Origin of the sequence: Lysinibacillus parviboronicapiens, from assembly GCF_003049605.2 — a bacterium.
Classification (GTDB): Bacteria; Bacillota; Bacilli; order Bacillales_A; family Planococcaceae; genus Lysinibacillus; species Lysinibacillus parviboronicapiens.
The window spans coordinates 4,068,358-4,126,028 of record NZ_CP073713.1 but is presented as its reverse complement, the minus strand read 5'-3'; the positions used below and the strand labels follow the sequence as shown (position 1 = coordinate 4,126,028).

At 37.8% G+C, this 57,671-nt stretch carries 47 protein-coding genes, 16 tRNA genes, 3 rRNA genes, 5 pseudogenes and 1 other annotated feature (2 of these 72 only partly in view); of the genes and pseudogenes, 48 read left to right on the top strand and 23 right to left on the bottom strand.

What is annotated here, in order from left to right; all coding sequences use genetic code 11:
* The 21 genes from C9J31_RS20020 to C9J31_RS19920 all read left to right on the top strand — a co-directional run.
* Window positions 1–164 (top strand): 16S ribosomal RNA (locus C9J31_RS20020) (it extends 1,388 nt beyond the left edge of the window).
* A gap of 309 nt (window positions 165–473) precedes the next feature.
* Window positions 474–3,402 (top strand): 23S ribosomal RNA (locus tag C9J31_RS20015).
* 115 nt (window positions 3,403–3,517) lie between these two features.
* Window positions 3,518–3,633, top strand: a 5S ribosomal RNA gene (gene rrf, locus C9J31_RS20010).
* Together the 16S, 23S and 5S rRNA genes with 16 tRNA genes alongside form the textbook arrangement of a ribosomal RNA operon.
* Before the next feature lie 15 nt (window positions 3,634–3,648).
* A tRNA-Asn gene (locus C9J31_RS20005) sits at window positions 3,649–3,725 on the top strand.
* Between the two features lie 5 nt (window positions 3,726–3,730).
* A tRNA-Ser gene (locus C9J31_RS20000) sits at window positions 3,731–3,822 on the top strand.
* Between the two features lie 28 nt (window positions 3,823–3,850).
* Window positions 3,851–3,925: transfer RNA gene (locus tag C9J31_RS19995), tRNA-Glu, on the top strand.
* Window positions 3,926–3,941: 16 nt separating this feature from the next.
* Window positions 3,942–4,017 (top strand) — tRNA-Val (locus tag C9J31_RS19990).
* Window positions 4,018–4,043: 26 nt separating this feature from the next.
* Window positions 4,044–4,118: transfer RNA gene (locus tag C9J31_RS19985), tRNA-Met, on the top strand.
* A gap of 3 nt (window positions 4,119–4,121) precedes the next feature.
* Window positions 4,122–4,197 (top strand) — tRNA-Asp (locus tag C9J31_RS19980).
* A gap of 13 nt (window positions 4,198–4,210) precedes the next feature.
* A tRNA-Phe gene (locus C9J31_RS19975) sits at window positions 4,211–4,283 on the top strand.
* A 12-nt stretch (window positions 4,284–4,295) separates the two neighbouring features.
* Window positions 4,296–4,371: transfer RNA gene (locus tag C9J31_RS19970), tRNA-Thr, on the top strand.
* A 9-nt stretch (window positions 4,372–4,380) separates the two neighbouring features.
* Window positions 4,381–4,464: transfer RNA gene (locus C9J31_RS19965), tRNA-Tyr, on the top strand.
* A 14-nt stretch (window positions 4,465–4,478) separates the two neighbouring features.
* Window positions 4,479–4,552 (top strand) — tRNA-Trp (locus C9J31_RS19960).
* A 12-nt stretch (window positions 4,553–4,564) separates the two neighbouring features.
* Window positions 4,565–4,640 (top strand) — tRNA-His (locus C9J31_RS19955).
* A gap of 29 nt (window positions 4,641–4,669) precedes the next feature.
* Window positions 4,670–4,745: transfer RNA gene (locus tag C9J31_RS19950), tRNA-His, on the top strand.
* 19 nt (window positions 4,746–4,764) lie between these two features.
* A tRNA-Gln gene (locus C9J31_RS19945) sits at window positions 4,765–4,839 on the top strand.
* A gap of 6 nt (window positions 4,840–4,845) precedes the next feature.
* Window positions 4,846–4,920: transfer RNA gene (locus C9J31_RS19940), tRNA-Gly, on the top strand.
* An 8-nt stretch (window positions 4,921–4,928) separates the two neighbouring features.
* Window positions 4,929–5,002, top strand: a tRNA-Cys gene (locus C9J31_RS19935).
* A 56-nt stretch (window positions 5,003–5,058) separates the two neighbouring features.
* Window positions 5,059–5,142 (top strand) — tRNA-Leu (locus C9J31_RS19930).
* Window positions 5,143–5,326: 184 nt separating this feature from the next.
* Entirely contained in the window at window positions 5,327–5,644 is a 318-nt protein-coding gene (locus C9J31_RS19925) for a MazG nucleotide pyrophosphohydrolase domain-containing protein (protein WP_054768608.1), read from the top strand.
* Window positions 5,645–6,156: 512 nt separating this feature from the next.
* Window positions 6,157–7,248 (top strand): S-layer homology domain-containing protein, encoded by a 1,092-nt coding sequence (locus C9J31_RS19920; protein WP_107951706.1) that lies wholly within the window; start codon window positions 6,157–6,159, stop codon window positions 7,246–7,248.
* Window positions 7,249–7,284: 36 nt separating this feature from the next.
* On the opposite strand, the gene C9J31_RS19915 is transcribed toward C9J31_RS19920, so the two are convergent.
* Window positions 7,285–7,995, bottom strand: a complete 711-nt coding sequence (locus C9J31_RS19915; protein WP_280530771.1) for an arylamine N-acetyltransferase family protein — start codon at window positions 7,993–7,995, stop codon at window positions 7,285–7,287.
* 229 nt (window positions 7,996–8,224) lie between these two features.
* Between C9J31_RS19915 and nagB the strand changes: the two genes are divergently transcribed.
* Entirely contained in the window at window positions 8,225–8,938 is a 714-nt protein-coding gene (gene nagB, locus C9J31_RS19910; RefSeq protein ID WP_107926330.1) for a glucosamine-6-phosphate deaminase, read from the top strand.
* 62 nt (window positions 8,939–9,000) lie between these two features.
* Here the strand turns inward: nagB and C9J31_RS23845 are convergent.
* Window positions 9,001–9,645 (bottom strand): annotated as a pseudogene (locus C9J31_RS23845) (DMT family transporter).
* A 110-nt stretch (window positions 9,646–9,755) separates the two neighbouring features.
* Here C9J31_RS23845 and C9J31_RS19900 point away from each other — a divergent pair.
* Window positions 9,756–10,658, top strand: coding sequence for a S66 peptidase family protein (locus tag C9J31_RS19900; protein WP_107951708.1), 903 nt, complete (start codon window positions 9,756–9,758; stop codon window positions 10,656–10,658).
* 70 nt (window positions 10,659–10,728) lie between these two features.
* Here the strand turns inward: C9J31_RS19900 and C9J31_RS19895 are convergent.
* The 4 genes from C9J31_RS19895 to C9J31_RS19880 form a co-directional block, all read right to left on the bottom strand.
* A protein-coding gene (locus C9J31_RS19895) for an IS3 family transposase (RefSeq protein WP_211634924.1) occupies window positions 10,729–11,879 on the bottom strand; the annotation gives its coding sequence in 2 pieces (ribosomal slippage) (window positions 10,729–11,606 and window positions 11,606–11,879; 1,152 coding nt in all).
* Between the two features lie 115 nt (window positions 11,880–11,994).
* The gene (locus C9J31_RS19890) at window positions 11,995–13,581 is read right to left on the bottom strand and encodes a catalase (RefSeq protein WP_107951281.1); all 1,587 of its coding nucleotides are present in this window, start codon (window positions 13,579–13,581) and stop codon (window positions 11,995–11,997) included.
* A gap of 518 nt (window positions 13,582–14,099) precedes the next feature.
* Window positions 14,100–14,321 carry a helix-turn-helix domain-containing protein gene (locus C9J31_RS19885; protein WP_107951280.1) on the bottom strand — a complete coding sequence of 74 codons (222 nt, stop codon included), beginning with the start codon at window positions 14,319–14,321 and terminating at the stop codon, window positions 14,100–14,102.
* Window positions 14,322–14,331: 10 nt separating this feature from the next.
* Window positions 14,332–14,814, bottom strand: coding sequence for a DUF2975 domain-containing protein (locus C9J31_RS19880; protein WP_107926296.1), 483 nt, complete (start codon window positions 14,812–14,814; stop codon window positions 14,332–14,334).
* A 582-nt stretch (window positions 14,815–15,396) separates the two neighbouring features.
* Here C9J31_RS19880 and C9J31_RS19875 point away from each other — a divergent pair.
* Window positions 15,397–16,038, top strand: coding sequence for a hypothetical protein (locus C9J31_RS19875; protein WP_107951279.1), 642 nt, complete (start codon window positions 15,397–15,399; stop codon window positions 16,036–16,038).
* 171 nt (window positions 16,039–16,209) lie between these two features.
* Here the strand turns inward: C9J31_RS19875 and C9J31_RS19870 are convergent, their stop codons facing one another.
* Together C9J31_RS19870 and C9J31_RS19865 are read right to left on the bottom strand one after the other, a co-directional pair.
* On the bottom strand, window positions 16,210–16,719 hold the full coding sequence (locus tag C9J31_RS19870; RefSeq protein WP_054768612.1) for a hypothetical protein: 510 nt from the start codon (window positions 16,717–16,719) through the stop codon (window positions 16,210–16,212).
* A 15-nt stretch (window positions 16,720–16,734) separates the two neighbouring features.
* A complete protein-coding gene (locus C9J31_RS19865; RefSeq protein WP_107951278.1) occupies window positions 16,735–17,424 on the bottom strand; it encodes a B3/B4 domain-containing protein in 690 nt (229 codons plus the stop codon).
* Between the two features lie 60 nt (window positions 17,425–17,484).
* Here C9J31_RS19865 and queG point away from each other — a divergent pair, with 60 nt between their 5' ends.
* Both queG and trmL read left to right on the top strand, forming a co-directional pair.
* The gene (gene queG / locus C9J31_RS19860; protein WP_107926302.1) at window positions 17,485–18,615 is read left to right on the top strand and encodes a tRNA epoxyqueuosine(34) reductase QueG; all 1,131 of its coding nucleotides are present in this window, start codon (window positions 17,485–17,487) and stop codon (window positions 18,613–18,615) included.
* Between the two features lie 14 nt (window positions 18,616–18,629).
* Window positions 18,630–19,103, top strand: a complete 474-nt coding sequence (gene trmL, locus C9J31_RS19855) for a tRNA (uridine(34)/cytosine(34)/5-carboxymethylaminomethyluridine(34)-2'-O)-methyltransferase TrmL (RefSeq protein ID WP_107951277.1) — start codon at window positions 18,630–18,632, stop codon at window positions 19,101–19,103.
* Between the two features lie 63 nt (window positions 19,104–19,166).
* Here trmL and C9J31_RS19850 read toward each other — a convergent pair whose 3' ends face one another.
* Window positions 19,167–20,012, bottom strand: coding sequence for a VOC family protein (locus tag C9J31_RS19850; RefSeq protein WP_107951276.1), 846 nt, complete (start codon window positions 20,010–20,012; stop codon window positions 19,167–19,169).
* 498 nt (window positions 20,013–20,510) lie between these two features.
* Between C9J31_RS19850 and C9J31_RS19845 the strand changes: the two genes are divergently transcribed.
* Both C9J31_RS19845 and C9J31_RS19840 read left to right on the top strand, forming a co-directional pair.
* A complete protein-coding gene (locus C9J31_RS19845; RefSeq protein WP_193767010.1) occupies window positions 20,511–20,687 on the top strand; it encodes a hypothetical protein in 177 nt (58 codons plus the stop codon).
* A 158-nt stretch (window positions 20,688–20,845) separates the two neighbouring features.
* A complete protein-coding gene (locus tag C9J31_RS19840) occupies window positions 20,846–21,676 on the top strand; it encodes an aldo/keto reductase (protein ID WP_107951275.1) in 831 nt (276 codons plus the stop codon).
* A 167-nt stretch (window positions 21,677–21,843) separates the two neighbouring features.
* Here the strand turns inward: C9J31_RS19840 and C9J31_RS19835 are convergent, their stop codons facing one another.
* From C9J31_RS19835 to C9J31_RS19825, 3 genes are all read right to left on the bottom strand, one after another.
* Window positions 21,844–24,018 (bottom strand): 5'-nucleotidase C-terminal domain-containing protein, encoded by a 2,175-nt coding sequence (locus tag C9J31_RS19835; RefSeq protein WP_107951274.1) that lies wholly within the window; start codon window positions 24,016–24,018, stop codon window positions 21,844–21,846.
* Between the two features lie 615 nt (window positions 24,019–24,633).
* Complete coding sequence (locus C9J31_RS19830; RefSeq protein WP_107926308.1) at window positions 24,634–25,476, bottom strand: RluA family pseudouridine synthase; 843 nt, start codon at window positions 25,474–25,476, stop codon at window positions 24,634–24,636.
* Window positions 25,477–25,740: 264 nt separating this feature from the next.
* Window positions 25,741–26,166, bottom strand: coding sequence for a disulfide formation protein C (locus C9J31_RS19825; protein WP_107926310.1), 426 nt, complete (start codon window positions 26,164–26,166; stop codon window positions 25,741–25,743).
* Window positions 26,167–26,367: 201 nt separating this feature from the next.
* On the opposite strand from C9J31_RS19825, the gene C9J31_RS19820 reads away from it, so the two are divergent.
* Window positions 26,368–27,483 (top strand): GAF domain-containing sensor histidine kinase, encoded by a 1,116-nt coding sequence (locus C9J31_RS19820; protein ID WP_107926332.1) that lies wholly within the window; start codon window positions 26,368–26,370, stop codon window positions 27,481–27,483.
* A gap of 13 nt (window positions 27,484–27,496) precedes the next feature.
* Complete coding sequence (locus C9J31_RS19815; RefSeq protein ID WP_107926312.1) at window positions 27,497–28,144, top strand: response regulator; 648 nt, start codon at window positions 27,497–27,499, stop codon at window positions 28,142–28,144.
* Between the two features lie 102 nt (window positions 28,145–28,246).
* Here the strand turns inward: C9J31_RS19815 and C9J31_RS19810 are convergent, their stop codons facing one another.
* On the bottom strand, window positions 28,247–29,365 hold the full coding sequence (locus C9J31_RS19810) for a response regulator (protein ID WP_107926314.1): 1,119 nt from the start codon (window positions 29,363–29,365) through the stop codon (window positions 28,247–28,249).
* A 422-nt stretch (window positions 29,366–29,787) separates the two neighbouring features.
* Between C9J31_RS19810 and C9J31_RS19805 the strand changes: the two genes are divergently transcribed.
* The 4 genes from C9J31_RS19805 (at window position 29,788) to C9J31_RS19790 (ending at window position 35,074) form a co-directional block, all read left to right on the top strand.
* Window positions 29,788–30,714, top strand: coding sequence for a helix-turn-helix transcriptional regulator (locus C9J31_RS19805; RefSeq protein WP_107951273.1), 927 nt, complete (start codon window positions 29,788–29,790; stop codon window positions 30,712–30,714).
* An 84-nt stretch (window positions 30,715–30,798) separates the two neighbouring features.
* Complete coding sequence (locus tag C9J31_RS19800; RefSeq protein WP_107951272.1) at window positions 30,799–31,542, top strand: effector binding domain-containing protein; 744 nt, start codon at window positions 30,799–30,801, stop codon at window positions 31,540–31,542.
* Window positions 31,543–32,568: 1,026 nt separating this feature from the next.
* Window positions 32,569–33,186: a response regulator transcription factor gene (locus tag C9J31_RS19795; protein ID WP_238602030.1), complete on the top strand. Its 618-nt coding sequence runs from the start codon at window positions 32,569–32,571 to the stop codon at window positions 33,184–33,186.
* Window positions 33,187–33,643: 457 nt separating this feature from the next.
* Window positions 33,644–35,074, top strand: a complete 1,431-nt coding sequence (locus C9J31_RS19790) for a hypothetical protein (RefSeq protein WP_107951270.1) — start codon at window positions 33,644–33,646, stop codon at window positions 35,072–35,074.
* Window positions 35,075–35,312: 238 nt separating this feature from the next.
* Here the strand turns inward: C9J31_RS19790 and C9J31_RS19785 are convergent, their stop codons facing one another.
* From C9J31_RS19785 to C9J31_RS19770, 4 genes are all read right to left on the bottom strand, one after another.
* Window positions 35,313–36,191, bottom strand: coding sequence for a cation diffusion facilitator family transporter (locus C9J31_RS19785; RefSeq protein WP_107951269.1), 879 nt, complete (start codon window positions 36,189–36,191; stop codon window positions 35,313–35,315).
* A 75-nt stretch (window positions 36,192–36,266) separates the two neighbouring features.
* Window positions 36,267–37,610 carry a hemolysin family protein gene (locus C9J31_RS19780; protein ID WP_268807941.1) on the bottom strand — a complete coding sequence of 448 codons (1,344 nt, stop codon included), beginning with the start codon at window positions 37,608–37,610 and terminating at the stop codon, window positions 36,267–36,269.
* 465 nt (window positions 37,611–38,075) lie between these two features.
* Window positions 38,076–38,492 carry a hypothetical protein gene (locus C9J31_RS19775; RefSeq protein WP_107926320.1) on the bottom strand — a complete coding sequence of 139 codons (417 nt, stop codon included), beginning with the start codon at window positions 38,490–38,492 and terminating at the stop codon, window positions 38,076–38,078.
* A gap of 171 nt (window positions 38,493–38,663) precedes the next feature.
* On the bottom strand, window positions 38,664–38,867 hold the full coding sequence (locus C9J31_RS19770; RefSeq protein ID WP_107951268.1) for a YheE family protein: 204 nt from the start codon (window positions 38,865–38,867) through the stop codon (window positions 38,664–38,666).
* A gap of 175 nt (window positions 38,868–39,042) precedes the next feature.
* Between C9J31_RS19770 and C9J31_RS19765 the strand changes: the two genes are divergently transcribed.
* The 5 genes from C9J31_RS19765 (at window position 39,043) to C9J31_RS19745 (ending at window position 44,829) form a co-directional block, all read left to right on the top strand.
* Complete coding sequence (locus C9J31_RS19765; protein ID WP_107951283.1) at window positions 39,043–40,185, top strand: DUF445 domain-containing protein; 1,143 nt, start codon at window positions 39,043–39,045, stop codon at window positions 40,183–40,185.
* Window positions 40,186–40,201: 16 nt separating this feature from the next.
* Window positions 40,202–40,549, top strand: coding sequence for a YlbF family regulator (locus tag C9J31_RS19760; protein ID WP_107951267.1), 348 nt, complete (start codon window positions 40,202–40,204; stop codon window positions 40,547–40,549).
* Window positions 40,550–40,880: 331 nt separating this feature from the next.
* Window positions 40,881–41,543 (top strand): ribonuclease H family protein, encoded by a 663-nt coding sequence (locus tag C9J31_RS19755; RefSeq protein WP_107951266.1) that lies wholly within the window; start codon window positions 40,881–40,883, stop codon window positions 41,541–41,543.
* Between the two features lie 194 nt (window positions 41,544–41,737).
* Window positions 41,738–42,667 carry a stalk domain-containing protein gene (locus C9J31_RS19750; RefSeq protein WP_107951265.1) on the top strand — a complete coding sequence of 310 codons (930 nt, stop codon included), beginning with the start codon at window positions 41,738–41,740 and terminating at the stop codon, window positions 42,665–42,667.
* A gap of 656 nt (window positions 42,668–43,323) precedes the next feature.
* Window positions 43,324–44,829, top strand: a complete 1,506-nt coding sequence (locus C9J31_RS19745) for a coproporphyrinogen III oxidase (protein WP_107951264.1) — start codon at window positions 43,324–43,326, stop codon at window positions 44,827–44,829.
* A gap of 65 nt (window positions 44,830–44,894) precedes the next feature.
* Here the strand turns inward: C9J31_RS19745 and C9J31_RS19740 are convergent.
* Together C9J31_RS19740 and C9J31_RS19735 are read right to left on the bottom strand one after the other, a co-directional pair.
* A pseudogene (locus C9J31_RS19740) lies at window positions 44,895–45,577 on the bottom strand (IS3 family transposase); the annotation flags it as partial.
* A gap of 178 nt (window positions 45,578–45,755) precedes the next feature.
* Entirely contained in the window at window positions 45,756–46,829 is a 1,074-nt protein-coding gene (locus tag C9J31_RS19735) for a CdaR family transcriptional regulator (RefSeq protein ID WP_107951262.1), read from the bottom strand.
* Between the two features lie 202 nt (window positions 46,830–47,031).
* Here C9J31_RS19735 and C9J31_RS19730 point away from each other — a divergent pair, with 202 nt between their 5' ends.
* The 6 genes and pseudogenes from C9J31_RS19730 to C9J31_RS19705 all read left to right on the top strand — a co-directional run bounded on the left by C9J31_RS19730 (window position 47,032) and on the right by C9J31_RS19705 (window position 52,241).
* Complete coding sequence (locus C9J31_RS19730; protein WP_107951261.1) at window positions 47,032–48,171, top strand: glycerate kinase; 1,140 nt, start codon at window positions 47,032–47,034, stop codon at window positions 48,169–48,171.
* Window positions 48,172–49,213 (top strand): annotated as a pseudogene (locus C9J31_RS19725) (GntP family permease).
* A 72-nt stretch (window positions 49,214–49,285) separates the two neighbouring features.
* Window positions 49,286–50,464, top strand: a complete 1,179-nt coding sequence (locus tag C9J31_RS19720; protein ID WP_107951260.1) for an MBL fold metallo-hydrolase — start codon at window positions 49,286–49,288, stop codon at window positions 50,462–50,464.
* Window positions 50,451–50,711 (top strand): DUF3006 domain-containing protein, encoded by a 261-nt coding sequence (locus tag C9J31_RS19715; protein ID WP_107926935.1) that lies wholly within the window; start codon window positions 50,451–50,453, stop codon window positions 50,709–50,711. Before C9J31_RS19720 ends, C9J31_RS19715 begins: the two co-directional genes overlap by 14 nt.
* Before the next feature lie 258 nt (window positions 50,712–50,969).
* On the top strand, window positions 50,970–51,758 hold the full coding sequence (locus tag C9J31_RS19710) for an HAD family hydrolase (RefSeq protein WP_107951259.1): 789 nt from the start codon (window positions 50,970–50,972) through the stop codon (window positions 51,756–51,758).
* A 324-nt stretch (window positions 51,759–52,082) separates the two neighbouring features.
* A complete protein-coding gene (locus C9J31_RS19705; protein WP_235616403.1) occupies window positions 52,083–52,241 on the top strand; it encodes an aldehyde dehydrogenase family protein in 159 nt (52 codons plus the stop codon).
* On the opposite strand, the gene C9J31_RS19700 is transcribed toward C9J31_RS19705, so the two are convergent.
* Window positions 52,206–52,409: an aldehyde dehydrogenase family protein gene (locus tag C9J31_RS19700; RefSeq protein ID WP_244854838.1), complete on the bottom strand. Its 204-nt coding sequence runs from the start codon at window positions 52,407–52,409 to the stop codon at window positions 52,206–52,208. The genes C9J31_RS19705 and C9J31_RS19700 overlap by 36 nt on opposite strands.
* On the opposite strand from C9J31_RS19700, the gene C9J31_RS24065 reads away from it, so the two are divergent.
* Complete coding sequence (locus C9J31_RS24065) at window positions 52,396–52,563, top strand: aldehyde dehydrogenase family protein (RefSeq protein ID WP_274520151.1); 168 nt, start codon at window positions 52,396–52,398, stop codon at window positions 52,561–52,563. The genes C9J31_RS19700 and C9J31_RS24065 overlap by 14 nt on opposite strands.
* A pseudogene (locus C9J31_RS24060) lies at window positions 52,560–52,973 on the top strand (aldehyde dehydrogenase family protein). The gene C9J31_RS24065 and the pseudogene C9J31_RS24060 overlap by 4 nt, the downstream one beginning before the upstream one ends.
* 126 nt (window positions 52,974–53,099) lie before the next feature.
* Here the strand turns inward: C9J31_RS24060 and C9J31_RS19690 are convergent.
* The 3 genes and pseudogenes from C9J31_RS19690 to serA all read right to left on the bottom strand — a co-directional run bounded on the left by C9J31_RS19690 (window position 53,100) and on the right by serA (window position 56,240).
* Window positions 53,100–54,032 carry a hypothetical protein gene (locus C9J31_RS19690; protein ID WP_107951258.1) on the bottom strand — a complete coding sequence of 311 codons (933 nt, stop codon included), beginning with the start codon at window positions 54,030–54,032 and terminating at the stop codon, window positions 53,100–53,102.
* Window positions 54,019–54,432 (bottom strand): annotated as a pseudogene (locus C9J31_RS19685) (RNA polymerase sigma factor); the annotation flags it as partial. The gene C9J31_RS19690 and the pseudogene C9J31_RS19685, both read right to left, overlap by 14 nt.
* 200 nt (window positions 54,433–54,632) lie before the next feature.
* Window positions 54,633–56,240, bottom strand: coding sequence for a phosphoglycerate dehydrogenase (gene serA, locus C9J31_RS19680; RefSeq protein ID WP_107951257.1), 1,608 nt, complete (start codon window positions 56,238–56,240; stop codon window positions 54,633–54,635).
* 161 nt (window positions 56,241–56,401) lie between these two features.
* Window positions 56,402–56,647 (bottom strand) — a binding site (T-box leader).
* Between the two features lie 408 nt (window positions 56,648–57,055).
* On the opposite strand from serA, the gene C9J31_RS19675 reads away from it, so the two are divergent.
* Window positions 57,056–57,671 carry the beginning of an FAD-binding dehydrogenase gene (locus C9J31_RS19675; RefSeq protein ID WP_107951256.1) on the top strand. The gene runs 1,037 nt beyond the window's last position, so only the first 616 of its 1,653 coding nucleotides appear in the window; the start codon lies at window positions 57,056–57,058; the stop codon falls past the right edge of the window.

Sequence of the window (57,671 nt, the reverse complement as noted above, 5' to 3'; positions counted from 1 at the left end):
GTTCCCGGGCCTTGTACACACCGCCCGTCACACCACGAGAGTTTGTAACACCCGAAGTCGGTGAGGTAACCTTTTGGAGCCAGCCGCCGAAGGTGGGATAGATGATTGGGGTGAAGTCGTAACAAGGTAGCCGTATCGGAAGGTGCGGCTGGATCACCTCCTTTCTAAGGATATTTTCGGAATACAAACCTTGGGTTTGTAAGATTACGTTTTGCGTTCAGTTTTGAAGGTTCATTCTTCTGAATGAATAACTTCAAAACTTGTTCTTTGAAAACTGGATAAAACGACATTGAAATAGTAACAAACACATTTATTTTTTAAGTTTTTTAGGCTTAATAACAGATAATGTAGGGTTTCAAGACACAAGTAGTTCTAGGAAGCAAGCGAGAGAGGAAAGGAGCGTACCTTAGTACGTGACTGACTGAACGAGTGAAGCTGACAACGAAATACGCAGTGTATTGGAAGCCGACGTAGGTTAAGTTATTAAGGGCGCACGGCGAATGCCTTGGCACTAGGAGCCGAAGAAGGACGGCACTAACACCGATATGCTTCGGGGAGCTGTAAGTGAGCTTTGATCCGGAGATTTCCGAATGGGGGAACCCACTACGTTTAATCGCGTAGTATCTTGACGTGAATACATAGCGTCTTGAAGGCAGACCCAGGGAACTGAAACATCTAAGTACCTGGAGGAAGAGAAAGAAAAATCGATTCCCTGAGTAGCGGCGAGCGAAACGGGAAGAGCCCAAACCAAGAGGCTTGCCTCTTGGGGTTGTAGGACACTCAATACGGAGTTACAAAAGAATGAGTTAGATGAAGCGACTTGGAAAGGTCCGCCAGAGCAGGTAAAAGCCCTGTAGTCGAAAGTTCATTCCCTCCTGAGTGGATCCTGAGTACGGCGGAACACGTGAAATTCCGTCGGAATCTGGGAGGACCATCTCCCAAGGCTAAATACTACCTAGTGACCGATAGTGAACCAGTACCGTGAGGGAAAGGTGAAAAGCACCCCGGAAGGGGAGTGAAAGAGATCCTGAAACCGTGTGCCTACAAGTAGTTAGAGCCCGTTAATGGGTGATAGCGTGCCTTTTGTAGAATGAACCGGCGAGTTACGATTACGTGCGAGGTTAAGTTTTAGAAGACGGAGCCGCAGCGAAAGCGAGTCTGAATAGGGCGAATTAGTACGTGGTCGTAGACCCGAAACCAGGTGATCTACCCATGTCCAGGGTGAAGGTAAGGTAACACTTACTGGAGGCCCGAACCCACGCACGTTGAAAAGTGCGGGGATGAGGTGTGGGTAGCGGAGAAATTCCAATCGAACCTGGAGATAGCTGGTTCTCTCCGAAATAGCTTTAGGGCTAGCCTCGTGATGAGAATACTGGAGGTAGAGCACTGTTTGGACTAGGGGGCCATCCCGGTTTACCGAATTCAGACAAACTCCGAATGCCAGATATTTATACACGGGAGTCAGACTGCGAGTGATAAGATCCGTAGTCAAAAGGGAAACAGCCCAGACCACCAGCTAAGGTCCCAAAGTAATCGTTAAGTGGAAAAGGATGTGGCGTTGCATAGACAACCAGGATGTTGGCTTAGAAGCAGCCATCATTTAAAGAGTGCGTAATAGCTCACTGGTCGAGTGACGCTGCGCCGAAAATGTATCGGGGCTAAACGATTCACCGAAGCTGTGGATTGACATCTACGATGTCAGTGGTAGGAGAGCGTTCTAAGTGCGTTGAAGTCAGACCGGAAGGACTGGTGGAGCGCTTAGAAGTGAGAATGCCGGTATGAGTAGCGAAAGACGGGTGAGAATCCCGTCCACCGTATGACTAAGGTTTCCTGAGGAAGGCTCGTCCGCTCAGGGTTAGTCGGGACCTAAGCCGAGGCCGATAGGCGTAGGCGATGGACAACAGGTTGATATTCCTGTACCACCTCCTCACCGTTTGAGAAATGGGGGGACGCAGTAGGATAGGGTAAGCGCGCCGTTGGTTGTGCGCGTCCAAGCAGTAAGGCGTGTGTGTAGGCAAATCCGCACACTGTAACGTTGAGCTGTGATGGCGAGTCCTTTAAGGACGAAGTTCCTGATTTCACACTGCCAAGAAAAGCCTCTATCGAGGTGAGAGGTGCCCGTACCGCAAACCGACACAGGTAGTCGAGGAGAGAATCCTAAGGTGTGCGAGAGAACTCTCGTTAAGGAACTCGGCAAAATGACCCCGTAACTTCGGGAGAAGGGGTGCTCTTGAGCGTGCAAGCGCATGAGAGCCGCAGTGAATAGGCCCAGGCGACTGTTTAGCAAAAACACAGGTCTCTGCAAAACCGTAAGGTGACGTATAGGGGCTGACGCCTGCCCGGTGCTGGAAGGTTAAGAGGAGTGGTTAGCGCAAGCGAAGCTGCGAATTGAAGCCCCAGTAAACGGCGGCCGTAACTATAACGGTCCTAAGGTAGCGAAATTCCTTGTCGGGTAAGTTCCGACCCGCACGAAAGGCGTAACGATCTGGGCACTGTCTCAACGAGAGACTCGGTGAAATTATAGTACCTGTGAAGATGCAGGTTACCCGCGACAGGACGGAAAGACCCCGTGGAGCTTTACTGTAGCCTGATATTGAATTTTGGTACAACTTGTACAGGATAGGTAGGAGCCAGAGATCTCGGAGCGCCAGCTTCGAAGGAGGCGTCGGTGGGATACTACCCTGGTTGTATTGAAATTCTAACCCATGCCCCTTAGCGGGGCAGGAGACAGTGTCAGGCGGACAGTTTGACTGGGGCGGTCGCCTCCTAAAAGGTAACGGAGGCGCCCAAAGGTTCCCTCAGAATGGTTGGAAATCATTCGTAGAGTGTAAAGGCACAAGGGAGCTTGACTGCGAGACCTACAAGTCGAGCAGGGTCGAAAGACGGGCTTAGTGATCCGGTGGTTCCGCATGGAAGGGCCATCGCTCAACGGATAAAAGCTACCCCGGGGATAACAGGCTTATCTCCCCCAAGAGTCCACATCGACGGGGAGGTTTGGCACCTCGATGTCGGCTCATCGCATCCTGGGGCTGTAGTCGGTCCCAAGGGTTGGGCTGTTCGCCCATTAAAGCGGTACGCGAGCTGGGTTCAGAACGTCGTGAGACAGTTCGGTCCCTATCCGTCGTGGGCGTAGGAAATTTGAGAGGAGCTGTCCTTAGTACGAGAGGACCGGGATGGACACACCGCTGGTGTACCAGTTGTCTTGCCAAAGGCATCGCTGGGTAGCTATGTGTGGACGGGATAAGTGCTGAAAGCATCTAAGCATGAAGCCCCCCTCAAGATGAGATTTCCCATTACGCAAGTAAGTAAGATCCCTCAAAGACGATGAGGTAGATAGGTTCGAGGTGGAAGTGTGGTGACACATGGAGCTGACGAATACTAATCGATCGAGGACTTAACCAAAATGTTTGAAACATTCAATGCACCGTTTATCCAGTTTTGAAAGAATAAAAAAGTGATGATAAAACACTTGTAATTATAATAAAATATGTTATAATAAATAATGTCTTTCATATAGTCTAGTGATGATGGCAAAGAGGTCACACCCGTTCCCATACCGAACACGGAAGTTAAGCTCTTTAGCGCCGATGGTAGTTGGGGGCTTCCCCCTGTGAGAGTAGGACGTCGCTAGGCTATACATAATATCATTCCGAAGTAGCTCAGTTGGTAGTAGCACCTGACTGTTAATCAGGTTGTCGCAGGTTCGAGTCCTGCCTTCGGAGCCATTCTTGGAGAGTTGTCCGAGTGGCCGAAGGAGCACGATTGGAAATCGTGTAGGCGGTTAACACTGTCTCAAGGGTTCAAATCCCTTACTCTCCGCCAGCAAACTTTAGGATTACAGTTCCAAATGGGCCCCTTGGTCAAGTGGTTAAGACACCGCCCTTTCACGGCGGTAACACGGGTTCGAATCCCGTAGGGGTCACCATTTTCAATACCCAGATGGAGGATTAGCTCAGCTGGGAGAGCATCTGCCTTACAAGCAGAGGGTCGGCGGTTCGAGCCCGTCATCCTCCACCATTATTTATATATTCTAATAGTATTATCGCGGGGTGGAGCAGTGGTAGCTCGTCGGGCTCATAACCCGAAGGTCGTTGGTTCAAATCCGGCCCCCGCAACCAAATGGTCCCGTGGTGTAGCGGTTAACATGCCTGCCTGTCACGCAGGAGATCGCCGGTTCGATCCCGGTCGGGACCGCCATTTTTTAAAATATGGGTCAGTAGCTCAGTTGGTAGAGCATTAGATTGAAGCTCTAAGTGTCGGCGGTTCGATTCCGTCCTGACCCATCATATTTTTTTGCCGGTTTAGCTCAGCAGGTAGAGCAACTGACTTGTAATCAGTAGGTCGTGGGTTCGATTCCTATAGCCGGCACCATGTAATCCCGGAGGGGTAGCGAAGTGGCTAAACGCGGCGGACTGTAAATCCGCTCCTTAGGGTTCGGCGGTTCGAATCCGTCCCCCTCCACCAGTTTTTATTTTTATAGGGGCATAGTTTAACGGTAGAATAGAGGTCTCCAAAACCTTTGATGTGGGTTCGATTCCTACTGCCCCTGCCAATGCATATTATGGCGGTTGTGGCGAAGTGGTTAACGCACCTGATTGTGGTTCAGGCATTCGTGGGTTCGATTCCCATCAGTCGCCCCATTTAATTTAATATAAACGATAGTAATATGGCGGTTGTGGCGAAGTGGTTAACGCACCTGATTGTGGTTCAGGCATTCGTGGGTTCGATTCCCATCAGTCGCCCCATTTTCATAAAATTATCTTTTGGGGTATAGCCAAGCGGTAAGGCAACGGATTTTGATTCCGTCACGCCCTGGTTCGAATCCAGGTACCCCAGCCATTTATTGCGGAAGTAGTTCAGTGGTAGAACACCACCTTGCCAAGGTGGGGGTCGCGAGTTCGAACCTCGTCTTCCGCTCCAATTTTTATGGCGGCATAGCCAAGTGGTAAGGCACAGGTCTGCAACACCTTTATCACCGGTTCAAATCCGGTTGCCGCCTCCATAATGTTTTTTAACAACAATCGGATTATCCGATTTTTTTTATCTCTAAGGTCTCATGCCGGTGTGGCGGAATTGGCAGACGCGCACGACTCAAAATCGTGTTCCTTTGGAGTGTCGGTTCGACCCCGACCACCGGTACCATTAAATGATTAATTACAAGACTTCAACGATTATGTTGAGGTCTTTTTTCTTTGTTCGTAGCATAGCAAAATTATTTATAAACTTGATCTGTACTTGATTGCAGGGAATACCATCCATATCAGGTAAGGCTATAAGCTTTATAGTATAATTTCATTTATACAACAAGGAAATGGGGCATAGGTTTATGGAATTAAATGATTTTCAATTGTGGATAAAAGATTACTATGAAACACGAGGGTGGTCAGACTTAAATATCTTTACACGGATCGGCTTTTTGGCCGAAGAAACGGGAGAAGTAGCACGTGCGATTCGAGCACTTGAAATAGGAAGAGACCGACCAGATGAAAAGGTAGGTTCCTATGAAGAGAATAAACAAGAATTAGTAGAGGAACTTGGCGATGTATTAGGAAATATCATTGTGATTGCCAATAAGTATGATATTTCACTTGAGGAAATTTTCAGTGCCCATCAAGAAAAATTACTAAAGCGCTACAAAGGATAAGATGAAATCTGCGTAGTTACCGTGAACTATATAATTGGAAAGGGACCAAATGATTATCCTCATGGAACTCATATTCTAATTGAAGATGATGCAAGATGCTATTTCAAAAGCTAAGGAACATGGTGCGATAATCGTCTGAGATAAAATGGAGTTTAATAATTTTTATCTGGCATATTTGGTTGATCCTACTGGACTTGGTCTAGGTTTAACACAAAAGAAATAATTAATAAAGTCATTGAATGTAAAATACAATGATGCCCCCCTCTACAGCTTATAGTAGAGGTTTTTTTTTTGCTACAGACTAGATAGAAGAAAAAATCACCTATATTTCTCAGGCGTAAAAGGATAAGACAATGGGTATGGGTAAGTAATACAAATGGATAGGTGGATGTCATGAAATATCAAAGAATATAATAAACAACGTTATTGCTATGCTATTTTTGGAGATTATATCTAATTGTTGTTGATGGAGAATAGGATAAGAAGGATGAAAGAAAAATAGGGGGAATGACATGAATAAAATTACTAAGATTCTGTGTGTGGCTGTGCTTTCTGTATGGATATTACAAATTCAACCGGTTTATGCAGCCAGTTTTAAAGATGTAACATCCGAAAATGTGTTAGCAACTGAAATTGATTATTTAGTAGAAAGAGGCATTATCAAGGGGTATCCTAATGGCATGTTTAAACCAAATGACTATGTGACAAAGGCACAAGTAGCTGTAATGTTAACACGAGCGCTAGGATTGAAGACAACGAACGTAAAAAATCCGAAATATCTAGATGTACCAACAACACATATCTATTTTAAAGAAATAGCGGCTACGCAAAATGAAGGAATTTTCGATGCAACAAAGAAATTTAAACCAGATGGTACGCTTTCTAGAGGAGAAATGGCGATTGTTTTACAAAGGGCCTTTAAACTAAAAGGATCAAATTCGTATCAATTTACAGATGTTACAGAAAAGACAATAGGATATAAGGAAATTTTAGCAATTGCGAATAATAATATTACAAGGGGTTATCAGGATGGTTCATTTAAACCAAATTTATCGCTAACACGAGCACATTTTTCAGCATTTATGGCCCGAGCCTTAACACTTTCAAAAGTGAATCTTTTAAAGGATCCTGCGTATGTATACACGTATGCTTTTTATTCGCCTGATAAGGATATGAGGTATACATTAAATTATCAATATAGCCATAACGATAATAAAAATGACGTATGGACGGTTACAAATAGGAGTACGCAAGAGCCATTTAATGATGAACTGCTTTATGGCGACGATACTGTATATGGACAAGCAATTGCTGCAGATTTTAGCACGCATTATGATTTATTTATAGAATTGCCGCTGCGAATTGGTGTAATTGTACATGAAGATGATGATGGGCCTGTAAATGGTAATCGAATTACAGTTAAAACGACGGATGGGACAGTTCGAGCAGGCGGAGTCAACTATAAAAACGTCGCTATATTAGAAGAAACCTTTATATATAGTGATGTAGTGAAAACCTACTATTTTGTAGATGGTATCGGCTTAGTAAAGGAGCTGCATGACGAGGAAGTTATTTATGAGTTACTAAAGCGTTCGAAAAATTAATATGAATAAGGATGCATTTATTCGATGCATCCTTATTTAGAACAGTGAAATATGAAAATAACGATTCAGCGCTTGTAACCACTCTTTGTCGCTATGTGTTGTATAGGTTGTTAAGGATTGACCTTCATATATGCGAAATTGATTATTGAGCATAGTGTGTCGTCCACGTGGGGTACGAATCATCGCAATTTTATTGGTTTGTTTAGAAAGCCGTGGGGCAAATCTAGCATCGTTAGCATCATCCGTAAAGCAATAGAGTAAACGCCATTTATGTGGAGTTTGCTCATAGAGCATCCAGCCATATATTTCATCCCATTCAATTTTGTAAAGCTCATTGCCTTCACGATGCTGATGGCCAGCAATTAAAGGTACTGGCTTACAGGGAGCGAGTGCACCTACGCCAACATCTGAAATATAATGTAAACCTTCAAAAGTGACGAGAAGTAGCTGATGCATAGGGACTTCTTCAGGAGGTGTTCCGTCTTCGATATTACGCCAAAATTGCGCATAGCGGTTTGTAACAGTAAAACCGAGTTCACGTAGGAGCCAGCTAAATAAAATATTTAGCTCAAAACAATTACCTCCGCGTTTTTGAACAATCATTTTACGAAAAAGATCAGGGAGAGCGAAGGAGATACTATGTTTCAACGCCACGTCTAAATTTTCATATGGAATTGTATGGAGATGGCAAGTTTGCAAGTGCCCCAAAAGCTTAATGGATGGCTCTAAAGGACCTTGAAATTTAATATGTTGTAAGTACTGTTGTATTTGTGAAATTATAAAAATCGCCTCACTTCCTTACTATTTAACATAACCGAATTGTTAAAAGAATACACGCATAAAGATTGATAAAGAAAATAATAGAAAAGTAATTAGATAACTTGTAAAATTAATATATTAGCTACTAATTAGTAAAATATTTTCCATTTTAGTTAATAATAATGATTGTAAGGAAGGTATATGGATGACAAGCACAATGAAGTGGATAGAAGTAAATTCATATGATGAAATGAGTGCAGTGGCAGCAAATATTTTCACGGAGCAACTGAAAGCAAAGCCTGCTAGTATTTTAGGTCTTGCTACAGGAGGTTCGCCAGTTGGGATGTATAAGGAATTAGTCAAACGCCAACAAGCGGGAGATATTACTTTTAAAGATGTGAAAACGTTTAATCTGGATGAATATGTCGGTCTAGATCAATCGAGTCCAGCAAGTTACTGGACATTTATGCACGAGAACTTATTTAATCATGTAGATATGAAGGAAGAAAATATTCAATTACCAAATGGCAAAGTGGACGATCTAGCGGCTGAGTGTGTTGCATACGATGACCGTATAGCAGAAGCTGGTGGAATTGACTTGCAACTACTAGGAATTGGTGTTAACGGACATATTGGCTTTAATGAGCCTGGCACATCGTTTACATCATTAACGAATATTGTGGAGTTAACTGAATCTACACGAACTGAAAATGCTATTTATTTTGATGATCCAGCAGACGTACCGACGCAAGCCATTACAATGGGCATTCAATCGATTATGAATGCTAAAGCAATTGTATTAATCGCGTTTGGTGAGAAAAAACTAGAGGCAATTGAAAAGTTAAAAAGTGGTGTTGTGACGGAAGATTTTCCAGCTAGCCAATTGTTGAATCACCCCAATGTAACTATTATTTACGGTGGTACAAAATAAGAAAAAAAGCGTAGACTCCATTTTTTGAAGTCTACGTTTATTATTTTCTACCACTTAATATATCACCAGCGACGACGGCAAGCCCACCTATAAACTGAAATCCATGTAGCTTCGCTGAGAAAGATTACAGCAAAAATTGACGCAAATACAGGGATAAAATTTAGGTGAATGCTTGCTTTGTTAGCACCAAGTTGGATGACACCGCTATTCCAACTAAGAAAGGCTATAATGGATGCGAAAACGCCAACCTATAAAATCGCTGCAATCGTTGACCATTGCCAGTGAATGGAGTTCGTCAATGTCATAGATTCATATATATAGAATGGTAACAGCATAACAGCTCCTATAAAGATTGTTACAAGAAAAGTAGATTGCCATGGTAAGCGTACTGCATAGTGCTTTACAAGGAGTGAATAAATGCTCCAACAGAACACGGCAACTACAACAATTATGTCATCTTTATTGAATGTAAAATCCACCAAGCTTGCAACAGAGCCCCCAGAAATGATGAAAAACACACCACTAAGTGATAAGGTCGCTCCGAGAATTTGAAACCTAGATAGTTTTTCCTTTAAAAAAATAAAAGATAGCATATAAATCATAATGGGGGTTGATGAAATCATGAGCGATGCATTTATGGAAGTCGTGTAATGTAGCCCAGTATAGACGAGCGTATTAAATGCTGCGACCCCTGTTAATGCTAACAGGAGTACAATTGTCAGAATCCAACATCAGTTATAGTCAATAATACTAGGAATAATCAATGATGCAAAGTTATACATATGCTAGAATAAAGAAAAGTATAGGAGGGGTTATTGTGAAAAATACAGTACCACGTTTGGTCAAAGGTGATACAGTGGGTCTTGTAGCATTATCTAGCCTTGTTGAGCCAGAAAAGCTTGGGGAAGCATTAGCCTTTCTTGACGAATTGGACCTACGTTATAAAATAGGCGATACAATTAATGCTAAGCATGACTATTTAGCTGGTAGTGATGAGGAGCGGCTTGCAGATTTTCATGCAATGGTGAAGGACCCTGAGGTGAAGGCTATTTTTTGTATAAAGGGTGGTTATGGCTCTGCTCGTATTGCAGGAAAGATAGATTATGATCTACTTGCAGAAAATCCAAAAATTTTCTGGGGCTTCTCAGATCTTACATATTTGCATGGTGCGATTCATGAATTTGCAGATTTAGTAACCTTCCATGGACCGATGCTAATGGCTGCAAGTAAAATGGATGATATATCGAAGAAAATGTTTTTACAGCTCTTTACACCGATGGAAGTTCAATATACGGAAATGATATCGCCTCTAACGGCGATTGCCCCAGGTGTTGCACGCGGTCAAATTGTAGGGGGGAATTTACGTCGACTTGTAAGTACTCTTGGTACGAAGTTTGAAGTTCGTACAGAGAGTAAAATTTTATTGATAGAGGATATAGCCGAGTCAATTCCACGTATTGATTCCATGCTGCAACAATTAAAGCAAGCCCGCAAACTCGAACAGTTGGCTGGGGTTATTATTGGTTCCTTTACGCAAACTGGGGCAGATGAAGCGGCGCTTTTAACGTTAATGACAGAGTATTTTGCAGAACTAGGTGTCCCAGTAGTAGCTGGCTTTAAAATCGGACATGAAACAACAAACATTGCCATACCTTTAGGGGTAGATGCCATTTTAGATGCACAGGAAAAAGTCTTAAGAATTTTACCAGGTGTGCATTAAATAAAAGAAGAAGCGTCTGCAAGTTTGAAGGGACTGACCCCTGTATATAAGACAGAGATCAAAAAAGCATTTACCCAACCAGTTGTCGATATTGTACCGGCGACTGGTTGTTTAGTTTCGCTTGTATTCGGATATAGTTATAATACTTTACATAGTCTTTGACAGTTTGTTCTACGATTGCCGTCGTAGTACGCCTTAAATTGTCTAAGTAAAATGTTTCAGACTTTAATGCAGAATGAAATGATTCAATTGGGGCATTGTCAGCGGGCGTACCTTTACGGGACATGCTCATGATAATGCCTTTCCCTTTTACGGCCTGTTGATATCGATAAGACGTGTACACCGAACCTTGGTCACTGTGTAGTGTACACCCATCGGGTAAAGTACCTAGTTGGGATAAGGTATTCAACACAAAATCAGTATCTTGGCAATCACCAATCGAGTAGGCGATAATCTCGCCATTATATAAATCTTGAATACTTGAAAGATACAATTGTTTCTGACCAAATGGCAAGTAAGTAATATCGGTAACGAGCTTTTGTAAAGGTGCAGTTGCCTCAAAATTACGGTTCAATAAATTATCTGCGATATAGTAGGGTTGTCCAGTTTGTTTCCGTTTTTTTACTTTTACTCGACACTGCCAACCATATTTTTGCATGATACGTTGCACGACTTTATGATTCACGCGTATTTCTTGGCGTAAGAGTGCAGTAATTTTCCGATAACCATATCGGAATTTATGCGCACGACAGAGTTCTCCAATATGTCGTTCAATCGCCTGACGAGACCTTGCATCCGCAGATGCCTGTTTCCAACGATAGTAGGTAGATCGTGCAATTCCTAAATGTGCACATATATCCTTCACGCACAACGTTTCTTTTAGCGTCTCTACTAACTGTACAGCTACTTCTCCAACCACTTCCTCTCCAACTCTGCGTACTTTTTTAAAACCTCAATTTGTTGCTTTAAATAACGGTTCTCCATTACTAATTTTGTTTGTTCATTCTCATATTCAGGACCTTTACCAAAGGTATATTGTTTACCTACAGGTTGTTCAAATCGGTGTATTTCTCCGTTTCTATACCAACGCATCCATGTTTCCACTTGTGTTTTATGCCTTATATTTAATTCAATTAAAACCTGCTTCGTTGGTATACCAGCCAATCGCATCTCAATAGCCTTCATTTTTACTTCGTATGGATAACTCACTCTTGTTCCCATAGAAAAAACACCTCCTAATTGAAGTTTAGGTATCTAAACCCGAATTCAATCGAAGATGCTTTTTTTATTTGTCTATACTTTTGGGGTCAGTTCCGAAAATGCAGAACGCTTTTTTTTAATACGGCTCAGCATCATGCCCTTTGTTAACGGCATCGTTAGGGGCATCGTCACCGTCGATATTGCCAAGAGGTCGAGCAGTTGAAGTGTCTTTTTGTGCCTTTTGCAGTCCTTCTTTTAAAAGACGACCATATTCTTCATCCGCTTCTTGTGCAAGGGCAATCATTGCTTCTTGAATAGAAATTTTGCAGCTCGATAAATCACGAATAAGATTTCCTAAAAGTTCGTCTCGCTCCCATTGCTCGAAATTACGATATGTTTCCCCCGCTTGTTTCGTGTTATTTTGACGATCAATCGATTCGCGTACGAGATGACCTTCCACAAGAGGTGTATATTCTTTAGCTGATTGTGATGCTTCCTTTAAGCCATTTAACATGGAAGGCTCATAGTTAATATGTGGATTTTGGCCTGGTGCTAAATCGCGCTTATACAGCATTTGTCCACCATTTTGATTCGTTGCAACACGTTTCTTTGGTGCATTAATGGGAAGCTGTAAATAATTTGCTCCGACTCGATGACGCTGTGTGTCAGAGTAAGAGAAAGTTCGTCCCTGCAACATTTTATCATCAGAGAAATCTAGACCATCCACTAGGACACCTGTACCGAAAGTTGCCTGTTCAACCTCTGCAAAATAGTCTTCTGGGTTTTTATTTAATACCATCTTGCCTACGGGGTACCACGGGAATTTGTCGTTTGGCCAAAGCTTTGTATCGTCTAGAGGATCAAAATCAAGCTCAGGATGTGGCCCATCCTCCATAATTTGAACATTTAACTCCCATTCAGGATAATCACCACGTTCAATTGCATCGTATAAGTCTTGGGTTGCATGGTTGAAATTTTTCATTTGAATTTCTTCGGCTTCTTTTTGTGTTAAATTTTTGATGCCTTGTAATGGCTCCCAATGATACTTTACTAATACTGCTTTGCCATCACTATTCACCCATTTATACGTATTAACGCCGGAGCCTTGCATCATTCGATAATTAGCTGGAATGCCCCAAGGTGAGTAAACAAAGGTCACCATATGAAAGGATTCTGGTGAACTCGCACAGAAATCAAAAAAGCGTTCAACATCTTGAATATTTGTTATCGGATCGGGCTTGAAAGCATGAATCATGTCTGGGAATTTCATAGCATCGCGAATAAAGAAAATCTTTAAATTATTGCCGACTAAATCCCAGTTACCATCCTCTGTATAAAACTTTACGGCAAAGCCTCGCGGATCACGGAGGGTTTCAGGTGAATGCCCACCATGAATAACTGTTGAAAAGCGAACGAAAACAGGTGTTTGTTTCCCCTTGTTTTGAAAAACCTTAGCCCTTGTATACTTAGAAATAGGATCATTGCCGACTCTACCATATGTTTCAAAGTAGCCATGTGCACCAGCACCACGCGCATGAACAACACGCTCTGGAATACGTTCACGATCAAAATGACTTATTTTCTCTAAGAAATCATAATTCTCAAGTGTTGCTGGTCCGCGATTCCCTACTGTTCGTAGATTTTGATTGTTGGTAATTGGGTGGCCTTGTCGATTAGTCAATATATCATCATTTTCAAATTGCGAATTATTTTGCTTTGTCATTGTATTACCCCTTTCTTTGGTATACAGCCATTCTGTCCGTGATAGGGGCAAACTAGACATAAAAAAAACTCTCTTACACACATAGTGCAAGAGAGTTTTGGATGGCGTTTTCGAATTAGTCATATGATAACAGATTATTTATGCCTTTGCCGATAGTTGGTTATGGGTCATCGGTCATAGAGTAACAGGTCACATGTCATTGGTTTATTCAAGTTGTCTACGTAAAAGTAGTCCTCGAAAACAGCACATCCATCTAGTAATGGAGTCTCATCGACCCCATAAATCTATTGTATACAGTTTTAAGTGATATGAAAAGCCTTGATTTACCATACCAACTTTTGTAAATTAAAGAGCATTCATTTCCAACAGTAACATTTATTTTAGCAGTCAAAATAAATTGAAAATGAAAATAAATTATAAATTTTGCAGTTCGGCTATTTTCTCAAAGGTTGTTGCTAATTTAAACATTTGAGTTTGTTGAATTATCATGACCCCAAAAGATCAAGCCTTAAGCTTAATCAATCCGAATGTTCTTCTTCATTTTTGTACTCTAAAATATCCCCAGGTTGGCATTCTAAAGCCTTACAAATAGCCTCTAATGTTGAAAGCCTAATTGCTTTGGCCTTTCCATTTTTTAATATAGAAAGGTTAGCCAATGTTATGCCAATCTTCTCCGAAAGTTCTGTTACGCTCATTTTCCTTTTCGCCAGCATCACATCAATATTGATTATAATTGCCATATTTTTCACCTCAGACCGTTAAATCATTTTCCGATTTTATATCGATGGCATTTTTCAATAGCTTTTGAAGAACAGCAGCAAAAACTGTAATCACAATTGAAGCAAAAATCATGACCATGCCAATTAGTATGATACCTGGTGCGTCATCCATCTCCGCAATGAGATAGAAGAGAGGCATACCTAACACATACAAGATACTGATTGTGATTGCACAGTATTTTATATTTTTTAAAGCTCTTACAGATAAATCTGAGAAAGCTATATTCTTGTCAATATAGCTTAAAAGTTTAAATGCTTGATACAGAGCAAAGTAAAAAGGGATTGCTGTTGCATACAAATCGATAAAAACGAGATATTTTAAATATGCCATATCTGGATACAATTGTGCTGCAAAATTCGCTATCTTAGGCACCAAAAATATACACAAAGCTAGCACGGGGATTCCCATAAGAATAACAGCTAATTTTAAAAAGAGTGTTGATACTCGTTTCATAAAAAGCACCTCACTTATTTGTTGTCACTTTGAATTTAACACGTTGTTTATTGTTTTACAATAAATTCTTATTAATTTTAATCATGTTTTTATTGTTACAATCATTACCTGTACAAAGTAATGCTCTATAAAACTTGAAACGTATATAAAGGGTTTAACTAAATTGCCCGTTAGTTATAGTGACATTGGGAATGACAATCTAAAACTCTGGACTAATATTTCTTTAGTAATAGTAGTTTAAAAAGAAAACATGAGTTATACATACAAAAATAACGGTTAAGTAAAGTCGGGGAAACTCGACTTTTTAAGTGAATTTAAGTATTTTTTTTCGACAAAATTCGGGCTTTTAAAAGACGTTCATAAAACCCGTCTTAGGTAGTTCACTACGTAATACAAATTTTTTATAGCACCTGCAATGTCGAAAAATAGGGAATAATAACTGTAGCAATAAACACCTTTATTTGTCAAAATTGTAATTGAGGTGATGAAATGTTAAAATAGTAGTCGTTTGTATTATAATTGTATTTTGCTAAAGTAAAAAACATACATTTTTAATGGTATGCATTCGGAGGGAATAAAGAAATGAAGAAAGCTTTATTATTAATACTAGCTGTGATGCTAGTTGGGTGTTCCGGAGCGGGAACAGAGAAGAATAAAGAAGAAGATGTAAAAAAAGAAGAGAGCGTAAAGGAAGAGAAGGTCGTTCCAGTAAAATATGAAGAGGTTGATGCTGAATCAAAAGCTACAGTAGAAAAGTTTGTTAAAAAATACAATGTCAGAGTTGATGTCTATAAACAGGATACAGAAGAACCAATAGAATTAGAGAAGATTCCAGAACCAATTACTAATGACTTGAATAAAGAGGAAGGTATATTGTCACAAATTTTATTGGAAACTGATTTTAAAAAACATGAGGGTCATTATAAAGTAGTCGCTAAATATAATGAGGATAAAAAATTAATTGGATATAAGATTTCTGTAGAAGCAAGTCCAATAAATGAAGTAAGTGAAGAGGGCGATGAATGGGAAGAAGGATTATTATCTGCTATGTCAATTATTGATGCAATAGGATTGAATTTAGATAAAAATGAAGAAGAACTTGGTAAAGCTTTTGATGAAGAGAAAGACACTCATACATATACTGATTCTAACTATAATGTCACTTTCCATATTGCTGATATGGATTTAGGGGAATTTGAAGTTAACTATGATTTAATACAGTAAAAAAAAGCATCTCTAAAGTTGTCTAGTTCAACGACAAATAGGAATAGTACTTCTTTAAGGGGAGCTATAAATAAAAAGATTGAAGCAAATAGCTTCAATCTTTTTTATTAACTATAAAACCGGTATTTATATTTCCAATTTAGGATAGGTTTGGCGCTTCACCGTCCCACCTTAGAAATAGCGAGAATCGTCAAAGTTAAGTTCAATGCTATAATTTTTGGCATTAATTAAATTGGAAAGCTTGTGTGCATCTTTTTCGAGCTTTAGGGCACGTTCCCGGTATTCATCGGGCTCGTACATGGCAATTTCATAGAGCATTGTACTTTCACCATAGCCCATGCGTACACTTTCCTTCTCATGTGTACTAAAGTGTTTGCAAAGCTCTGCTTCTGCTCGAAGCTGTGTTGCAAGTTCAATTGCCTCGACTAGTGCTATTTGTTGACCTTTAAAGTCTACTGTGTTTTTGATATTGGCCTCATATACAAGGCGATCTAAAGTACGTACATCCAGACGTATTTGTGCTAGCTCAGATTCAATAACGGTCATAGCACGATTGCTCGTTTTTGGTGCTTGTCCCTTTTCAACAGTTACAAAGGCACTTCGATGTAATTCACTCGTAAGTTCCTGAGTTTTTTTTGTTAAAATGCTTTTCAGTTTAACAGCTTCTGCAAGATTTATCATGAAAACACGTCCTTTTTATAGTGTAGTAGCTGGTGCAACATTTGTTAATAGAGTTGTAGAATAGTCGCCACCATGTATTTGGTTGAACATTTTACCGGCGGAGGAGAGAAGTGCTTCGGATTGACTGTCTGAAAGCGATGGACGCAAATAGAAAATTTGTAAGGCATCTGTCGTTGACTCTGAGACGACTGTTCGTTTAGAGTCGACGAATGGTGAACCGAATGCACCGTCCTCGTCACGACTATAGAGGATATTATTTAACGAGTTAAAGCGGCCATTCAAGCCTTCATATCCTATTCCTTCATCGCCAAGTGCGATTTCAATATTTCCTTTAAGATAAGCTATATCATATAGGCCGATTGGAATTTCATATTGCAAAGAGAAGAAATTATTTAAATCAACACCAGATTGCAATGGTGTTAAATAATTTTGCTTACAGATACGACGCATTAAGCTTTCTGCCGCGTGGCGATAACGGTTTGGATCAGCACCAAACTTTTTCCAAAGTTGTCGCCATTCTGCAATACCTGCTCGTTGTGTAACAGGAGTCTCTTGCATTTCTAAATACAGATTTTCCTGATACAATTGCATTCGTCCTTTAATCATTTGGGGCGATTGTGCTACGACAATTTTGGTATAATGAATAATGCCGATTTTTAGCTCAGGATATCGTGTATTGAGAGTTGGATTGAGTGACACTTTCATAAAATTATCACCTACTTTAACTATTTCTATTATTGTATCATGTAAGGAGTTGGAAATAAAATGAACATACATGACCTACAGCGTGAATTTGTGGCGTATGCAATGTCCATTGGCGTTGATAAAATTGGCTTTACAACGGCAGCTCCATTTACAGAATTAAAAAATCGTCTGCGTCGCCAGCAAGAGCTTGGTTATCAATCAGGCTTTGAAGAAAGCGATATAGAAAAACGTACTGAGCCATTTCAACTACTAGCAGGAGCAGAAAGCATAGTTGCCATAGCAGTAGCGTATCCATCACGTATGCAGGATGCACCTGTTGGAAAAAAGGGCTCAAGACGTGGGATTTTTTGTAGAGCTTCTTGGGGTGTCGATTATCATACAGCGTTAAGAGAGCGTTTAAAACTATTATCAGCATGGCTTGAAGCACGAGTAGAGGGTGTGCGTATTGAATCAATGGTTGATACGGGTGCACTGGTAGACAGGGCAGTAGCCGAGCGTGCGGGGATTGGCTGGAGCGGGAAAAATTGCTCTATTATTACGCCGGAGTTTGGTTCCTATGTGTATCTTGGAGAGCTCATTACCAATGTTCCATTTGCACCAGATAGAGCGATGGAAGATGAATGTGGGGATTGCCGTTTATGCTTGGATGTTTGCCCAACAGGCGCGTTAGTAGAGGGAGGGCAGCTTGATTCACAGCGTTGTATTGCCTTTCTAACGCAGACAAAGGGAACCTTGCCCGATGAATTTCGAGCCCATATTGGAAATCGACTGTATGGCTGTGATACATGCCAAACCGTATGTCCCAAAAACAAAGGAAAGATTAACTGGATTCACGAAGAGTTTAAGCCTGACCCAGAAATCGCAAAGCCGTTACTTGTACCACTTTTGACCATTTCTAACCGTGAATTTAAAGAAAAATTTGGACATGTTTCAGGCTCTTGGCGTGGTAAAAAGCCTATTCAACGCAATGCTATTTTAGCATTAGCACATTTTAAAGAAGCAGCAGCAGTGCCAGATTTAGTGTCTCTTCTAGAAAAAGATAATCGCCCTGTTATCCGAGGAACGGCGGCATGGGCATTAGGGAAAATTGGCGGGGAGCAGGCAGAAAAGGCATTGCTCGTGGCAAAAGACAAAGAACTAGACGGGGAAGTACTCGTTGAAATTAATAAAGGTTTACAATTTTTTAGCTAAGGAAGTGTACCGTTATGCCATTGCATATCGTTTTATATCAACCAGAAATTCCAGCAAATACAGGTAATATTGCACGTACCTGTGCTGGTACGAATACCTCTTTACATTTAATTCGTCCTCTTGGCTTCTCAACGGATGATAAAATGCTCAAGCGTGCTGGATTAGATTACTGGCATAGTGTCAATGTTGTGTATCATGATTCCCTCGAGGATTTTATCGAGTTTTCGAAAAACGGTGATGTGTATTTAATTGAAACATATAGTGAAGAGCCATTTACAACACATGATTTTAGTAATCAGCAACGTGATATATACTTTATGTTTGGCAAAGAAACGACAGGGTTGCCGAAGGATTTTGCATATGAACGTCGTGATATGTGTTTGCGGATTCCTCAAAGTGAACATGTACGCTCACTGAATTTATCGAATACAGCTGCGATTGTTATTTATGAAGCTTTGAGACAGCAAGGTTACCCAGGGTTACATTAAAAAAGGCAGTTCTCCACATGTGAGAACTGCTTTTTTTGTTGAAATATGAAAGTGACGGATAGCTTAAAATTTCAGTAACACTACATTACCAGCAGGGTCAACTGTCTGGAAACCTCCATCAATTTCAACAATAGTTGCTCCAATCGCATGTAGGTTTTCTTTCATGTCAGCCACTTGTGTCTCATTATCCAATCGCAGAGTAAATGTTTTTAAGCCGACTTGGTTTTCGCCAAGCTTTGGTACTCCCTCAGAATACCAAGTATTAAGACCGATATGATGATGGTAACGACCTGTTGAGATAAATAGTGCCTGTCCACCATAACGTGTGACGATATCAAAACCTAAGCCTTTTGTGTAAAATTCCTCTGCTGCAGTTAAATTGGAAACCGATAAATGTATATGTCCCATAACTGTGTCAGTAGGTAGTCCCTGCCATTCACCGTCACCTTCATCTAATATGGCTGAAATATTAAGTGGTTCTGTTACCATATGCACTTGATCGAAATGCCAAGTCCAGTCACTTTCAGGACGGTCATTATAGATTTCAATACCGTTTTCATCTGGATCGCGTAAATAAAGAGCTTCACTCACATCATGGTCAGATGCCCCAAAATAAACGCCCGAATTGCGGAAATGACTAATAATATTTGCTAAGTCACGGCGTGTTGGTAATAGTAAGGCAAAGTGATACAGCCCCGTTGTTAAGCTCGTTTTTTCTTCCACTGTTTCGGGTTGAACGATTGTCAACAGTGCGGTTTTGCCATCCGCTGATAAAGTTGCTTTATGTGACTCTACTTGTAGAACCTTAAAACCTATAATATCTTGGTAATATTTCAATGAACGATGTAAATCACTTACTTTAATTTCGACATTTGTTACATATGTGTTTGGTTTTTCATGAAAGTGCATAATTGTTTGCCTCCAAAAATTACTTATTTTTAATTATCAACTTACTTTATGTAACTAAGTTTATTTTATATAGTATTGAAAGTCAAGGATTTATCTCGTATTCAAATTATGAAGGAATGAAGGAGCGGTGTCATGCTTAACTAGTTTTAGCCATAGTTCGTTTTAAAATTCCCATAAAAAAAAGAAGTAACCATAAAGGTACTTCAATAAAATAAGAAATCACTAAGCAGTAAAACATACTTAGTGATTGTCTTGAGGTATTATTTGTCCGCTTTGTAGTCGCCTTCGTAACCAGCCGTGAAAATAGCAGCTAAGAAAGCAGCTGTAACACCAAGAATTAATAATAAACTCATGGAAGAACCCTCCTCATGTTTATAAAGAAATCTCCCTTAAGTATAGCTTATCTACTATGAAAAGGAAACGTCAATGAATAAGAAAATATGTCAGAAATGGTTCAGTCTTAAGTATTTCGGGAAAACTATAGATGAGGTGATGATAATGGAGAAAAAAGTTCCGAGTATTGAGAATGGTACAATGGCAGGGAATTTTGACGAAGTGAAAGAGCTTGGCAAGCAAATGGAGCGTATGCGTGATGGTTTAGAGCTTGCAGAGGATGATCGTATAACAGATCCAATTCAGGTAGATGAGCCGGAAGACAACATCAAGAAACAGTGACGTAAAAAGCTAGAAATATGTGTAATTCCGGAACAAGGTGATAATACTTCCCGGAGTAAAGTCTCTTTAATATGGTGCAGATGAAGGAGAACTACTCTATTTTTCTTAAATCCAATTTTTTGTATAATGGAACTAGGAAAAGAAAGGGGCTGTAGTTCTTGAATTTACAATCAACAAAAGTATTAACAAATGGTGTAGAAATGCCACGTCTTGGTTTAGGTGTATATAAAATGACAGAACGTGAAGAAACATTGCAGGCAATCGACTATGCACTTAAAGTTGGTTACCGGGCGATAGATACGGCTTCATTGTATGGCAACGAGACAGAGGTAGGCGAAGCGATTCGTCATGCTGGCATCAAGCGAGAGGAGATATTCGTCACTACGAAGGTTTGGAATAATGACCAAGGTTACGATGCAACGTTACGTGCATTTGAAGTATCATTGAAAAAGTTAAATATGGACTATTTGGATTTATATTTAACACATTGGGCAGTGCCACAATCATTTGAAGAAACGTACAGAGCTATTGAACGACTTTATGATGAAAAATTAATTCGTGCAACAGGTGTATCAAATCACCATGAGCATCATTTACAAAAACTATTAGCAAAAGAAAATATCGCGCCAATGGTCAATCAAGTAGAGGTGCATCCATATCTGCAACAAGACGCTTTAAAGACATATTGTACTAAGCATGGAATCGCACTGACAGCATGGTCACCGCTTGGGCGTGGTGGTGTCTTGGATAATTCAACAATTCTCGAAATTGGTCAAGAATTAGGGAAGACTGCGGCACAGGTAGTCCTTCGTTGGCATTTACAAAATGACACGATTATTATTCCGAAATCTGTAACACCAAGCCGTATTGAAGAAAATGCACAGATTTTTGATTTTGAATTAACGCAAGCTCAAATGACACAAATAGCTTCATTAAATCTCAATAAACGCTTTGGACAAGACCCAGATAACTTTAAATTCGATTTTTAATGATAGCTTTTTAAAACTGTGATAACTGATGGACGTGTTGGATCTACAGAATAAGGCTTTTTCAGGCTAGTGGTGTGAATGCCACTTTACATCGAATTATTGTCAAGTTTTACTAAGTAAAGATAAAAACCCGCACTCTATTAGGAGAAGCGGGTTTTCTTATCGCATTATTTAGATTCTTTTACATAAGGAATGTAGTTAGAAAGCATTTTAGCCATATGTGCACGTGTAGCATTGTTAGCGGGCATAAATTTGCCATTTGATCCACTAGCAATCTCTAATTCTTGCATAAGTGCAATAGCGTTTTGCGTTTCAGCATTGTATTTAGAAATATCACTGAAGTCTGCTGTTAAACCTGTTTTTGCATCATGTTGTAAGTTATAAGCACGTGCAAACATTAAAGCAAGTTGAGAACGAGTAACTTTAGCAGTAGGATTGAATTTGCCATTTTGGCCTTGTACAATTCCAGCTTCAGCAAGCGCTGTAATCTCTTTTTGTGTAGCTTCTTCTAAACTAGTTACATCAGAGAATGTAGCTTCACCTTTTGCTTCAAGTTTTAATACACGCGCAATAAATGAAGCAGCTTGTGCACGTGTTAAATGAGCGTTTGGTGAATATGCTGTTGCTGAAGTGCCCTGTGTTAAATCACGATAATAAAGATCACGAACGTAGCCTTCTGTTTCAGAGCCTTTTGCAACATCTGTAAATGGAATTGTTGCTACAATACGACCTTCTACTTTAGGATCTACTTTTTTAAGCGAATTTAAATGATCGATAAACATTTCATAGTCGATTGTACCAGGTTCACTTACACGACCATCAGCATATACTTTTTCAAGTGTTTCAAAACCATCGCCGCCTTTAGCAGTGAAAGTATTTGTAGCACCTTTGTAAGTAGCTGCTTTATCTAGTTCTTTACCGTTTAATTTAATAGACGTGACACGTTTACCAGCTTCTGCCTTACCGTCAAATTCTACTTGCAAGCCAGAGAAGTGCAGGTAGCCCCCAAACTCTTTCGGGAAGTCTTTCACACTATGTTCAGCAATTTCATAGATTTCTGCACCAGTCATTTTTACAATCCCTAGCGCATTACCGAATGGCATTACAGTCATTACTTCACCAACAGTAATGTCCCCAGCGTCAATGCTTGCACGGATACCTCCACCATTTTGGAAGGCAAATTGTACTTCTGGGTCAATTTTTTGTGCGCCAGCGAGCATACCATCAGTAATGAGGTTACCTAGGTTTGTTTCCCCAGCACGAACGCCCCAAATACCACGTTTTCCATCGAGTACCGAAACGGCAGTATTACCTGTAGATTGTTGTTTAACAGCCGCAATTTTTTCAGTATAGGGTGCTAAAAGTTTAGTTGCTTCTGCATCAGCTTCAACAGGCTTTTCTTTATCATTTAAGGCATGTAATTGACCGAAATAATCAACAACTGCGCCATTATCGTTGAAAGTTAGATCAAGTTCGCCTAAATTTTCGCTATATTGACCTGTTTGTACAATGATCGTTGGGTTCTTAAATGAAGTTTCAGCTTTAACAGCTTTATCTAATTTTGTATGTGTATGTCCGCCTACGATAACGTCAATGCCTTCTACAGCAGAGGCTAGTAATTGGTCATTATCAAATTCTTTTGAATCATCGAAGCCTAAATGTGTTAAGGCAATAATTTTATTGACACCTTGCTTTTCAAATTCTGCTACTGCTTTTTTCGCAGAATCAATATAGTTAGCAAATTGAACGTTGGCAACGCTAGAAATCGATGGTGTTTCTTCTGTTGTTAAACCGAAAACGCCTACTTTTTCGCCATCTATTTCTTTAATAATACCATTATAGATTTTACCATTTTCAAAGTCTTTTGTGATTGTTTGGAATTGTAAGCCATCAAATAAGGAATCCTTTGAGAAATCCAAGTTACTTCCTAACAATGGGAAATCAGCACCTTTTACAAACTTCGCAAGTGCAGCATGTCCTTCAGGGCTTGACCCTAAATCGAACTCATGGTTACCAAATACCATTGCATCGTAGCCCATTAAGTTCATTAACTTCATATCAACTTCTCCAGTAAATTGATTGAAGTATAGAGTACCGGAGAAAACGTCACCAGCATCTAGTAGAAGTGAGTTTGCATTTGCTGCACGTAGTTCTTTAACTTTTGTTGCACGTTGGGGTGCAGCTTCTACGTGTGCATGTGTGTCATTTGAGTGTAGAATTGTTAATTTGAAACCGTCTTTCGTAGTTGCTGGTGTTGTTTCTTCAGCATTTGCAGCAAAACCTGGTGTAGCTAGTAAACTTGCAGCGAGTGTTGTTGCTGCAATACTTTTAACCCATTTCATCCATGAATTCCTCCCTCATATCGTCAGATGACTGACAATTTACTTTATTCTATCATGAAAAAAATCCATCGTCATTACCAATAATGGAAAATCAATATTAAATTTACTGTAAAATATTTGTAGTTAAATAGTAAATCATATATTTATACTTTTTTAGAATTATAAGTAAATTGATTTAGGGGATATGTTGTTATTTAATGGTCACCATACAAATCTATCAGCACTAACCCAAATTCTTTGCACAGAAATACTTGGTCGCCAACTTTACGTACACAAGTTGATTGGAGCGAAGGCGGCGAGTGTAGCTGACGGCATTCACCTTTCGCAACAGAGCAAGGCTTCCTGCGGGAAAAGCATGAGCTGATGGCCCCGCAGAAGCGTAGGACGAGGAGACTGAAGCCGTGCCCGCGAAAAGCGTCAGCCGTAGCAGAAAGCAACGGGTTCACATAGATACTTCTATTTGAAAAGAAAAAAGCCATCCCAATTTCATTCGAGATGGCTTCTTCATCATAAAAGTGTAACGTAGACAGATATTTTGTTGTGTAGGAAGCGGTCGTGACTCCAGCAAAGGCTTGAAGAGTACTTGTTCATTTACTGGCTCTTGTTTGAAAAGTGTTATTGTTTTTCATCCTTTACTACGATGAGCTTATTTAAAAATGGATGATCGAATTCTAACTGGATGGCGTGTAGCTCGTAGTCACCACTAGCCGTTTCACGTGCACCATACATAGTATCGCCGATAATAGGATGACCGAGATGTGCCATATGCACACGAATTTGATGTGTTCGACCTGTTTCCAAAATCAGGTGAACAACACAAGAATGTTTATAGCGTGCTATAACTTCATAGTGTGTGACCGCATGCTGTCCTGTATTTGACACGACACGTCTCGTTGCATGATGGCGATCTTTACCGATAGATTCTGCAATAGTTCCTGTCGTCGAACGAAGATTACCTTGGACTTCAGCGGCATACGTACGAATGATTGTTTTTTCTTCTATCATTCGGTCAAATATTGATTTGGCAAGTGGATGTTTAGCAACAAGAAGCAAGCCCTGTGTACCTTGATCAAGACGATGAACATGTTCTGCATACATACCACCCTGTTCCTTGATGTGTGCCATCACATGGTTCATGCAGGTATGCGTATCACGCGCATCATTTGGATGTGTGGACATGCCTTTTGGTTTGGATACAACCAAACAGTGATCGTCCTCGTATACAATATCAATTGCACATACGGGTGTTGGTTTATAGCTAGAAGTGGGGATAGGAAATGTAAATTTTATCATTGTTCCTGCTTGAAGTGGTTCCTTCCACAGTAATGGCTCACCGTCAGTTGTTGTGACGGCCTTCGCCATACGTAATTCATGTACTAGTTTTTTGCCTAGTTTCCAATGATTGCGAAGTAACTCCTCAACCGTTAACTTATTTTCATTTATTTGATAATGAAACATCTATCTTCCTCCGTGGAAAAGAAGGCTTTAAAAAGCCCCTTCATCTATTTTTTACTTAGAGTATACTCATCAAACTTGGAAATAAAAAATTCGCTCTATTTCCCATAGCGATTTGCGAGACCCGCAGGTGTTAAGGCATCTGCGGGTCTCGCTAGGTTCGCTGTCCCGTAGGAGTATCGCGAATTTTCTTGTAGCTATCCTTTAATTTTAAAAAGTACATTTCATTTGTAGCACCTATGCCCAATAGGGATAGTATCATGTTAATTATTTTGCCTCTTTTGTAGCTTTCAATAAATAGAAGCTTGCACCTGCAATTAAAATAAATGCAGTAAGCGCTAAAAACGGTATTGTAATGAAGCCAAGCCAGTTAATGTATTGGCCTGTACAAGATACTGCACCACATGAAGGGGCTGAATCTGCTAAGAAGCTTAGTTTTTGAATACCATAATGATATAGTGACACACAGCCACCCATAATGGCAAATACAGCTGTTGTTACAGCAATACGAGTGTTTTTTTGGATAAACGCAATGGTTGTCATGATGACAATTGGATACATAAAAATACGTTGAATCCAACACATTTTACAAGGCTCATAGTGACGTATTTCGGAAAAGTACAAAGATCCTAATGTTGCCACTACAGAGACCATCCAAATGAATAATAAGCCGTTTTCTTGTTTTTTAGACATACTAAAACTCCCCTTAATATTAACCTTATACTTGTACGATTATAGATGTTCTGAATATAGAAGTAAATTAACTAGCTAGGATGGTGGTATCTACTTCTATCAAATGAAATTCAGTCTAAAGTATGAATGGCTGAAACAGACGCTACAGACTTGGAAATGTTATCATTAAAATTAGTAATGCCAAAAAGAAGAGGTGTTGTTGTGAGAGAGAACGAGCACTCAAATATCAGTATTTTAAAAGAAATCGCTGAGCTACTAAATGAAGAAACAGAAATCGTAACAATGCTAAAAGGCGCCCTTGTGAAATTTTTAAATGGCACAAATTTTGAAACAGGTTGGATTTTTTTTATTGACGCTAAAGGCCGGCCAGAGCTCGTTGTCCATGAAAATTTACCAGAGGCACTGAAATACAACAATTGTCATTATTTAAAAAAAGGTGGTTGTTGGTGTGTATCCCGTTATCGCAATGAAGAACTAAAAAAGGCTTCTAATATAATTGAATGTCAACGTATTGAAAGTGCTATAGCTGCAGATGTTGGTGATCACGCAGGTATCACTCACCACGCAACTGTACCATTGCAATCGGGGCAGGAGCGCTTCGGGGTTCTCAATGTAGCATCAAAAGATACGGTACGTTTTTCAGAGGAGGAACTAGCTTTACTTGAATCGGTTGCCTTTCAAATGGGTTCAGCCATTAAACGCATTTTACTAACCAAACAGGAGCAGGAAATGGCACTTGTCAAAGAGCGAAATCGTCTAGCACGTGACTTACATGATTCTGTCAATCAGTTGCTATTTTCAGTTACATTGACGGCTAGAGCAGGGATTGAAATGAGTAATGATTGTGATGTAAAGGAAACGTTTAAGGAGATTCAGCATTTAACGCAGGATGCTTTGACAGAAATGCGTGCCCTGATTTGGCAACTGCGCCCTAAAGGCTTAGAAAACGGTTTGTTAGAGGCTATTAAAGTCTATGCGGAAATGCTTGGCTTAAAGCTCCAAATAACGGTTTCAGGTGTGTTGCAATTTCCATCTCGTATTGAAGAAACGTTATTTCGTGTAGCACAGGAGGCACTCAATAATGTACGTCGCCATGCTGGCGTATTAGAGGCGGCACTTTATATTACTGTAACGGCAACAGATATTTTACTTGTTATTCGTGACGAAGGGCGAGGCTTTGTCATTGATAAAAATGCCAGGTTGCTGTCAATGGGCTTGCAGTCAATTAAAGATCGAGCAAAATCAGTTGGTGGCACAGCTGACTGGGTTAGTGAAATTGGCAAAGGAACGGAGCTGTTAATCAGATTGCCATATTAAAGGGGGAACGAGAATGATTCGAGTATTAATTGCAGACGATCACCATGTAGTCCGTCGCGGATTATTATTCTTTTTAAAGACACAAAAGGATATTGAAGTTGTAGGGGAAGCCAAAAATGGAGTTGAAGCAGTGGCATTAGCTGAAAGTATTCAGCCAGATATAATTTTAATGGATTTAGTTATGCCAGAAATGGATGGTATTCAGGCTACGAAGCGCATTAAAGCAAAGTTTCCACAAATACAAATTTTAATGCTAACAAGTTTTTCAGATAGAGATCATGTTGTGCCAGCTATGGAGGCAGGAGCAGCAGGCTATCAGTTAAAGGATATTGAACCAGACGAATTAGTTTTATCGATTCGCAGAATTATGCAGGGTGAGAATACATTACATCCTGAAGCAACGTCTACACTTGAAATGGATCGACAAGAATCAGAAAACGCGCCTCATGTGTTAAATCCATTAACGCCTCGTGAGCAGGATGTACTTGCAGAGCTTACAAAGGGAAAAAGTAATCGAGAAATAGCTTCCTCTTTATTCGTCACTGAAAAAACAGTTAAAACGCATATTTCTAATATTTTTACGAAGTTACAGGTGCAAGACCGTACACAAGCTGCTCTTTATGCTGTAAAGCATGGATTGACAGAAGGTAGCGGTTTATAACTAGTAATGAAAAAATAAATGAATAAAACAATGCTAAAAAAATAATAAACGGCGAGTTCCTACAAATTTGTAGTTGCCCGTCGTTTTTGATGAAATAGGATTTTATTTATTTTGAAATAATTTTTTAGAGATTTCCTTTAAATTGGGACTTGGTGAAAGTGCCAAGTCCTCTTTTAATTTTTGCTCATAAGCTAAAAGTATTTTATGTGCTTGTTTATGATGACCTGCATTCATGAGAACTTGCAAGTAGTATTCAAGTTTTTGTTCGTTGTAAGGATCGTATGCTAACAAGGTGTTTAAATAATCAATTGCTGTTTCAGTATCAGTTAAAACAGTAGCCTGAAAACCTTTATCTAATAAATCTATGTATGATTTATAAAGCTTATCTTTATAAGTAGTTGCCCAACTGTAATCATCATATACTAGTAAACCATTTTTATAAATAGTTAGGCATTGGTTGATTAAAAAAATTGGTGGGGACTCTAATTTAGAAAAATCACTATAAAACTGTTGGAAGTCATATAAATCACACATAATATTAGGTTTTTCAAAAATATAATACTTATTGGAAAAAATAATACAATTAGAATACCCTATGTTAGTTAAGGTTTTCCTCAAGTAAGATAGAGCGGTGTGAAGGTTAGATTTTGCCCGTACATAATCTAAATTGGGCCAAAGTATTTCGATTAAATAATCGCGATGAATGGGCATGTTCGGGTGCAAAATAAAATAAGAGAATAATTCTTTCGTCTTTTCAGTTTTGAAAGATACCAGGCTATTATTGCTATAAACAGCAAATTGATCGAAGCATTGAACATTTAACACTGTATTAGAAGCTTGTTGTGTTAGTTGTTGCATGGAAAATTCATGTTCAATACGTAAAACTGTTTTTTCTAAGCGTGCTAGGCTAATTGGCTTAAGTAAATAATCCAGACCACCTACTTCATATGCCTGTATAGCAAAATCTCGATACGAAGTAATAAATATAACACTGACATGTGGACGATCAGTTTTTATAATATCCGCTACTTCTAGCCCATTCAGTTCATCTAACTTAATTTCTAAAAATATAACCTCGAATTCCATTGATGGAAGGTTATTTAGGAATAGTTTTACACTGGTGAAGGTTTGAACTACCTCAATTTGTTGAAAGTTTTGTAGCTTATTTTGAAAATAGTGTAAAGCTAAAGGTTCATTGTCAATTAAAACGGCTCTAATCACATCAAAATCTCCTTTATACAATTAAATTGAAGACCATTAAACTCTAGTTCATTGCTTTTGAAAAGGCTCCTGATATATTAGGATAGAATTTTTTTATGTTGTGTTAAGAGAATTGAAATAATTGTATAAGCGTTTCTTATCATACTATTTTAATGAAACCGAAAAACAGCGTGGTTAAAATAGAAAAATAGCTCATTCAATACTTATTCAAGATTCTTGAGTTATTTTTTTCTTTTATTGTCAAAAAACCATATTGATTGTAATAATTTATCAGGCGTTATTATAGTACATTTGACTTAAAAAAAACTCAAAAAGTACTTAAATAATACTTAATAACAAATGGGTAAAAGAAATAAAATGAGGATATTGTAGTAAAAAAAAGATAATTATAACTACTTAATTAAAAGAGAAGGAGGGTGAAAATGAAACTAGACCGTTTATTAACAATGACAATGATTTTAGTTAACCGTAAAAAAGTAAAGGCTCACGAATTGGCTGAATTGTTTGGGGTGTCGGTGCGCACGATTTATCGGGATGTTGAAACACTAAGTCTCGCTGGGGTACCCGTTGTGAGCCAGCAAGGAGTGAACGGAGGGATAAGTTTAATAGATGGCTATAGAGTGGATAAGCAAGTGTTAACAAAGGAAGAGCTTGCTTCTCTTTCTATTGCTATCAAGAGCGCGCTGACCTCCTATGAAGATGCCCATGCGGAGGCAGTGCTTGAAAAATTAGCGGGTGTTGCAGATGACAAGGTGAAGCAATCCATTGATCAATTATTCATTGATCTTAGTCCTTGGGGGCATAACGTCATCTTAAAAGAACAGATTACGCTATTGAAAAAAGCAATTGCAAATGAGTTCTGTGTAAGTTTTACCTATTCTACAGCTTCTGGACAGACAACCGAACGTCTTATTGAGCCACATACTTTAGTACAAAAGGGGAAAGTCTGGTTTGTGTATGGCTATTGTTTACTAAGGGAAAGTTTCCGTTTATTTAAGGTTTCGAGGATGAAGAATTTAAATAAAGAGATGATATCTTTTGAACGCAAGGAAATTAATTTATCGTCACTTCCATGGAATGAAGACTGGTTTCAGCCTCAAAACTTAGTTGATCTTACATTGTCATTTGATCCTAAAGTTGCGACATTGATGGAAGAGACGTTTGGCACTGAAAATGTAAATATCGAAAATTTAAGTGTTCACATCTCCCTACCAGAAGATGAATGGCTATACGGTTTCTTACTTAGCTTTGGTAATCGAATAAAAATTCTTAACCCAACATATATAGGTGAGATTGTGCAACAACGAGCTCTAGAAATTGTGAAATTATATAAAGACAATGAAAATTAAAATATTTCCTTTCAATAGATGACATACAGATGTCATGTTTGGTTTGTTAAAGTAATGTCAAATAGACGAAAGGTGGATTTAAACATGCAAAGTTGTTGTCAAAGTTGTGGAATGCCATTAGTGGAAGCAGCATTATTTGGTACCGAAAAAGAGGGACAAGTGAGTGTAGCGTATTGTACATATTGTTATGGAGAAGGTGAATTTAAGCAACCTGATCTGACAATGAAAGAAATGATTGAAATATGTGTGCCCCATTTGAAAGAGGAGGGGATGACAGAAGAGGAAGCACGCCAAATGTTAGCTACCTTTTTACCAAGCTTAAAGAGATGGAGAAAGAGTGAAAGGATTGAACCGGTTGTCATTGAGAAAGATTCTTTTAACGTGATAGGTATTACGACGCGGACAAGTAATGCTAATGAGCTAACAGCACAAGCAAAAATACCTCAACTGTGGTCTGCATTTTATGAACAAAATGTCGGGCAACAAATAGCAAATCATGTGAACCATGCCGTAACATATGGTTTGTATTGTGACTACGAGAGTGATGTCAATGGGATTTATTCATTGTCACTTGGTATGGAAGTTTCAGCAATTGATGAAGTTCCTAAAGGCATGGCGGCAAAGATAGTCCCAGCCGCAAAGTATCTTGTCTTTACATCGGAAATAGGCCCAGTTACTGAGGTTGTCATTAAAGCATGGCAAGATATTTGGGCATGGTTTGCCAACTCTGCGGTAGATAGAACGTATACTGGCGATTTCGAAAAGTATGATGAACGATGCGCCAATCCAAATGAGGCGCAAGTTGATATCTATATTGCGATTAAGTAAAAATAAAAAAGTGAAAATGATTTGATGGCAATTTTAAAAGTAAAAACAAGCCTTTTATCCTTACAGGACGTATTTAATCCATATAATAGGAATACGAAAAATGACCAAAGTAATGTTCATGTTTAGCTTTGTATATTATGTAAAAAACAAGTTTCTTACACTATAAGTGATAGGAGACTTTTTTTTATTGTAATTAATGGGTTATATAGGTGTTAAAAATTCTAATCCACTACTCGTAAATCCTATTATTAAAGAATTTAGTCAATTATTTAAATTTTAATACAATAATAACCAAATATGATAAAATGGTATATACTTGGAATTAAATTTCTGGTAGGGAAGAATGAGAACGTTTAAGCAAACAATTAAGATTATTGTGGAAAATTATTAACTATTAAGTGAAATTAAACACCGTTTAACAACTTTTTACAATATTTAGATTGCAGTTTTAGCTACTATTTGAACTAGCTAAAAATTAAATAATTTAAACTATCTAAATAATCTATTATTAAATTTAAATAGTTAGATAGTGGTGCATAATTAACAATTTTATAGGCATTAACAGCAGAAACCCCTTTATATAAATACCCATCATATAAATACCCATCAGAGTTTATAAATGCTTGAATTGTTCTTATGTTATAAACAAGGTATTATTGAAAATTCTCCTAATGAATGATTCCAAATTTAATATTTTAGATTACCTACATTTACCATGGTAGTAGTTCAGTAAAAAATAGAGTAAACACTAGAGGGTTTTGCGATTATCAATAAAGATTCATGATACGATTTTTAAGGCATTTCCTTTATATAAACCTAAATGATTATATGCAGCTAAAGTCACAATCGCATCAGATTATATTGTGTATATAAATGCGAATATCAGTAGGATAAAATTCAAAGTATGGGACTGAAGGGGATAAGAGCAATCTAAATATTACCAAGGTACATGTGAAATTTTACAGTACCATGCTTGTGGTACTACAATCAAAATATCTATGAAAATAGGTGAAGGCATTGAAAATTATGGTTTTAGATAATCATATTGCGATTGGAGAGGGAGCTCGAGCTATATTACAAGAAGAAATTGATTGTCAGGTGGAGGTTTTTACGGATCCATGTATTGCTTTACAATATTTAACCGAAGTAGTTTATGATATTTACCTGATAGAATTTAACTTATCAGGGATGGATGGTATACAATTTATAGATTTATTACTTAAAATTCATCCAGGAGCAATCACAATTATTTATACAGGTTACAATATTGAAAAATATGTGCCAGATTTATTGGACAGGGGCATCTCAGGATTTATAAGTAAAGCAGAAAGTAGAAAGCAATTGGTTGATACAATTCAATATGCAAGACAGGGGAAAATCATTATTTCACTTTCGTTACTTAATCGACTTAAAATACATAATTTATGTTGTCAAAAGCCTGTTAGTTTAACAGATCGAGAACGTAAAATCTTAGATCTAGTAAGGAATGGATTGACGAATAAAGCAATAGCTTTAGAGCTTTATTTAAGTCAGCGGACAATTGAAAAAGAGCTTACTACAATTTTTTCTAAGCTCGATGTTGAATCACGAGCTGAGGCGGCGATAAAATGGAGTGAATTAGCTGTCCAAAAAAGAAGTTATTAGGTATCTAAAATCCTACAGCTTAATAGAAACAAAATTAATTATAACTTATTCTAATATAGGATTATACAGAGATATTCAATTCTTGAAAAATGCTATTTTTAGATGAATTATAGATACACTTACAAACGGCAAAATGCTATCTTTGAATAGTATATTGTCGTTTTTTTAGGTTGTTTAATAGAGAAAATATATCTATTTTCTTATAAAAACGAATATGTCAAGTGTGAATTTCCGTCTCTTTTTATTCGGAAACACGCACTGGAATAGTTAGAATAACTGCATGTAAACTAAGTATAGCTCGAGTTGAAGTATGTTTATTATAATAACAATGCCATACAGTTCTGTAGGAGTGAGTGTTATAGAGAAAGTTAGTTGAGTAAGCTAACTTAAAACGTGTATCAATTAAATATCATATAAAAATATGTATTTTGAATACTAAAATATTAGGAGGTAGTATATGAATAAATGGAAAAATATTGCTGTTTTCTGCTTGTTGAGTTCGCTATTTTTAAATTCTCCAAATCAAGCTAATGCAGCGGAAGAAACCATGATAGATAATAACGGACTAGAGGTTATCTATGATAATGAACTGGAAATTAAAGAGTTAACACCAACTGAAATTACGGATTTCCCAACTAATTTTAATAAACAAATGGAAAATGATTATCGTATAAAAACAATTACTGATATAGTTTCAGAAGGGAATATACCTGATTTAAACAATTCAAAGCAAGCAAGGGCTGTAGCAACTGGAACAATATCGGATTATTTATCAGGTACCGGAGATTCTAAAACATATTCAATAAACATTAATCCAGGAATATTATTACAAGCACAAATGAAGCAACCAAGTGATTCTGCATTAGATTATGATTTATACATTTTTGATTCAACTGGTAGTGTTATTCTTGATGGGTCAGAACACTATACACATTTAAATTCTGATGGAACACTTCCTGAGGCAGTTGGTGTTATAAATACAAGTAATGTTGCACAAACATATTACATTTATGTACATTCATCTCAAGGTGGTAGTATAAACGAATCCTTTATTTTGAATTATTCAATTAGTCACCCTTATGATAATTTCGAGACAGATGAACATGCAAGTAAAGCCAAGAATTTTACTTATGGCAATGGAGGAGCGCTTTTAAATTCAAGAAATATTAGTTCTCCTATAGACAACGATTGGTATGTAATTAATGTACCATCTACTAGAAACTATGATAAAGTTAATTTTTCAATTTCATCTGCTTCAGTTAACGGTAGCAAAATTGAAGTGTATGAAGATGTATCTAATGGATATATGAAAATGAAGAAATTATTAAATGGTTCTGGGGATATTTCTGTTAACACAGGGAAATATTACATCAGAGTAACTTATAGTGGGGATATAAATAATTTTAATGCAAGTGATCTTCAAAACTACACATTAAGTTTAACGCCTATTATGAAACCGGAAAATATAGTTATTAAAGATTATAATTCGGAACAAGGTATGAATGACTATCCTTCAGGGTATTATTATGGAAAACATTATAGAGCAAAAGGATTCCTGGATATAATAGGGTATGTAACTTATAAAGATAAAGAAACTGGTGACATTTATGGTATACCTTATACAAGTGTGACAGGTAATTATCTAAATGATGCATGGTCAGGAACAGCGGATAATGCAGTAAGAACAGGTGTAGCAACTACAGATAATACTGGTAAATTCACTGTCAATCTTACATTACCACCAGCAGTTGGTGCTATATCCCAATATATAACAACATCTACTCATTACTATGACTACTGTGATGTTTATGTTTATGTTACAGATAAACCAAGTGTTGAAGTAGTGGATAACATCTATCATTTTGCATACTCGATGTACGGTTATTAATATCTAAAAAAAGAATTATGGTAGATTGTAGATTTACAATTGAAAATATTTAATTAATAATCTCAAGTTACGAAGAATTTATCGTAACTTGGGATTATTTGTTTACTTAACATAATCAATAAAGTTAAGTAATAATAATATACTAATGAATTAGAGCATGATATACCTGCATGATTGTGTTATAAAAAGATAATACGGAAACCTCCATTAAAAATGATAATGGAGGTTTATTGTATGATTAGTTAATGATCTCAATATGTGGTTCAATATGCACGAGCACCTGGCAAAATGGATTTTCGCGCATCACAGTGTGTTCGATTTCTTCTGTGATACGGTGACTTTCAAAGACATTTAAATAAGGATTCACAGTGACCGTTACATCGATAAAGTACATATTGCCATGAGCACGCCCTTTGAAATCCAAGAGTTCAATCACACCCTCCACATTACGTATTAATACGGATAATGTTTCCACTTCATCAATATTAAAGGCATCTGTTAGGCTTTGAACCGCTTCCCAAAAGATTTCAACGGCTGTCTTAATAATAAGAAAGGCCACTACTAATGCTGTCAGTGTATCGATAATCGGAAAGCCGAAAATAGCGCCGAAAATCCCGATTGCTGTTCCAATACTAACGAGGGCATCTGAACGATTGTCGTAAGCGGCAGCCTTTACAGCAGCACTGCGAATCTTTTTAGCTAATGCTAAATTATAGCGATAGACGACATACATAACAATGGCACTGCCTATTGCAACATAGGCAGTTAATAAAGATGGTGTTGTACCACTAGGCTCCCAGAGACTCTTTAAAGAATTGATAAGCACCTGTAAGCCGACAATCAGCATAATAAATGAAGCAACTAGTGATGCAATGGTTTCAGCGCGTAAATGGCCATATTGGTGATTAGAATCGGGTGGTCTTTGCGCGATACGTAAGCCGATTAATACAGCAATTGATGCGATGATGTCAGTTGTATTGTTCAGTCCATCTGCTTTTAATGCTTCAGATGTCCCTAAATAACCAATTGTCAGCTTAGTTGAGCTCAGTATTAAATAAGTACCGATGGATAACCAAGCACCTTTTTCCCCTTGACGTAAATTTGTATAGAGCTCCATTTTGTTTCCTCCTCGCAAAACTTTAGGACATTATAAAACGACCCCCTTATATGAAAGGGAGTCGTGTTAGCATGTTTATTTAGAGTCTTTTAATTCTTCGAATTCATTTGCTAAATCACGTTCAGGTAATTTCAGAACTTCTAAGTATAGTATATGGTGACCATCTAATTCTTTAGCTGTGAATTCATAACCTTGTACCTCGATGCTATCACCTTCAACAGCATCAAAACGTTTCGTCATGAACCAACCACCTATTGTATCGATATCATCATCTTCTATGTCAGTACCTAGCATATCATTGACGTTTTCTAGTAGCATTTTTGCATCTAAAATGAAATGATTATCTGCAATTTCTTGTACTTCAGGGATTTCATCTTCATCGAATTCATCTTGAATATCTCCGACAATTTCCTCGATAATATCTTCAATCGTTACTAAACCTGACGTTCCTCCATATTCATCCATTAAAATAGCCATATGAATACGTTCTCGCTGTATTTTTAGTAATAAATCATTAATTTGCGTTGTTTCCATAACACGTATAATCGGTTGCATATAGTCAAGCACAGGTTTATCACCATTTGCAGGATCTTTAATGTAAGCCGTTAATAAGTGTTTCATGTTTACTAAGCCGATTATATGGTCTTTATCGCCATCGATAATTGGGTAACGAGTATATTGTTCTACACCCATTAAATCAAATACTTCTTTAATCGTCAGTTCTTTCTCGATGCCAACGATTTCTGTACGCGGTACCATAATTTCTTTTGCAAGACGATCTGAGAACTCGAAAATACTGTTAACATATTCATATTCTGAGTTATTAATTTCTCCACCCTTTAAACTATCTGACAAAATCATTCGTAGCTCTTCTTCAGTATGTGCTACTTCTGATTCTGACATCATCTTAAGCCCAAACATTCCTGTTAAAGCACGTGCAGAACCGTTTAACAATTTAATGATGGGATACGTAATGTTGTGGAATAAAATTAATGCGCCAGAAAGGTTTAATGTGACAAATTCTGCTTTTTGGATGGCTAAAGTTTTTGGCGCCAATTCCCCAATAACTACATGCATAAAAGTTACAATTGAAAATGCAAGTATGAATGAAAGGATAGATGTTACACTACCGTTCAAATTTAAGAATTCAAACACTGGATGTAAAATGATTTCAAATGTAGGTTCACCAAGCCAACCAAGACCAAGTGCAGTAATGGTAATACCTAACTGACATGCAGATAAGTATTCATCTAAATCTGAAATAACCCGTTTTGCATTTTTGGCTTTTTTATGTCCTTCTGCAAGCAATTGATCAATCCGGGTAGCTCTCACTTTAACGATAGCAAACTCTGTTGCAACAAAAAATCCTGTCATTACAATTAGTAGGGCGAATGCCGCCAACCTTATGGTTATTTCCAATATGTCTCCGTCCAAATAATTCCTTTGCCCCCGCCCAAATGAGGGAAGTAAACAAAGTGTACACCTCCTATGATTTAAAAAATTGTTGGATGTTTCAATCATAAATTATTTAGTAGCAAAACACAAATATTGACAACCACTTTTTCGATGGAATTAAAGAAGACATTTCATGGTGAAAAAAGCTTTATTTCAAATGACAAATGATTGAAAATTAAAATACAATATGCTAACTTTATATGGAGCAAGGATAGTTTGTTTAGAGAAAGAAGCAGTTATATCTCATATAAAACGACACGTCAAAAATCTCAAGAGAGTTTTACTTGCGGATTTTTTTAAATGAATTATTTTCAATATGCAACAAAAAAGAGGTTGTCTCATGTGAGATAACCTCTTTTTCTGTACGAACGTGAATATAGCGCTACAAAGCGACAAAACCTTTTATAGTTCTTTACTTTTCATACGTTTTTATTGTTGTTGGAAACGTAATTTAAGACAAGCCTTTTCCACATCGTGTACAGTCTCTTTTAAAGGAAGTACACCGGAAAACGCAGAGATTGTAATAGGGGCTTTATCTGTAAGCCCTTGTTGTGTTAAAACATAATTATTTCCGTTATATGATAAATACATATTCTTGATCGAACGTTTTCCCAATGTGCTAGTAGATGAATCAAAGAAAGCTTTTAATTGGCTGCAATATTCATTATAAAAATTACTGCTAAAACCAGTAAGAATCTCAAATTCTTTACTATCAATAGTGCCTGTATCACTGGCTAATTCGAAAATTTTAGCGGAAAATTCAGAAAAAAGTTCCTTTACCTTAGCACGTATTAATACTTTTGAATTGTAACTGTTTAAGTCATCTGAAAGTGTGACTTTACTCATTGAAATAGCCCCCTGCATATAAAAACATTTAAAAATAACCTTATTTAATAAATGTATAAGAATAATACAGGAATTTCAATATAAATAAGCAATATTTGCAAAATAAGAGTCCGAATAGTAGGGAAATTTCTGCATATTTATGAGATGTAGGAGTAAAAAATTGTTGTTTATTTAATCGTAAACATGGTAAAGCATTAGCTCATGTATCATTTTTTTAACATCGTCTTCATTTGGCGGTATAGGTCCAATCCATTGAATTTCACCATCTTTTAAATATTCTGCAACATAGCGTTCGCGAAGGTAGAAGAACGATATTGCCCAGCCTGGGAGCTGTGTGTTTTCAAAAAGAGGCTTAAAGCTAAAATGCTGAATCATAGACATCCTCATTTCCATCTGTATTTATTTATCATTATTCAAGGATAGTGGTTAATTTGCAACTATTCACTTTTATGGGGGTATTTCTTTCGTGGAATTTCATTGCTCTGCTATAATGAGTGCAGCAGGCGACAAAATACGCCAAAGTGAATACGATTGGAATGAGAGGATGCTAATGGACAATTTACTAGGGACATTATTATTTATGGCAATCATCGGGGCAGCAATTGGTGGTGTTACGAATCACTTAGCAATAAAAATGCTATTTCGACCCCATGAAGCTAAATATATTAAAAATTGGCGAGTGCCATTTACACCGGGTCTTATTCCGAAACGACGCGATGAATTAGCAAAGCAGCTAGGGTTAACGGTTGTAAATTATTTATTAACGCCTGAAACTTTTAGAAAGAAATTTTTCTCAAAGGATATTCAAGACAAGGTAGAGCAGTTTGTACAAGCAAAAGTACAAGAAACTATTTTTACTGAGGATAAAACGATTCAAGATTGGCTGAATTTAGCTGGCTTTTCTAACATGCCAACAACAATTGAACAAAAAGTAGAAGCAATTGTTGTGGGACAATTTGAATCAGTCAAGAATACATTATCAACGAGATCAATTCGTACACTGTTATCAGCGGACATTCAAAATACAATTGATGCGAAAATTCCAGTAGCAGTTGGACATATTTTGGAAAAGGGCGAAGAGTATTTTTTATCAGCAGAAGGTGAATTGACAATAAAGGCTATGATCGATGACTTCTTATCTTCTAAGGGATCTCTAGGTGGCATGATTAATATGTTTTTGGGCGATTCCTCATCGCTAGTAGGCAAGGTTCAACGTGAACTTGTGAAGTTCTTACAGACTCCTGGTACGAATTCACTGTTAACTAAAATTTTCATGCAGGAATGGGAAAAACTAAAGGATCGTCCAGCTATGGATTATTTAGAGGATATTAACTTTGAACCGATTTTAGCGAATTTACAAAGTTATGTAAAAGAGCAATTAGCAGTAGCAGAACGATTAAATCATCCAATATCGTATTATTGGCCTGAGGGTAGTTCATGGATGCAAGAAAGTGTTGTTCCACGATTAATCGAAAAAGCGTTCATCCAGGCTGAAGACAAATTAGAAGATGTGTTGAAGCGTTTAAACTTACAGGAAGTTGTTCGCGAGCAGGTGGATTCTTTCCCTGTAGCCAAGCTGGAAGAGCTTGTATTAGGTATTTCCAAGCGAGAATTCAAAATGATTACCGTTCTTGGTGCCGTACTTGGTGGTTTGATTGGGGTTGTGCAAGGTTTAATTGTTCATTTTATTTAAAAAGGAGATTATGTTGATGATTAATATTTATAATGAAATTAATGCTTTAGAGGGTACTTTCCGTAAAACACCTGAATTTGAAACTTTAAAAGAGGCTGTAGCAGTTGTCAAGGCAGACGAAGAAGCGTTAAATGTTTTTAAAAATTTCCGTAAAATTCAAATTGAATTACAGAAAAAGCAATTAGCAGGTGAAGATTTGCTAGAAGATGAACTTGTCTATGCGCAAAAAGCAGCACAGCTTGCACAGCAAAATGAAAAAATCTCCGCTATGCTTGAAGCAGAGATGAAGCTAAGCAAAGTTATTGAAGAGGTAAACCGCATTTTAGTAAAACCAATACAGTCATTGTATGAGGGTATTCAATAAATAAAGGTAACTAGGTTTTCTCATCAATCGTCGAAAATGATGGTTCGACCGGCGATATTGTAAATGCTATCAGCTTAAGCCATTGTCAGCTTGGCATTTAGCTAAATCGCTTTTATAGGAATAATTAAAAGGATATTTGCACATATAACAGGTAAGTAGAAAACGTGTCTCAGTAAATCGAGACACGTTTTAACTTTATGTAGTAGTTGTTTCTACAACTTCAACAGGTCTGATTGTTGGCGTATTTAAAGTTAACGAGTAATGATCATTCAATGCCATTCATGCCCATGATTGAGCACGTATAATTATTTAAATTAATGGAGGGAATGTTATGCATATATCAATTGAATGGACCTATAAAACGCCAAAAGGTGCGGGGACAGTTTTGCACTCTAATGAAATGCCGGCAGCCCAAGCCTTATTATTAGCAGAGGATATGGAGCGTACAGGTCGCGTGAAGTCACTACACTTCAACGATCGCCAAGATGTAATATGGTCGATTAAAGAGTTAAAGGCATACTTAAAAGAAGTTGATACTGAGCCACATAACATTACGGTCTATTTTGATGGGGGATTTGACCGTACGACAAATCAGTCAGGTTTAGGATGTGTCATTTATTATGAACAGAATGGTAGGCCATACAGATTAAGAAGAAATGCCTCTTCCGCTGAACTCAAATCAAATAACGAAGCAGAATATGCAGCGCTCTATTTAAGTTTAGTGGAGTTAGAATTATTAAATGTACATCATCTACCTATTAGCTTTGTGGGTGATTCGCAAGTTGTTATCAATCAATTAAGTGGAGAATGGCCAGCACTAGAAAAAGACCTAGCAAATTGGGCAGATAAAATTGACGCAAAGTTAAACGAACTAGGGATCCAGCCTGAATACAAGCCAGTATCGCGCAAAGATAATTCAGAAGCGGATCGACTGGCAACGCAAGCTTTAAAAGGCATTGATATTACAGGTTTGAGCGAACTTGTTAAAGAATAAGTTGCGCCGAGTATATGTAATGGGAGACTTCTCAAAATTTGAGTGGTCTCCTTTTACGTGAATATACCTATAAATCTAAATGTGTTAGGTAATTGGTATTTTTCTTTTTCATCATAAATTTTCCTGTGCAAGCTGTAACTTTTTCCATTTTAAAGCTACTACTTCCATGAACTTAAAAATGAGGAGAGATTATGATGAAGATGAAAAAATTCGTACCCGTAGCAATGACAGCATTGTTATTTGGAAGCGCAGTAGTAACACCAGTTGCTTCAGCTAATGAAGGAAGTTCGACAAATGCAGAACAGCAAATTCCACAGATTCAAATTGATCCAGTCCATATTTTCAACAACACGTATGGAACAATCGATCATGTAAATGTGAGTGAAAACATTACATATTACACGTTAAAAGACGGTGAACAATCGAATATTCTTGAGGTAACAAAAAATACACTTGTTTTTGATAATACAGGGAAAAAAGTGGAACTTCAAAAAGGCGATAAAGTAGTAGCTTACACATTTGCAAACAAGCCTCAAAAAGCCATTTACCCACCACAATTCAATCCTGATGTTATCATAGTTGAAACAGAGGAAGCAGGTTTTGTAGAAGTCGATTATTTCTTTGAAAACTTAACAAATACTTACGATATTTTAAAATTAAATATTGCTGAAAATACTGAGCTTTTAAATATAAAGGGAGATAAAGTAACGGCGGAAGACTTAGCAGAGAAACATTTAGTTGTGTTCTATACAGCATCAACAAAAAGTATCCCAGCTCAAACAACGCCTTCGAAAGTAATAGTTCTTGATGATGAGAAACAAAATACTACGGAAATTCCAAATGTACAAGCAGAAATCGCAGAAATACTAGCGACTGATTATTATGAAGTAGATGGAACGAAGATGGTGCCATTACGTGTGATTGCAGAAAAGCTTGGCTACACTGTAGAGTCAACAGGGAAAGGCGCAATTATTTCAAAAGGTAATTTATCGTACACAATTACTCGTGGAGAAAAAATGTTTGGTTATAATAAAGCATTGTTTCCTTTAGAGGTAGCGCCAGCATTGTTAGAGGATCAAAAAACGTATGTACCTGTTGAATTTGTAGAGACTTATTTAAAATAATTTAAATATGGTGTTTTTACGAGAAGTAATTAATAAGCATTATATCTGAAAGTAAGCTAGATTGTTTAAAGTCCGTTTATAGTGCTCAATATTTTATGTGGCAAAGCACATTACTAATTAATTTTAGTAGTGTGCTTTTTATTTTTTTGGCAAAAACAAATGATAATTGTCGGATGTTTTTTTGAAGGAATGTGTATCCGTAAAGTTTTGAGCTAATAGTAATTCATCAGAATACAGTAGTGTGTGATGGACATGCTGTTCAAAAAACTTTTTTGCATTTGCATAATGCTCGTTGATAGAGATGGCACCGTAAACCTCTGGATGATCTAAAATATATATAAAATCACAAAGAACCTGATGAGTTTGATATTTTAGTATAACTGTTATAAAAAATCATCACAATATTGTAAATCAAAATAATGGAAAGTCACTTCTATTTTGTGGGTGAAGCTTGAAACGGAAGAAAAATAATGCTTTTTCATAAGGACCATTATCAACACCACCTTTATGTCTATTTTTATTCAGAATATTCAGTCTTTATAGGTGGTTAACATAGTAGCTTTGCGTAAGCTTATCAAAATTTGTTAAACTATTGATGCAATCAATTATCGGTCATTTCGGTAAAAATGGAATATTGAAAGAAGAGAGCGAAAAAGATGAAAATTATTCACATAGATCAAAAATATCCTGAGGATTGGATTCGAGTTTTAAATCATATTGCGAATTTATTTTTTGAGGATTCCAAGCTAAAAGTTGAAGCACATGGAGCTGATATGGCGGTTACTTTTACATACCACGTTGAAGCAGATTTCTCTGTATATACGAATGCTATCCTAGAGGTAGATGGCAAACGATATACGAATGATTATCATATTAAATACGATACTGAAGCTGTGGGACGTGAGCTAAATATACGGATGAAGCGTGCATTATCACATGTATTTTTAGATGTATTAGAACAGTATTCGGGTATGCATCAACAATGGGGAATATTAACAGGCGTGCGACCAACAAAACTGTATCATAAATTCCGAAAGGCTGGCATGAACGATGCAGAAATTGCTGAGGTACTTATACGAGATTTCCGCCTGTCACAGGAAAAGGTTGAGCTTTTAAAGGAAATAGTGGATCGTCAGCTAGTGACAATTCCCGACTTAGATAACATCGGTAAAGAAATTAGCGTTTATATCGGCATTCCATTTTGCCCGACGAAATGTGCATACTGCACATTCCCAGCTTATGCAATTGGCAGTAACCGCAAGCAAGGTCGTGTAGCTACATTTTTAGACGGACTCCATATTGAACTGCGTGAAATGGGAAAATGGTTGACGGAAAATAAGATGAAAATTACTTCGATTTATTGGGGGGGAGGTACACCAACTTCTATAGAGGCCGATGAAATGGATGCATTGTATCAAACGATGTATGAATCTTTCCCTCATCCTGAAACCATTCGTGAGGTGACAGTTGAAGCAGGACGTCCTGATACAATTACACCAGAAAAATTAGCTGTGCTGAAAAAATGGGGCATTGATCGCATCAGTGTCAATCCTCAGTCGTATACGGATGAAACGTTAAAGGCAATTGGTCGTCATCATACGGTGCAGGAAACCATTGATAAGTTTTGGCTAGCACGTGAATCAGGTATGAATAACATTAATATGGATTTAATTATTGGCTTGCCAAATGAGGGGATTTACGAATTCCAGCATTCATTGGATGAATCAGAAAAAATGCAACCAGAGTCGTTAACAGTTCATACGCTATCATTTAAGCGAGCATCAGAAATGACACGCAATAAAGATAAATACAAGGTAGCAGACCGTGATACTGTCGCCGAAATGATGCAGATGGCGCAGGTGTGGGCGAAGGATAATGATTATGTACCTTACTATTTATATCGTCAAAAAAATATATTAGGGAATTTGGAAAATGTCGGCTATAGCAAAGCGGGAGAGGAAAGTATCTATAATATCGTTATAATGGAGGAAGTACAGACCATTTTAGGAATTGGTTGTGGGGCATCTTCGAAATTTGTACATCCAGAAACAGGGAAGATTACACAGTTCCATAATCCTAAGGATCCTGCAGCCTATATCATGACATTTGAAGAAGCAACAGCAAAAAAAATCGAACTGTTAAATGATTTATATAATGCTTAAAAATAAAGAGCTATCAGAAAAACGGCACTGACTACCTTTTTTTTGAGACAGTAAGAAAACACCTTTTAAACTGCCAGTTGACGGTATTTTACCGGTGACTGGTTGTTTAGTTTCGTTTGGATACGAATATTGTTATAATAGTGTATATATTCTTCGCAGATTCGAATCACACAAGCATTAGACGTGCTGTGTATTCCGTCGAGGTAGAACGTTTCGATTGGGGAATTATCAGCGGGCGTGCCTTTGCGGGACATGCTCATGGTAATTCCTTTTTCTTTTACTGCTGCTTGATAGTCATATGATGTATACACAGAGCCCTGATCGCTATGTGTACCACCGACTGTATAGGCAATGATTTCACCGTTGTATAAATTCATGATGCTTGAAAGATATAACATCGACTGACCAAAAGGCACGTAAGTAATATCGGTTACGAGCTTCTGAAGTGGTGCTGTTGCATTAAAATCACGGTCTAATGTATTGTCTGCTATGTTCGCTGGTTGACCGGTACGTGTACGCTTTTTCACTTTGACACGACAAGACCAATTATATTTTTGCATCACTCTTTGTACCGTTTTTTCTGCGATTTCTGGAAATAAAGTAGCGATACTACGATAGCCATAACGATATTTATGGGCTGCACAAGCTTCACGAATCGCTTGATCTCGACTATCTTTATTAGACAGTATTCCACGTTGTTTTCGTCAACGGTATAAGGTGCTCTCGCCACGCCCCTATGTGCACAAATGGTTCAATCGCTTTCATTTTTATCTCAATTGGATAACTTACTCTTGTACCCATAGAAAAAACACCTCCACGTTGATTGTTTGGTATTCAATACCCGTTTTTCAACGAAAGGTGTTTTATTTGTCTCATATTTTTAGGTCAGTGCAGTAGGCTACTATTTTTCTGATAGCTCTTTATGATTAACGTAAGGAACAAGCCATCTTTAAGACCACTGCGTCATCAAAATATTGCGGATTGTAACCTGTTAACTCTCTAATTTTATTCAATCGATAGCTGAGGGTATGGCGATGAATGTTTAACTGTTGCGCACAAAGCTTGAGTTGTAAATTGCAATCAAAAAAAGCTTGTAATGTTTCAATTTGCTTCGTATTTAGGTTGTTGAGAACGCGCTCCTGAAAGGTTTTTACTTCATCAGAATCTCGATTTTTCATGAGTGAAAATAATTCAATATCTTCAAAATAAGTCATCGTGTTATTTGTACTGGCAAATGCCAGGGCGGTTTTGGCCCCATTATAGCTATGAGGGAGTTGAGACAGGTTATTTACAGTAGGACCAATACCTATTTGCAATGTAGCTAATTTCTGTTTCTTTTTTCGTAAAGCTTTGAAAATTTGTTGCTGGACATTTTTATTACAGTTAGTTAGTAATATGTAGTATTCGTGTAGTTGACTATGACCTGAAAGTACAGGTTGTTTATAAAATAAATTCTCAAAAAACAATGTAATACTATTAGCTGAATCGAAGGGCTCTTCTATATGCAATAGTAAAATTTGGAAAGGTGCTTCCAATGAGAATGGGAGCTTTTGCATGCGTTCTTGTAAATTTGCATCAAGTTTACTACCATGGACAAGTGCTTCAAAGATATAGTCGTTATTTTTACGTTGCCATTCACTTTTAGATTCTACAATAGCCTGATGTGTCATGATTTCAGTGGTTAGTTGTACTAGGTTGGCAATCTCAAGCATTTCCTCCGAATGACCAGTTATCCCTATAACACCGATCACTTCATCCTGATACATAATTGGCATATTGATACCAGGTTTAGTATTTGGGTATCTGTCTATATTTTGCTCATTAATGATAAGTGTATTTTTTGTCTTTGCAACAACTAAAGCTCCTTCATGAATATTTTCAATCCTCATTTTATCCCCTGAGGCTAAAATAACGCCGGTTGGACTAATGACGTTAATATTGCGATGTAACCGCAACATTGTTTGATGCACAATTTCTTCTGCTAATTTTATTGTTAACATTTTATACACCTCGCATAAAAAAACACCTGTTATATGACAGTTAATTTATACGTTAATTATAATGTTTTCTGAATTTATTGTCATTATAATGAATTGTAAGCGCTTAATATCATAAGGTTTATTAAAAAATACCAAAGATTTGAATATTGGTAAATATAACATTTAGGTAAATGTGAATTGCCGTAAACAGTGGAGGTATGAAATGAAAGTCATTATTAGTCCAGATTCCTATAAAGGTACTTTGTCGGCAATAGAAGTTGCGAATGCGATGCAAGCAGGCATCTTGGACGTTAATCAATCGATTGAAACTGTCATTCTACCAGTAGCAGATGGTGGAGAAGGTACGCTAGCCTCTCTCATTGCCTCAACGAAAGGGCGATATTTTACAGCAAATGTCGTTGATCCATTGGGAAGGATGATTGAGGCCCAGTATGGTGTGCTTGGGGATAACGAAACATGTGTAATTGAGATGGCACAGGCCTCTGGAATTACGCTGTTGCAGGACAGTGAGAAAAATCCTGAACTAGCCACAACATATGGGACAGGTCAGTTAATAAAGGCTGCTCTTGATGAAGGATTTAGACAGTTTATTATCGGCATTGGCGGTAGTGCAACGAATGATGCTGGTATTGGGATGTTAAAAGCACTTGGTCTGCAATTCAAGAAGGAAGACGGGACAGCAATCGCTGATGGGGTATCAGCATTGTTAAATTTAAAGACAATAGACGTAAGTCACTTGGATTCGCGTTTGGCTGAAGCCAATTTTATTATTGCATGCGATGTAGATAACCCATTGATTGGGGAGCATGGGGCAACGGCAATTTTTGGACCACAGAAAGGAGTGAAACAACAGCTAATAAGCCATTACGATAATTGTTTAAAGCATTTTGCAGACATTGTTGAAAAACAATATCATATTCGCTTACACGATTATAAGGGAGCAGGCGCAGCTGGGGGGCTTGGAGGTGCATTAATAGCTTTTTTACATGGTACTTTTCATGCAGGTATTGAAATTGTGATAAATGCTGTGCAGTTAGAAAAGCATTTAGTAAGCGCACAATTTGTGATAACAGGTGAAGGTAAATCCGATTGTCAAACATTACATGGAAAGGCACCGTTAGGGGTAGCAAATGTTGCAAAAGCAACAGGTGTGCCCACGGTTTTATTGTCGGGCTCTATAGATGAAAGCGATAGATTGGCATTGCTTGAACATTTCGTTAAAGTCGAATCTTTAGTCGATACAAATACTACTTTACAGCAGGCCATACAAGAGCCTTATCACTTCATTCGCCTGAAAACAAAAAAGATATTTGAACATTATATACAAATGGGGGCTGAGTAAATGTTGTTCATCATTATTTTAATAGGGGTATTATTTGTTGTGCTGGGAACTGCCAAGTTGAAGTTACATCCATTTATAGCCCTATTAATAAGTGCATTCTTTGTAGGTATTGCATCAGGTATGCCATTACTAACAGTTGTTGAAAGTATTAATACGGGCTTTGGTGGGTTGATGACAAGCATAGGTTTAGTCATTGTAGCAGGTACTATTATTGGCTTAATCTTAGAAAAATCAGGTGCGGCTTATCGAATGGCGGAAGTCGTATTACGAATAGTTGGCCCAAAACGTCCACAATTAGCAATGTCCTTAATCGGTTATATTGTGTCAATCTCTGTATTTTGTGATTCAGGTTTTATTATTCTATCGAGTTTACAAAAATCTTTAGCAAAGCGTGCGAATGTCACTATTGCTTCAATGGCAGTTGCTTTGGCCACAGGATTATTTGCAACTCATGTGTTAGTACCTCCTACCCCAGGGCCAATTGCGGCAGCAGGAAATATTGGTGCAGCAAATTATCTAGGAACAGTGATCGTTATAGGTTTGTTAGCAGCAATCCCCGCAACATTTGTTGGCTATTTATGGTCGGTGAAAGTTGCAACGAAAATTCGTGTACCTGAAGACGACTTAGAAGCATTAGATTATGAAGAAATACTAAAATCATTTGGTAAAATGCCTTCAACGTTTAAAGCATTTTTACCAATTGTACTACCTATAGTTTTAATTCGTGCCATTTATCGTAGCGGCGGCATTAAAAACAGCACAAGGTTCATCTACAACAGCACTTGTTATTACGTCTTCACTTGTAGCACCAATACTAGTAACCCTTGGCATTGAGGGTGCAGTTCCGCTAGCACTAGTGGTTATGGCTATTGGGGCGGGAGCCATGACAGTTAGTCATGTGAATGACAGCTTTTTCTGGGTTATTACACAATACAGTGGGATGGAAGTTACACAGGCGTATAAGGCACAAACAGTAGCAACATTATTACAAGGACTTGTAACAATTCTTGTAACGATGATTTTATGGTGGATATTAGTTTAATAAGTAAAGGGAGCTACCTTCTGGGATGCTCTCTTTTTTGTATAATAGAATGATAGAAAGGAAGTTATAAGATTGAAAAATTTTTTAGTAGGGCTATTTATTATGTTTTTATTAGCTGGTTGTACGATGCCAGTGGAACCGGAAAAAAAAGCAGTAACAGCAGGACAGCAAATGCTTGTACATTTTATTGATGTGGGTCAGGGAGATTCAATTTTAATAGAATCACCAAATGGCAAAACGATGCTTGTAGATGGAGGTGTCAAAGGGGCTGGACAGCACATTGTTTCTTATTTACATGAACTAGGTGTGAAAAAGCTTGATATTGTAGTAGCAACACATCCAGATGCCGATCATATTGGTGGCTTAATCCCTGTGTTGAATTCAATTGACATCGAGCAATTTTACGATTCAGGGAAAATACATACATCCCAAACTTTTGAAGATATGCTGACGCTTATTGATACAAAAAATATACCTTATAATGTGCCGAAAACAGGCGACCATATTATGCTTGATGAGAAAATAGATGTGACAGTGCTAAACGCCAATGAAACTGCATCGGATAATAATGATGCATCAATTGTATTAAAACTTACTTATGGTGATATATCATTTTTATTAACGGGGGATGCAGGTGTCGCTTTAGAAAAAGAAATGCTAGCGCAAGATGTTAAAGCAACGGTCTTAAAAGCAGGACATCATGGCTCCAATACGAGTAGCTCGCAAAGTTTTATTCAAGCAGTACATCCAGAAGTGACTATTTTGAGCTATGGTAAGGACAATAAATATGGGCATCCACATGTTGAGGTTGTAGAGCGTTTACAAGCGATTGGTAGTAAAATTTATGCAACTGCCGAGACGGGGTCAGTTATCGTATCAACAGATGGGGGAAACTATGATGTAAGCGCAAACGAGTGGTCGGAAACAGTTGCCACAACATCGCCAACCCACAATGTTACGGTAGAACTTATTAGCAAAGATTTAGTAAATGAAGTAGTTACTATTCAAAACAACGGTATAGAAGCAGTGGCACTGAAAGATTGGCAGCTCGTTTCAATTGAGGGTAACCAAATTTTCAACTTTCCAAATGTGACATTACAGCCTGGTAAAACGATTTATGTAACGAGTGGGTCAGACGCACGTGAGGGTCAAAATTATTTAAAATGGACAACTAGACAAATTTGGCTAAATGATGGAGATACCGCACAATTACGGAATGCGAAAGGGGATGTTGTCAGTGAGCTCGACTAAATATACTTTAGACCGTATTGAAGACGGTTATGCTATTTTTTTAAAATATCCAGATGAGGTAGAGCAAGTAATTTTATCGCTAGCTGCAATTGATAAGCAAATTCAAGCTGGTGACCGTGTGCTTATAGAGGAAATCGGTGACACATACCATATTGAAGTTTTAAACGAAGAAACAGCACAAAAAAAGGCTGAAATTCACAGTTTAATGGAAAGATTACGCAGAAAAAATAATCATCTTGATGGTTGAATGAATTTTCCTGCAAAGTTCAAGGTTCTATGAAAGATACTAGCTTGTCAGTTTCTATGCCACACTAAAATACTATGTGAGTAGAACACGTAGTTGTTTTACTTACATTTTGTCTGTTGAAGATACAGTTCGCAAAACAAAGCGGTTGAAGGAGCAGGAATATGCACAAAATGCCATGCTAACAATTCTGAAAATATGCTAAAATAAGCGGTATGAATGCTTTTTGTTCAAGTAGAAAAGAAGCTAGGAGCTGACACAATGTCAATTAATACAATTATTTTTGATTTAGACGATACGCTTTTATGGGATAAAAAATCTGTAAAAACAGCATTTGAAAAAACTTGTCAATATGCGGCAACGATACATACGGTAAATCCAGCTGACTTAGAAGAAGCGGTGCGCAAAGAAGCACGTGCGCTTTACGAAGGCTATGAAACATATGATTATACGGTGTTAATCGGCATTAACCCATTCGAGGGGCTTTGGGGAACATTTGATGATTCGACTGAAAATTTCCAAAAGATGAAAGGGCTTGTACCAGGGTACCGTACAGAGGCGTGGACTAAGGGGTTAGCGGCTCTTGGAATCGATGATGCGAAGCTAGGGGCTGAACTGGGAGAACATTTTGTAGCAGAACGCAAAATGTCGCCATTTCTATATGAAGATACTTTTGCAGTTTTAGATGAGCTGAAAGATAAGTATCAACTCATATTACTAACAAATGGCGCACCAAGCCTACAAAACTTAAAGTTAGAAATTACACCGGAAATTGCACCATATTTCAACCATATCATTATTTCAGGAGACTTTGGTAAAGGTAAACCAGATGCATCCATCTTTGAGCATGTGATAGAAAAGGCTGGTATCACAGCTGACGAGGCAATTATGGTTGGCGATAACTTAAATACTGATATTTTAGGTTCCTCTCGTGTTGGAATTCGTAACGTTTGGATTAACCGTGAAAACAACAAACTAACGGGGAATGTAACACCAACATTCGAAGTAGATTCTTTAACAGCATTATTAGAGCTTGTGAAAGAGCTTTAACAGCAACTATTTACAGAACAAGTACTGATTCTTTTAGGAACAGTACTTTTTTTCTTGAACAATAGATACTCTTTGATGGTGTTGGGAAACATTTAAAGAAAAATAAATTGTCTGAAATTAAATATATACTATTATTATTTATAAACTTAAACACTTTGAATTTAGTAATTTCGATAATTATATTCATTTACTTCATAATAAGAAAGCGCTTACTTTATATTTAGAAACTAGTCTTGTAGCTGTAAGAATAGATATAAATTGAGGGAAGTAAAGCTATTTATAAATGGGGAATATATCGAATCTTCTTCTCAAACATTGTTCGAGGTGAAAAATCCTGCGACTCAGGAAATAATTGCAAAGGTTCATGAAGCAAGCTTTGAAGACGTGGATTGTGCCTGTGAAGCAGCGCGGCAAGCTTTCGAAAAAGGGCCTTGGCGAACAATGCCTTTATCTGAACGTTGTGCCGAGTTTCCACGTTGTTAGCATAAAAGGTAAATTCCAAGGTGTAATTAACGCAGCAACCCCAACCTGTTCATAGCGCATATAATTTAAATACGCATCATCCATTGGGTATACCTCGCCGCCCTCATGTTCCATAAAGTCAGCAAAAAATTTCAAATTTTCCGCGGCTATTTTAGTGCAACGTACCATCTTGGATGAATTCCTTACACGTTTTAAAGAAGCGGCTGCAGCATTAGTTGTTGGTGATCCACAAGATTCAAAAACGAATATGGGACCAGTCGTAAGTGAAACACATTATAACAAGGTAACCAGCTATTTAAGCATCGCTGAATATGAAAATTGACGCGTATTTACGGAGGAGAGCGTCCTGATTTACCAGCACCTTTAAGTACGGGCTACTATTTGCAACCGACAATTTATTTACAAGAAAATCCGCAAGCGCGCATTTGCCAAGAGGAAAATTTCGGTCCTATCGTTACAATTATTCCGTTTCATACAGAGGCAGAAGCACTTGAGATTGCAAACGGTACAGAGTAAGGTTTAAATGCAGTTGTCTGGACAGAAAATCTACAACGTGCACACCGAATCTCACATGATGTCCGTGCAGGTACAATTTGGGTAAATTGCTGGTTTGTGCGTGACTTACGTGCTCCGTTTGGAGGTTTCAAAAAGAGTGGTGTAGGACGTGAAGAGGGCTACCATAGCTTGGAATTTTTCACTGAAGCAAAAAATATTTGTATTGTGTTGAAGTGAGGGCTAACATTCATTTCATTCGGTAGGGGTATCTCAAAAGTGTTTCTGGGGTACTTGTGCTATAAGTCTGTCTTGTTGCACAAAAAGCCGCCCAATAATTTATAGTTATTGGACAGCATCAGGTATTTAAAAGTGTACATTTAATGTCAGGTATATAAATGTAAAACCAAGTCCAAAACATAGTTGAACGACGGCACTTGCAATGAGATAACCTCGTGGTTCGCCAGCTTTTTTTCTATAATAAATTTGCATCGTGGAATACAGCGCAAATAAACAAAAAATAATTGACGCATGTACGGTATTATTCATCAGGTAGATACCAAATAAAATACTTAAAAATAATAGTAACATGATAGCATTTGCGATGGCATGCGCTACTGTGGCAGCAAAAAATCGTCGTTCAGTATGAGGCATCCTTTTCTTAGCGATCCATAATGATAGATGTGAAAGTAATAGGAAGATATTTGCTATAACTAGTTTTTTTGAACGTAAATGATCATAGTAATATGCTAGGGCATCAAATCCTCTTTCGAGTTGTATTGCCTGCTGTGTTTGGACATTCAAGAAAATATCATTGGAAAAAACCTTCCATTTTTGTGTGGTGCCATCTATATAGATAATAAGGACATCCTCATGTGAGAAATAATCACTAGCTTTCCATTGTTCAGTTGACACTGTGACAGTGGGTGCTTGTTCCATTTGCAGTTGAAGGTTAGTTAAATACTGTTTATTAGTAAAGCACTGCTGAGGGACATTAAGACAGGATTCTTTTGCTATAAACGTTTCTTTATCCTCATTTGTGCGTGCATAGACTTGGGTAATTGTTTTTTTCGTATCTGTTGTGAGTGGAGGAGTGGTAGGCTCCTGTAATATCGACAAAATTAAAACTGTAAGTACAGCTAGAAAGAGCATGGACACGGCAGAGAATTTCCAAGATTTTTTCGTAGGTTGAAATTCGATTGCTGTAGGCGCTGTAATATGTTGCAGCATTTTATCCTGTTGTTGCTTTGATAGGTTCAACTTACGTAAATGTTGCCAAGACTCCTCATACTTCTTCATCCAATTCACCTCCAAGCTGTTTTTTTAATGCAAGAAGCGCACGTTTTAATGTGTTTTTTACTTTCCCTTCGTTCCATCCCAGTACATCACAGGTTTCCTGAATAGATAGACACTCGATTTTACGTAAAATAAGGACATCTCGATAAGCGAGCTTAAGTTTGCTAATAGCTAAGTAAAGTGCTTTAGCTTCTTCTTGTTGAATCAGCCATTGATGTGGGGTATGGGGAATGCTTTGTTCAAGCTCCACATCTTGATTTAAAAATGGTACAAATTGAATAAGCTTTTTTCTACGGTAATGGTCGTAGGCAAGGTTACGTGCAGTTCGCCTGAGCCATGCGAGTTCTGCACCTTCTTTAATTGTTTGTTCATATTTGAAGTAACGAATAAAGGTTTCTTGTGTGAAATCCTCAGCTAATTTTTAATCATTGAGTAAGTAGTATAAGTATTTGAAAATCGTTTGATTATGTAAATAAAATAACTCTTCAATTGACAATATGTGCACCTCCTTTTCCTTAAAGACGAATGACTTTGAAAAAAGTATCTTTTAGGCAAAAAAAAAGCAGAGAGCACTAAACTCTCTGCTGAAATAATTAACATTACTTATAGGTCAATCGCTTTTACTTCATCAATATTTTCAAGTTGTGAAACGAATGCCAAGTCTTCATCTGTGACAATATTATCGACTGTTAACATCATAACAGCTGTTCCACCAATTTGAGCACGGCCAACTTGCATTGTGGCAATGTTGATATCTTTTTCAGCAAGCTTTGTTGCTACACGACCGATTGCACCTGGTTTGTCTGTGTTTTTAATATATAGAAGATGACCCTGTGGTACAACGTCAACAACATATTCTTCTACTTTGACAATACGTGCACCAAGACCGTTTAATAATGTACCAGCAACTGTGTGTGTTTCATTAGCTGTTTTTACTTCAATTGTAATTAAGCTCGTGAAACCTTTTGCAGTTGTTGTTTTGTGTTCGTTAATTTTCATGCCAATACGCTCAGATAGGTAACGAGCATTTACGTCATTGACATGATTACCATGATTTTTAGAAAGTAAGCCTTTTAGTGCATTTGAAGTTAATGGACGCACATCATAGTTTGCTACTTCACCTGCATATGATAAGTTAATTTCTTTAACCGGTTCAGCTGTTATTTGAGATAAGAATGACCCAAGTTTTTCTGCTAATTCGAAGAAAGGTTCCACCTGAGCAAGTAGTTCTTTCGGAATTGAAGGCATGTTTACTGGGTTCGTTACAGTACCTGTTTTATAGAATTTAATGATGTCATTTGATACGTCAACCGCTACAGACTCTTGTGCTTCAATTGTTGATGCACCTAAGTGAGGAGTTGCAATCACTTGTGGTAAAGTAAGTAGTTTGTGATCTGTTGCTGGCTCAGAAACGAATACGTCAAGCGCTGCGCCTGCTACTTTGCCTTCTACGATAGCATCGTACAAATCGTCTTCATTGATGATCCCACCTCGTGCACAGTTAATGATGCGAACGCCGTCTTTCATCATCGCGAATTTCTCTTTATTGATGAGATTACGTGTTTCAGGTAGTAATGGTGTGTGTACTGTAATGAAATCAGCGGCTGCACAAATCTCTTCTACTGTAGATTTTGTCACACCAAGCTCTTTTGCGCGTTCATCTGTTAAAAATGGATCATATGCCATAATATTCATACGTTGACCTTTAGCGCGGTAAGCTACTTCTACACCAATACGACCGAAGCCAACAACGCCTAATGTTTTATTTTTAAGCTCAACCCCAACATAAGATTTACGATCCCATTTACCGTTTTTAAGTGTGTTGAATGCTTGTGGAATGTGACGAGCAAGAGAAGTCATCATGGCAATTGTATGTTCAGCAGCAGAGTTCGTGTTACCATCTGGTGCATTGACAACGATAATACCGTGTTCAGTTGCAGCAGCAAGATCGATGTTATCTACACCTACACCGGCACGACCGATTAATTTTAAATTTTTAGCCGCTTCGATTACTTCACGTGTCACAGTTGTTTGAGAACGCACTAGTAATACGTCTACGTCGCCAATCTTTGCGATCAATTCCTCTGGTGCTAGGCCAGTGTCGATAATAACATTTAAATCTAAATCTTTTTCTTGGCGTAGAGGGAAAATACCATCTTCACTTAGTGGGTCAGCGATAAATACGTTAATAGTTTTTGTAGCAGTAGTCATTTGTAATTAGCTCCTTTAAATAAAATTAGTAGTGGTGGACTCTATATACGACAGTCTGAAATTTGCGAAATTGATACACTTTACAGCATGCAAACAATCTCCCTTCTTTTTCGAAAACAATATAAAAGCCTTCCGCGCCTTACAAACACACTCGGTGTGTCGTAAGGGGCGAAAGGCTGAAAAAACATTGGTTCGCGGTACCACCCTTAATTACTGCAGAAATTTGTTTGACATTGACTTGCAGTCTTAGCTATATGCGTAACGTGCATGTGACGGATAAGCTTACTTTGAATGTTCGGCTTATCTATTCAGGAGTGGAACTATATCGTAGAAATCACTGATTTACACCAACCATCAGCTCTCTTTGGATTCTCTTGCGACTAGCGTGTCTCCGTCGTTATATTTTTGTGTGATTAAATTTGATAACATCATAATCCCTATTGTTCACCTTTGTCAATATTTTTTCGGAAAAAGATTAAAAAACTTCACTTCAAAAGTCTGAAAATTAACTAATCACGAACGATTTTATATTTATTTTTATATATTGTTCGTCTTCTTAGAGAGGACAATGAAAGCGCTATCGCAATATACTAAAACAGTTAGCATGGGCGTTCATCGACTTTTAAATGCGAAAAATAATCTGGGAATTAATTGGGATAATCTAGTTTATCTGAATAAAACTCACTTTCTTTGATGGAGAATGCGAACGTTTTCACCTTGTCACACTTTTGTCATTTTTTCGAAGTAAATAAGAGGGAAAGCAATGCTAAGAGAAGAATGTATGTAAATAATGTTAGATTTTTTGGGGGTGTGGCATGAAATACGATGTAGCAATTGTTGGTGCAGGACTGGCGGGACTAGTTGCCGCTTGTGAATTAGTTGATGCAAATCAAAAAGTACTGTTAGTAGATCAAGAACCAGAAAATTCAATGGGGGGTCAGGCTTTCTGGTCATTTGGTGGCGTATTTTTGGTGGATACACCCGAGCAAAGAAGGCTTGGCATAAAGGATAGTAAGGAGCTTGCATGGCAGGATTGGATAGGAACTGCTGGCTTCGATCGCTTGGAAGATGAAGATTCTTGGGCTAATAAATGGGCAAGGGCATATGTTGATTTTGCTGCTGGCGAAAAATATGAATGGCTCAAGTCAATGGGCATTAAATTTTTCCCTGTTGTAGGTTGGGCTGAACGGGGAGGCTCATTAGCTGGAGGCCATGGCAATTCGGTCCCGCGATTTCATATTGTTTGGGGTACTGGTCCCGGCATTGTGAAGCCTTTTGTTGACAAGGTGAAAAGGGCGATAAAGGCAGGTTTTCTAGACTTTAAGCCACGGCATCGTGTAGATGAGTTTATCCAACAGGATAATCGAATCACAGGTATTAGTGGTACAATACTGGCTGAAAGTTTTGCGCAGCGTGGGGAAAAGAGTTCCC

What these genes read in the sequence shown, in the direction of transcription:
- C9J31_RS19830 (WP_107926308.1), bottom strand. Translation starts at nt 25,476, where the DNA reads ATGTTTCATTATCAAATAAATGAAAATAAGTTAACGGTTGAGGAGTTA.
- C9J31_RS19770 (WP_107951268.1), bottom strand. Translation starts at nt 38,867, where the DNA reads ATGATTCAGCATTTTAGCTTTAAGCCTCTTTTTGAAAACACACAGCTC.
- C9J31_RS19795 (WP_238602030.1), top strand. Translation starts at nt 32,569, where the DNA reads ATGGTTTTAGATAATCATATTGCGATTGGAGAGGGAGCTCGAGCTATA.
- C9J31_RS19870 (WP_054768612.1), bottom strand. Translation starts at nt 16,719, where the DNA reads ATGATAAATCTTGCAGAAGCTGTTAAACTGAAAAGCATTTTAACAAAA.
- C9J31_RS19745 (WP_107951264.1), top strand. Translation starts at nt 43,324, where the DNA reads ATGAAAATTATTCACATAGATCAAAAATATCCTGAGGATTGGATTCGA.
- C9J31_RS19755 (WP_107951266.1), top strand. Translation starts at nt 40,881, where the DNA reads ATGCATATATCAATTGAATGGACCTATAAAACGCCAAAAGGTGCGGGG.
- C9J31_RS19735 (WP_107951262.1), bottom strand. Translation starts at nt 46,829, where the DNA reads ATGTTAACAATAAAATTAGCAGAAGAAATTGTGCATCAAACAATGTTG.
- C9J31_RS19920 (WP_107951706.1), top strand. Translation starts at nt 6,157, where the DNA reads ATGAATAAAATTACTAAGATTCTGTGTGTGGCTGTGCTTTCTGTATGG.
- C9J31_RS19865 (WP_107951278.1), bottom strand. Translation starts at nt 17,424, where the DNA reads ATGAAAGTGTCACTCAATCCAACTCTCAATACACGATATCCTGAGCTA.
- C9J31_RS19710 (WP_107951259.1), top strand. Translation starts at nt 50,970, where the DNA reads ATGTCAATTAATACAATTATTTTTGATTTAGACGATACGCTTTTATGG.
- C9J31_RS19765 (WP_107951283.1), top strand. Translation starts at nt 39,043, where the DNA reads ATGGACAATTTACTAGGGACATTATTATTTATGGCAATCATCGGGGCA.
- C9J31_RS19700 (WP_244854838.1), bottom strand. Translation starts at nt 52,409, where the DNA reads ATGGTACGTTGCACTAAAATAGCCGCGGAAAATTTGAAATTTTTTGCT.
- C9J31_RS19850 (WP_107951276.1), bottom strand. Translation starts at nt 20,012, where the DNA reads ATGCACTTTCATGAAAAACCAAACACATATGTAACAAATGTCGAAATT.
- C9J31_RS19805 (WP_107951273.1), top strand. Translation starts at nt 29,788, where the DNA reads ATGAAACTAGACCGTTTATTAACAATGACAATGATTTTAGTTAACCGT.
- C9J31_RS19835 (WP_107951274.1), bottom strand. Translation starts at nt 24,018, where the DNA reads ATGAAATGGGTTAAAAGTATTGCAGCAACAACACTCGCTGCAAGTTTA.
- C9J31_RS19760 (WP_107951267.1), top strand. Translation starts at nt 40,202, where the DNA reads ATGATTAATATTTATAATGAAATTAATGCTTTAGAGGGTACTTTCCGT.
- nagB (WP_107926330.1), top strand. Translation starts at nt 8,225, where the DNA reads ATGAAGTGGATAGAAGTAAATTCATATGATGAAATGAGTGCAGTGGCA.
- C9J31_RS19890 (WP_107951281.1), bottom strand. Translation starts at nt 13,581, where the DNA reads ATGACAAAGCAAAATAATTCGCAATTTGAAAATGATGATATATTGACT.
- C9J31_RS19785 (WP_107951269.1), bottom strand. Translation starts at nt 36,191, where the DNA reads ATGGAGCTCTATACAAATTTACGTCAAGGGGAAAAAGGTGCTTGGTTA.
- C9J31_RS19790 (WP_107951270.1), top strand. Translation starts at nt 33,644, where the DNA reads ATGAATAAATGGAAAAATATTGCTGTTTTCTGCTTGTTGAGTTCGCTA.
- C9J31_RS19825 (WP_107926310.1), bottom strand. Translation starts at nt 26,166, where the DNA reads ATGTCTAAAAAACAAGAAAACGGCTTATTATTCATTTGGATGGTCTCT.
- C9J31_RS19845 (WP_193767010.1), top strand. Translation starts at nt 20,511, where the DNA reads ATGGAGAAAAAAGTTCCGAGTATTGAGAATGGTACAATGGCAGGGAAT.
- queG (WP_107926302.1), top strand. Translation starts at nt 17,485, where the DNA reads ATGAACATACATGACCTACAGCGTGAATTTGTGGCGTATGCAATGTCC.
- C9J31_RS19880 (WP_107926296.1), bottom strand. Translation starts at nt 14,814, where the DNA reads ATGAAACGAGTATCAACACTCTTTTTAAAATTAGCTGTTATTCTTATG.
- C9J31_RS19750 (WP_107951265.1), top strand. Translation starts at nt 41,738, where the DNA reads ATGAAGATGAAAAAATTCGTACCCGTAGCAATGACAGCATTGTTATTT.
- C9J31_RS19925 (WP_054768608.1), top strand. Translation starts at nt 5,327, where the DNA reads ATGGAATTAAATGATTTTCAATTGTGGATAAAAGATTACTATGAAACA.
- C9J31_RS19815 (WP_107926312.1), top strand. Translation starts at nt 27,497, where the DNA reads ATGATTCGAGTATTAATTGCAGACGATCACCATGTAGTCCGTCGCGGA.
- C9J31_RS19690 (WP_107951258.1), bottom strand. Translation starts at nt 54,032, where the DNA reads ATGAAGAAGTATGAGGAGTCTTGGCAACATTTACGTAAGTTGAACCTA.
- C9J31_RS19885 (WP_107951280.1), bottom strand. Translation starts at nt 14,321, where the DNA reads ATGGCAATTATAATCAATATTGATGTGATGCTGGCGAAAAGGAAAATG.
- C9J31_RS19800 (WP_107951272.1), top strand. Translation starts at nt 30,799, where the DNA reads ATGCAAAGTTGTTGTCAAAGTTGTGGAATGCCATTAGTGGAAGCAGCA.
- C9J31_RS19775 (WP_107926320.1), bottom strand. Translation starts at nt 38,492, where the DNA reads ATGAGTAAAGTCACACTTTCAGATGACTTAAACAGTTACAATTCAAAA.
- trmL (WP_107951277.1), top strand. Translation starts at nt 18,630, where the DNA reads ATGCCATTGCATATCGTTTTATATCAACCAGAAATTCCAGCAAATACA.
- serA (WP_107951257.1), bottom strand. Translation starts at nt 56,240, where the DNA reads ATGACTACTGCTACAAAAACTATTAACGTATTTATCGCTGACCCACTA.
- C9J31_RS19875 (WP_107951279.1), top strand. Translation starts at nt 15,397, where the DNA reads ATGAAGAAAGCTTTATTATTAATACTAGCTGTGATGCTAGTTGGGTGT.
- C9J31_RS19730 (WP_107951261.1), top strand. Translation starts at nt 47,032, where the DNA reads ATGAAAGTCATTATTAGTCCAGATTCCTATAAAGGTACTTTGTCGGCA.